Source organism: Bacillus sp. AF23, assembly GCF_020861455.1.
Classification (GTDB): Bacteria; Bacillota; Bacilli; order Bacillales; family Bacillaceae; genus Bacillus; species Bacillus halotolerans.
Window position 1 is genome coordinate 57672 of record NZ_JAJHVY010000010.1, and the last position, 57671, is coordinate 115342.

At 42.9% G+C, this 57671-nt stretch carries 61 protein-coding genes (2 of these 61 cut by a window edge); 51 read left to right on the plus strand and 10 right to left on the minus strand.

The window, feature by feature from the left end; genetic code table 11:
• Window positions 1-1277, plus strand: the 3' portion of a protein-coding gene (locus LNN34_RS02405) for a DNA internalization-related competence protein ComEC/Rec2 (RefSeq protein WP_229042671.1). 1054 nt of this gene lie to the left of the window's left edge; 1277 of the gene's 2331 nt are visible here — the last part of the coding sequence; the start codon falls outside the window, past its left edge; the stop codon is at window positions 1275-1277.
• 38 nt (window positions 1278-1315) lie between these two features.
• On the opposite strand, the gene LNN34_RS02410 is transcribed toward LNN34_RS02405, so the two are convergent.
• Window positions 1316-1450: a YqzM family protein gene (locus LNN34_RS02410; protein WP_010335005.1), complete on the minus strand. Its 135-nt coding sequence runs from the start codon at window positions 1448-1450 to the stop codon at window positions 1316-1318.
• 40 nt (window positions 1451-1490) lie between these two features.
• Here LNN34_RS02410 and LNN34_RS02415 point away from each other — a divergent pair, with 40 nt between their 5' ends.
• The gene (locus LNN34_RS02415) at window positions 1491-1640 is read left to right on the plus strand and encodes a hypothetical protein (protein WP_125825438.1); all 150 of its coding nucleotides are present in this window, start codon (window positions 1491-1493) and stop codon (window positions 1638-1640) included.
• A gap of 39 nt (window positions 1641-1679) precedes the next feature.
• The gene (gene holA / locus LNN34_RS02420) at window positions 1680-2723 is read left to right on the plus strand and encodes a DNA polymerase III subunit delta (protein ID WP_229042647.1); all 1044 of its coding nucleotides are present in this window, start codon (window positions 1680-1682) and stop codon (window positions 2721-2723) included.
• A 14-nt stretch (window positions 2724-2737) separates the two neighbouring features.
• Here holA and rpsT read toward each other — a convergent pair whose 3' ends face one another.
• Window positions 2738-3004 (minus strand): 30S ribosomal protein S20, encoded by a 267-nt coding sequence (gene rpsT, locus LNN34_RS02425; RefSeq protein ID WP_010335003.1) that lies wholly within the window; start codon window positions 3002-3004, stop codon window positions 2738-2740.
• Window positions 3005-3207: 203 nt separating this feature from the next.
• On the opposite strand from rpsT, the gene gpr reads away from it, so the two are divergent.
• The 12 genes from gpr (at window position 3208) to mtaB (ending at window position 17140) form a co-directional block, all read left to right on the plus strand.
• Window positions 3208-4314: a GPR endopeptidase gene (gpr, locus tag LNN34_RS02430; RefSeq protein ID WP_044154490.1), complete on the plus strand. Its 1107-nt coding sequence runs from the start codon at window positions 3208-3210 to the stop codon at window positions 4312-4314.
• A gap of 62 nt (window positions 4315-4376) precedes the next feature.
• On the plus strand, window positions 4377-5582 hold the full coding sequence (gene spoIIP, locus LNN34_RS02435) for a spore autolysin SpoIIP (protein WP_044154491.1): 1206 nt from the start codon (window positions 4377-4379) through the stop codon (window positions 5580-5582).
• A gap of 16 nt (window positions 5583-5598) precedes the next feature.
• Window positions 5599-5937, plus strand: coding sequence for a YqxA family protein (locus LNN34_RS02440; RefSeq protein WP_044154492.1), 339 nt, complete (start codon window positions 5599-5601; stop codon window positions 5935-5937).
• 133 nt (window positions 5938-6070) lie between these two features.
• On the plus strand, window positions 6071-7906 hold the full coding sequence (gene lepA, locus LNN34_RS02445; RefSeq protein WP_044154493.1) for a translation elongation factor 4: 1836 nt from the start codon (window positions 6071-6073) through the stop codon (window positions 7904-7906).
• Window positions 7907-7961: 55 nt separating this feature from the next.
• Complete coding sequence (gene hemW, locus LNN34_RS02450; RefSeq protein ID WP_202657401.1) at window positions 7962-9101, plus strand: radical SAM family heme chaperone HemW; 1140 nt, start codon at window positions 7962-7964, stop codon at window positions 9099-9101.
• A gap of 80 nt (window positions 9102-9181) precedes the next feature.
• A complete protein-coding gene (hrcA, locus tag LNN34_RS02455; RefSeq protein WP_229042648.1) occupies window positions 9182-10213 on the plus strand; it encodes a heat-inducible transcriptional repressor HrcA in 1032 nt (343 codons plus the stop codon).
• A gap of 72 nt (window positions 10214-10285) precedes the next feature.
• Window positions 10286-10849, plus strand: a complete 564-nt coding sequence (grpE, locus tag LNN34_RS02460) for a nucleotide exchange factor GrpE (protein WP_101864549.1) — start codon at window positions 10286-10288, stop codon at window positions 10847-10849.
• A 23-nt stretch (window positions 10850-10872) separates the two neighbouring features.
• On the plus strand, window positions 10873-12708 hold the full coding sequence (gene dnaK, locus LNN34_RS02465) for a molecular chaperone DnaK (RefSeq protein ID WP_024122102.1): 1836 nt from the start codon (window positions 10873-10875) through the stop codon (window positions 12706-12708).
• A gap of 196 nt (window positions 12709-12904) precedes the next feature.
• A complete protein-coding gene (gene dnaJ / locus LNN34_RS02470; protein WP_229042649.1) occupies window positions 12905-14032 on the plus strand; it encodes a molecular chaperone DnaJ in 1128 nt (375 codons plus the stop codon).
• A 24-nt stretch (window positions 14033-14056) separates the two neighbouring features.
• On the plus strand, window positions 14057-14992 hold the full coding sequence (prmA, locus tag LNN34_RS02475) for a 50S ribosomal protein L11 methyltransferase (protein ID WP_044154499.1): 936 nt from the start codon (window positions 14057-14059) through the stop codon (window positions 14990-14992).
• 22 nt (window positions 14993-15014) lie between these two features.
• Window positions 15015-15785: a 16S rRNA (uracil(1498)-N(3))-methyltransferase gene (locus LNN34_RS02480; protein WP_229042650.1), complete on the plus strand. Its 771-nt coding sequence runs from the start codon at window positions 15015-15017 to the stop codon at window positions 15783-15785.
• Window positions 15785-17140 carry a tRNA (N(6)-L-threonylcarbamoyladenosine(37)-C(2))-methylthiotransferase MtaB gene (gene mtaB / locus LNN34_RS02485; RefSeq protein WP_193659493.1) on the plus strand — a complete coding sequence of 452 codons (1356 nt, stop codon included), beginning with the start codon at window positions 15785-15787 and terminating at the stop codon, window positions 17138-17140. The genes LNN34_RS02480 and mtaB overlap by 1 nt, the downstream gene beginning before the upstream one ends.
• 40 nt (window positions 17141-17180) lie before the next feature.
• Here mtaB and LNN34_RS02490 read toward each other — a convergent pair whose 3' ends face one another.
• A complete protein-coding gene (locus tag LNN34_RS02490) occupies window positions 17181-18107 on the minus strand; it encodes a Na/Pi symporter (RefSeq protein WP_202647498.1) in 927 nt (308 codons plus the stop codon).
• Between the two features lie 172 nt (window positions 18108-18279).
• Here LNN34_RS02490 and rpsU point away from each other — a divergent pair, with 172 nt between their 5' ends.
• The 25 genes from rpsU (at window position 18280) to LNN34_RS02615 (ending at window position 41329) form a co-directional block, all read left to right on the plus strand.
• On the plus strand, window positions 18280-18453 hold the full coding sequence (rpsU, locus tag LNN34_RS02495; RefSeq protein WP_003152957.1) for a 30S ribosomal protein S21: 174 nt from the start codon (window positions 18280-18282) through the stop codon (window positions 18451-18453).
• Window positions 18454-18467: 14 nt separating this feature from the next.
• The gene (locus LNN34_RS02500; protein ID WP_010334989.1) at window positions 18468-18914 is read left to right on the plus strand and encodes a GatB/YqeY domain-containing protein; all 447 of its coding nucleotides are present in this window, start codon (window positions 18468-18470) and stop codon (window positions 18912-18914) included.
• A 131-nt stretch (window positions 18915-19045) separates the two neighbouring features.
• Entirely contained in the window at window positions 19046-20359 is a 1314-nt protein-coding gene (locus tag LNN34_RS02505; protein ID WP_229042651.1) for an NfeD family protein, read from the plus strand.
• Window positions 20360-20380: 21 nt separating this feature from the next.
• Window positions 20381-21376, plus strand: coding sequence for a flotillin-like protein FloA (gene floA / locus LNN34_RS02510; RefSeq protein WP_229042652.1), 996 nt, complete (start codon window positions 20381-20383; stop codon window positions 21374-21376).
• A gap of 27 nt (window positions 21377-21403) precedes the next feature.
• Window positions 21404-21829, plus strand: coding sequence for a hypothetical protein (locus tag LNN34_RS02515; protein ID WP_229042653.1), 426 nt, complete (start codon window positions 21404-21406; stop codon window positions 21827-21829).
• A 55-nt stretch (window positions 21830-21884) separates the two neighbouring features.
• Entirely contained in the window at window positions 21885-22166 is a 282-nt protein-coding gene (yqfC, locus tag LNN34_RS02520) for a sporulation protein YqfC (RefSeq protein WP_024122093.1), read from the plus strand.
• Window positions 22167-22184: 18 nt separating this feature from the next.
• The gene (gene yqfD / locus LNN34_RS02525; protein WP_024122092.1) at window positions 22185-23381 is read left to right on the plus strand and encodes a sporulation protein YqfD; all 1197 of its coding nucleotides are present in this window, start codon (window positions 22185-22187) and stop codon (window positions 23379-23381) included.
• A complete protein-coding gene (locus LNN34_RS02530) occupies window positions 23378-24337 on the plus strand; it encodes a PhoH family protein (protein ID WP_044154510.1) in 960 nt (319 codons plus the stop codon). Before yqfD ends, LNN34_RS02530 begins: the two co-directional genes overlap by 4 nt.
• A 71-nt stretch (window positions 24338-24408) precedes the next feature.
• On the plus strand, window positions 24409-26544 hold the full coding sequence (gene pgpH, locus LNN34_RS02535) for a cyclic-di-AMP phosphodiesterase PgpH (RefSeq protein ID WP_081638339.1): 2136 nt from the start codon (window positions 24409-24411) through the stop codon (window positions 26542-26544).
• The gene (ybeY, locus tag LNN34_RS02540; protein WP_010334982.1) at window positions 26545-27018 is read left to right on the plus strand and encodes an rRNA maturation RNase YbeY; all 474 of its coding nucleotides are present in this window, start codon (window positions 26545-26547) and stop codon (window positions 27016-27018) included.
• Window positions 26999-27376 (plus strand): diacylglycerol kinase family protein, encoded by a 378-nt coding sequence (locus LNN34_RS02545; RefSeq protein WP_229042654.1) that lies wholly within the window; start codon window positions 26999-27001, stop codon window positions 27374-27376. Before ybeY ends, LNN34_RS02545 begins: the two co-directional genes overlap by 20 nt.
• A 113-nt stretch (window positions 27377-27489) precedes the next feature.
• Entirely contained in the window at window positions 27490-27900 is a 411-nt protein-coding gene (gene cdd, locus LNN34_RS02550; protein ID WP_024122088.1) for a cytidine deaminase, read from the plus strand.
• Complete coding sequence (gene era, locus LNN34_RS02555; protein WP_215510329.1) at window positions 27881-28786, plus strand: GTPase Era; 906 nt, start codon at window positions 27881-27883, stop codon at window positions 28784-28786. The genes cdd and era overlap by 20 nt, the downstream gene beginning before the upstream one ends.
• 143 nt (window positions 28787-28929) lie before the next feature.
• Window positions 28930-29073: a YqzL family protein gene (locus LNN34_RS02560; RefSeq protein ID WP_024122087.1), complete on the plus strand. Its 144-nt coding sequence runs from the start codon at window positions 28930-28932 to the stop codon at window positions 29071-29073.
• Between the two features lie 36 nt (window positions 29074-29109).
• Window positions 29110-29877 (plus strand): DNA repair protein RecO, encoded by a 768-nt coding sequence (recO, locus tag LNN34_RS02565; protein WP_024122086.1) that lies wholly within the window; start codon window positions 29110-29112, stop codon window positions 29875-29877.
• 297 nt (window positions 29878-30174) lie between these two features.
• A complete protein-coding gene (gene glyQ / locus LNN34_RS02570) occupies window positions 30175-31062 on the plus strand; it encodes a glycine--tRNA ligase subunit alpha (RefSeq protein WP_010334976.1) in 888 nt (295 codons plus the stop codon).
• Window positions 31055-33094: a glycine--tRNA ligase subunit beta gene (glyS, locus tag LNN34_RS02575; protein ID WP_044154517.1), complete on the plus strand. Its 2040-nt coding sequence runs from the start codon at window positions 31055-31057 to the stop codon at window positions 33092-33094. Before glyQ ends, glyS begins: the two co-directional genes overlap by 8 nt.
• 133 nt (window positions 33095-33227) lie before the next feature.
• On the plus strand, window positions 33228-33866 hold the full coding sequence (gene ccpN / locus LNN34_RS02580) for a transcriptional regulator CcpN (RefSeq protein WP_024122084.1): 639 nt from the start codon (window positions 33228-33230) through the stop codon (window positions 33864-33866).
• A 25-nt stretch (window positions 33867-33891) separates the two neighbouring features.
• A complete protein-coding gene (locus LNN34_RS02585; protein WP_229042656.1) occupies window positions 33892-34704 on the plus strand; it encodes a pyruvate, water dikinase regulatory protein in 813 nt (270 codons plus the stop codon).
• Window positions 34705-34957: 253 nt separating this feature from the next.
• Window positions 34958-35452, plus strand: coding sequence for a YaiI/YqxD family protein (locus LNN34_RS02590; RefSeq protein ID WP_024122083.1), 495 nt, complete (start codon window positions 34958-34960; stop codon window positions 35450-35452).
• Window positions 35453-35485: 33 nt separating this feature from the next.
• Window positions 35486-37297, plus strand: coding sequence for a DNA primase (dnaG, locus tag LNN34_RS02595; protein WP_229042658.1), 1812 nt, complete (start codon window positions 35486-35488; stop codon window positions 37295-37297).
• Between the two features lie 198 nt (window positions 37298-37495).
• Window positions 37496-38611 carry an RNA polymerase sigma factor RpoD gene (gene rpoD, locus LNN34_RS02600; protein WP_003226225.1) on the plus strand — a complete coding sequence of 372 codons (1116 nt, stop codon included), beginning with the start codon at window positions 37496-37498 and terminating at the stop codon, window positions 38609-38611.
• Window positions 38612-38939: 328 nt separating this feature from the next.
• Complete coding sequence (gene cccA / locus LNN34_RS02605) at window positions 38940-39302, plus strand: cytochrome c550 (protein WP_059335433.1); 363 nt, start codon at window positions 38940-38942, stop codon at window positions 39300-39302.
• 244 nt (window positions 39303-39546) lie between these two features.
• Window positions 39547-40215 (plus strand): tRNA (adenine(22)-N(1))-methyltransferase TrmK, encoded by a 669-nt coding sequence (trmK, locus tag LNN34_RS02610; protein WP_229042673.1) that lies wholly within the window; start codon window positions 39547-39549, stop codon window positions 40213-40215.
• Window positions 40208-41329 (plus strand): Nif3-like dinuclear metal center hexameric protein, encoded by a 1122-nt coding sequence (locus LNN34_RS02615; protein ID WP_193659486.1) that lies wholly within the window; start codon window positions 40208-40210, stop codon window positions 41327-41329. Before trmK ends, LNN34_RS02615 begins: the two co-directional genes overlap by 8 nt.
• 23 nt (window positions 41330-41352) lie before the next feature.
• On the opposite strand, the gene LNN34_RS02620 is transcribed toward LNN34_RS02615, so the two are convergent.
• The gene (locus LNN34_RS02620; protein WP_044154526.1) at window positions 41353-42297 is read right to left on the minus strand and encodes a 4-hydroxy-3-methylbut-2-enyl diphosphate reductase; all 945 of its coding nucleotides are present in this window, start codon (window positions 42295-42297) and stop codon (window positions 41353-41355) included.
• Between the two features lie 123 nt (window positions 42298-42420).
• Entirely contained in the window at window positions 42421-43128 is a 708-nt protein-coding gene (gene vrrA, locus LNN34_RS02625; protein ID WP_059293585.1) for a VrrA/YqfQ family protein, read from the minus strand.
• Window positions 43129-43296: 168 nt separating this feature from the next.
• On the opposite strand from vrrA, the gene cshB reads away from it, so the two are divergent.
• Both cshB and LNN34_RS02635 read left to right on the plus strand, forming a co-directional pair.
• Window positions 43297-44613: a DEAD-box ATP-dependent RNA helicase CshB gene (gene cshB / locus LNN34_RS02630; protein ID WP_044154530.1), complete on the plus strand. Its 1317-nt coding sequence runs from the start codon at window positions 43297-43299 to the stop codon at window positions 44611-44613.
• A gap of 9 nt (window positions 44614-44622) precedes the next feature.
• Window positions 44623-45516, plus strand: a complete 894-nt coding sequence (locus LNN34_RS02635; protein WP_044154531.1) for a deoxyribonuclease IV — start codon at window positions 44623-44625, stop codon at window positions 45514-45516.
• A 28-nt stretch (window positions 45517-45544) separates the two neighbouring features.
• Here LNN34_RS02635 and LNN34_RS02640 read toward each other — a convergent pair whose 3' ends face one another.
• Window positions 45545-45799, minus strand: coding sequence for a DUF2624 domain-containing protein (locus tag LNN34_RS02640; RefSeq protein WP_044154532.1), 255 nt, complete (start codon window positions 45797-45799; stop codon window positions 45545-45547).
• A gap of 116 nt (window positions 45800-45915) precedes the next feature.
• On the opposite strand from LNN34_RS02640, the gene LNN34_RS02645 reads away from it, so the two are divergent.
• Window positions 45916-46797, plus strand: a complete 882-nt coding sequence (locus LNN34_RS02645) for a YitT family protein (RefSeq protein WP_010334965.1) — start codon at window positions 45916-45918, stop codon at window positions 46795-46797.
• 141 nt (window positions 46798-46938) lie between these two features.
• On the plus strand, window positions 46939-47376 hold the full coding sequence (locus LNN34_RS02650; RefSeq protein WP_010334964.1) for a Fur family transcriptional regulator: 438 nt from the start codon (window positions 46939-46941) through the stop codon (window positions 47374-47376).
• A gap of 42 nt (window positions 47377-47418) precedes the next feature.
• Here LNN34_RS02650 and LNN34_RS02655 read toward each other — a convergent pair whose 3' ends face one another.
• Window positions 47419-48000 (minus strand): nucleotidase, encoded by a 582-nt coding sequence (locus tag LNN34_RS02655; RefSeq protein WP_024122075.1) that lies wholly within the window; start codon window positions 47998-48000, stop codon window positions 47419-47421.
• Window positions 48001-48132: 132 nt separating this feature from the next.
• Here LNN34_RS02655 and LNN34_RS02660 point away from each other — a divergent pair, with 132 nt between their 5' ends.
• The gene (locus LNN34_RS02660) at window positions 48133-48522 is read left to right on the plus strand and encodes a DUF308 domain-containing protein (protein ID WP_229042659.1); all 390 of its coding nucleotides are present in this window, start codon (window positions 48133-48135) and stop codon (window positions 48520-48522) included.
• 25 nt (window positions 48523-48547) lie between these two features.
• Here LNN34_RS02660 and ispG read toward each other — a convergent pair whose 3' ends face one another.
• From ispG to LNN34_RS02675, 3 genes are all read right to left on the minus strand, one after another.
• Entirely contained in the window at window positions 48548-49666 is a 1119-nt protein-coding gene (gene ispG, locus LNN34_RS02665) for a flavodoxin-dependent (E)-4-hydroxy-3-methylbut-2-enyl-diphosphate synthase (protein ID WP_174754447.1), read from the minus strand.
• A gap of 137 nt (window positions 49667-49803) precedes the next feature.
• The gene (locus tag LNN34_RS02670; protein WP_044154536.1) at window positions 49804-50103 is read right to left on the minus strand and encodes a LysM peptidoglycan-binding domain-containing protein; all 300 of its coding nucleotides are present in this window, start codon (window positions 50101-50103) and stop codon (window positions 49804-49806) included.
• A gap of 96 nt (window positions 50104-50199) precedes the next feature.
• Window positions 50200-50961 carry a DUF1189 domain-containing protein gene (locus LNN34_RS02675; protein ID WP_059293587.1) on the minus strand — a complete coding sequence of 254 codons (762 nt, stop codon included), beginning with the start codon at window positions 50959-50961 and terminating at the stop codon, window positions 50200-50202.
• Between the two features lie 129 nt (window positions 50962-51090).
• Here LNN34_RS02675 and LNN34_RS02680 point away from each other — a divergent pair, with 129 nt between their 5' ends.
• From LNN34_RS02680 to pstC, 6 genes are all read left to right on the plus strand, one after another.
• Window positions 51091-51573: a DUF456 domain-containing protein gene (locus LNN34_RS02680; RefSeq protein ID WP_010334953.1), complete on the plus strand. Its 483-nt coding sequence runs from the start codon at window positions 51091-51093 to the stop codon at window positions 51571-51573.
• Window positions 51574-51750: 177 nt separating this feature from the next.
• A complete protein-coding gene (gene sodA / locus LNN34_RS02685; RefSeq protein ID WP_044154540.1) occupies window positions 51751-52359 on the plus strand; it encodes a superoxide dismutase SodA in 609 nt (202 codons plus the stop codon).
• Window positions 52360-52465: 106 nt separating this feature from the next.
• On the plus strand, window positions 52466-53758 hold the full coding sequence (locus tag LNN34_RS02690) for an MFS transporter (protein WP_229042660.1): 1293 nt from the start codon (window positions 52466-52468) through the stop codon (window positions 53756-53758).
• Window positions 53759-53871: 113 nt separating this feature from the next.
• Complete coding sequence (pbpA, locus tag LNN34_RS02695; protein ID WP_229042661.1) at window positions 53872-56025, plus strand: penicillin-binding protein 2A; 2154 nt, start codon at window positions 53872-53874, stop codon at window positions 56023-56025.
• A gap of 154 nt (window positions 56026-56179) precedes the next feature.
• Complete coding sequence (locus LNN34_RS02700; protein WP_044154545.1) at window positions 56180-57082, plus strand: phosphate ABC transporter substrate-binding protein; 903 nt, start codon at window positions 56180-56182, stop codon at window positions 57080-57082.
• 68 nt (window positions 57083-57150) lie between these two features.
• Window positions 57151-57671: the 5' portion of a phosphate ABC transporter permease subunit PstC gene (gene pstC / locus LNN34_RS02705; protein ID WP_024122067.1), read on the plus strand. Its footprint extends 409 nt past the window's final position; 521 of the gene's 930 nt are visible here — the first part of the coding sequence; the start codon lies at window positions 57151-57153; its stop codon lies beyond the right edge, outside the window.

The following is a 57671-nucleotide window of genomic DNA, read 5'->3' on the forward strand; positions in this document are numbered from 1 at the left end:
TGGGACAGCTGACGATTGTATCTGTTATCGCCCAGCTAGGCTCACTGCCCATTCTTCTGTATCATTTTCAGCAGTTTTCTATCATTAGCATTCCAATGAATATGGTGTTGGTGCCTTTTTATACATTCTGTATTTTACCGGCTGCTATTATAGGAGTTATTCTATTATTTTTTTCAGCATCCGTCGGTCAATTTCTGTTCTATTGGTTTGATGTAATGATGACCTGGACCAACAGACTGATCACTAAAATCGCTGATATAGATATATTCACAATCATCATCTCACGTCCTGCACCTGCTCTTCTTCTCTTATTCACGCTCACTGTCATCATATTGCTTATGAGTATTGAGAAACCCTCATTTCTCCGGCTGACAGTGTCCACAAGCCTTTTTTGTGCAACACTTATCCTGCTCTTTGTTTTCCCTTATGTTAGTTCCGACGGAGAAGTAGATATGATTGATATCGGTCAAGGTGACAGTATGTTTGTCAGTGCACCGTATCAGAAAGGCCGCGTTTTAATTGATACGGGAGGCACTTTGTCTTATTCGTCAGAGCCTTGGCGCGAAAAACAGCATCCTTTTTCACTGGGGGAAAAGGTGCTGATCCCTTTTTTAACGGCAAAGGGCATCAAGCAGCTTGATGCGCTGATACTGACGCACGCAGATCAAGATCATATCGGAGAGGCAGAGGTTTTGCTGAAGCATCATAAAGTGAAGCGTCTCATCATTCCGAAAGGATTTGTTTCTGAATCGCATGATGAGAAGGTGCTGCGGACTGCCAGACAGGAGGGGGTGGCAATTGAAGAGGTGAAGCGGGGTGATGTATTGCAAATAAAGGACTTACAGTTTCATGTGCTGTCACCGGAAACGCCTGATCCGGCAAGTAAAAATAATTCTTCTCTCGTTCTATGGATGAAAACAGGCAGGCTCAGCTGGCTCCTGACGGGTGATCTGGAAAAAGAGGGGGAACAGGAGGTTATCAATGTGTTCCCGAATATAAAAGCGGATGTGTTAAAGGTAGGGCATCATGGAAGCAAGGGCTCGACCGGTGAAGAATTCATCAAACAGCTTCAGCCCAAAACGGCGGTCATCTCAGCGGGTGAAAACAATAGGTACCATCATCCGCATCAAGAGGTTCTTCAATTGTTAAAGAGCCGATCCATCCGTGTGCTGCGCACGGATCAAAGCGGCACGATCCAATACACGTACAAAAACGGATCTGGAACCTTTTCTGTTTATCCTCCATATGATACATCAGATATGACAGAGACGAATTAAAAAAGACTGCCGAGAAATCAGCAGCCCGGACAGTCGTGTTATGAACCAACCAGGTGAATAACCGTTGCCATGACAAACAATAAGGCGAAAAATCCGAAGGACACAACAAAACCAACCGCTGAATCTACAGCATCATTTCGTTTGCTTTGAACGTTTTTTTCAAAATCATTCAATTTCATCCCCCCTGACTGACTTAAGTATAATGGAATCGTTTTGAAAAATCTAGAAGCTAAGGTAACGTTTTCTGTTCTGGTGATTATCGCCTTTTTACAAGCTGTCCCGGGGGCTTGCGAACAGGCGTTTAATATAAATGGGGAAGCAGCTGTCAGGCTTCCTCTTTACTATTTTGCAAACACAATTTAGGATAGAAGGGGATGATGAAAGAGAGGAAGTCGTACAACAATGGTATTTGATGTGTGGAAAAGCCTGAAAAAAGGAGAAGTCCATCCGGTTTATTGTTTATACGGAAAAGAGACGTATCTGCTCCAAGAAACCGTCAGCAGGATCAGACAGACTGTGATTGATCAAGAGACAAAAGATTTCAACCTGTCTGTTTTTGATTTGGAAGAAGACCCGCTGGATCAGGCGATTGCCGACGCTGAAACGTTCCCGTTTATGGGGGAGCGGCGCCTTGTCATTGTGAAAAATCCATATTTTTTAACGGGTGAGAAAAAGAAAGAAAAAGTTGAGCACAACGTCACCGCGCTTGAATCGTATATACAATCACCGGCACCATATACGGTCTTTGTTCTGCTTGCGCCTTATGAAAAACTGGATGAGCGGAAAAAACTGACCAAAGCGCTAAAAAAACAGGCGTTCATGATGGAGGCAAAGGAATTAAACGCGAAGGAAACGACAGACTTTACGATCAATCTGGCGAGAACCGAGCAGAAAACGATCGGTACCGAGGCGGCAGAGCATTTGGTTTTGCTTGTAAACGGGCATCTGTCATCTCTTTTTCAGGAGATTCAGAAACTCTGCACGTTTATTGGAGACCGTGAAGAAATTACGCTGGATGATGTGAAAATGCTTGTGGCGAGAAGCCTGGAACAAAATATCTTTGAACTGATTAATAAAATCGTCAATCGGAAACGAACTGAGAGTCTGCAAATTTTTTATGATTTGCTCAAACAAAATGAAGAACCGATCAAAATTATGGCTCTTATATCGAACCAGTTCCGGCTGATCCTGCAGACGAAATATTTTGCGGAACAAGGGTACGGCCAAAAACAGATTGCCTCTAATTTAAAGGTGCATCCATTCCGGGTAAAGCTGGCGATGGATCAAGCGAGACTTTTTTCAGAAGCCGAGCTCCGGTCTATTATTGAACAGCTTGCCGTTATGGACTATGAGATGAAAACCGGGAAAAAGGACAAGCAGCTTTTACTAGAGCTTTTTCTCTTGCAGCTGTTAAGTAGAAATGAAAAAAACGATCCTCAATTATGAGGATCGTTTTTGTTTTATGCAGAAAGTCCGTTCACTTTTTTCGCTAGTCTTGATTTGTATCGAGCTGCGGCATTTTTGTGTACAAGACCTGTTTTCACTGCTTTATCAATACGTTTAGCTGCTTCAGTAAGAGCAGTTTTCGCTTTGTCAGCTTCGTTGTTTGCAACAGAAGCTTCAACTTGTTTGATTGCAGTACGCATAGCAGATTTGATTGTCGCGTTATGAGCGCGGCGTTCGTTATTAGTTTTTGTACGTTTAATCGCTGATTTAATGTTTGGCATGTGTTTCACCTCCTAAGATACAACCTGTAGCACAGTGTCTTAAGGTTAAATCTTCTTCACAATAGAACAAATTGTATTCTATCAAACACACCTTTAGATTGCAATATAAATGTAAAGTATTTTTCATTGAAGGAATGCTTTTAAGCATGATTCATTTTATAAATGGAAACAATATGGATACTGAATATCGAAGGAGGCCCTGTATGAAAAAGAGTGAGCTGGATGTAAATCAGTATTTGGTACGTACGGATTTAGCGGTTGAAACGAAGGAAGCCATGGCTAATCAGCAGGCTGTGCCTGCAAAAGAGATAAAAGGTTTTATCGAAAAAGAACGCGATCACGGCGGAATAAAAATCCGCACTGTTGACATCACGAAGGAAGGCGCTGAGCTTTCAGGAAAAAAAGAAGGACGTTATTTAACGATTGAGGCCCAAGGGATCAGAGAAAATGACTCGGAAATGCAAGAGAAAGTCTCTGCTGTATTTGCGGAAGAATTTTCAGCCTTTCTGGAAAGCCTTAAGATCTCAAAGGATGCAAGCTGTTTAATTGTCGGCCTCGGCAACTGGAATGTGACACCTGATGCGCTCGGTCCGATGGCTGTAGAAAATCTATTGGTGACAAGACATTTATTTAAACTCCAGCCTGAAAATGTGCAGGAGGGCTACAGGCCTGTCAGCGCATTTGCTCCTGGTGTCATGGGAATTACAGGCATCGAAACAAGCGACATTATTAAAGGGGTAATCGAACAGTCAAAACCTGATTTTGTGATTGCCATTGATGCACTTGCGGCACGTGCGGTAGAAAGGGTCAACACAACCATTCAAATATCAGATACAGGAATTCACCCGGGGTCAGGCGTCGGAAATAAACGTAAAGACTTGAGCAAGGACACCCTAGGCGTACCTGTCATTGCAATCGGTGTACCGACGGTCGTTGACGCGGTAACAATTGCCAGCGATACGGTTGACTACATATTAAAGCATTTTGGCAGAGAAATGAGAGATGACAGTCCGTCGAGATCGCTTGTTCCGGCGGGGATGACGTTTGGGAAAAAGAAAGTGCTTACTGAAGAGGATCTTCCCGACCCAAAACAGCGTCAATCGTTTCTCGGCATTGTCGGGACTCTTGAAGAAAACGAAAAGCGGCAGCTCATTCATGAGGTGCTGGCGCCTCTGGGCCATAATTTGATGGTCACGCCGAAGGAAGTCGATTCATTTATTGACGATATGGCAAATGTGCTGGCAAACGGATTAAATACAGCGCTACATGAAAAGGTGTCTCAAGAAAACAAAGGCTCCTATAATCACTAAACGGTTCTACTTCCTCTAGCTTGTTCATAGAGTAATTACTAGACAAGCGCTGGAGGGATTCAATGAGAAATAAACGCAGAAACAGACAAATTGTTGTTGCGGTGAATGGCGGGAAAGCGATAAAGGCGATCTTTCTATTTATCGCAAGCCTAGTAGTGATTTTTGTTTTATCTGGTGTGCTGACGTCTCTCCGGCCGGAACTCAGGCCTTCGTCTGACTCTTTTTACGGGATTGCCGACGAACTGCCGGGTGACGTATTTGCACACTTGCTGCGGATGGAAAACCATTATTTCGCTTCTGACCTTTCTCAAACCGACAGTTCATTTCATCTATCACGTCTTTCTTTAAAGCTGGCGACAAGTATTAATCTCGAAGATCCGCGAAGTTTTCTTGGACGCGAGCTGCCTGGGTTTGCGCAATTTGACACAGAAATTCTTTTAGCGGGACAAGGAACCGATTATACAAACATGCCGTCGGAATCCCCGCCGCCTTCAAAGGTGATGCAGGAAGAAAGAGAAGCGAATTTGGCGGAGATTGAAAAACAGCAGACGCAAACAGACAATACGCAAAAAGACCCGCCAAAACAAACAACCGGCGATAAGAAGGTTGTCTTTATCTATCACACGCATAATACGGAATCTTATCTCCCGCTATTAAAAGGTGAAACCGACCCCGATATGGCGCGTCATTCTAAAGCTAACGTCACCCTCGTGGGGGACATGTTCGGAAAAGCGCTGCAATCTCAAGGTATCGGAGCCACAGTTAACAAAACGGATATACAGGCAAAACTGAGCAAAAAAGGTTTGAATTATGCCAGATCCTACGATGAATCAAGGCCGGTCGTACAGGAAGCCCTTGCGTCAAACAAAAATCTGCAATATATCATTGACATCCATAGAGACTCCAGGCGCAAGAAAAATACGACGGCAACCATTAAAGGGAAAAGCTATGCCCGGGTGGCGTTTGTGGTCGGCAAAAAAAGTAAGAATTTCGAAGAAAACTACAAAATTGCAAGTGAGCTTCACAAGCTGATGGAGAAAAAATACCCGGGACTCAGCACAGGGGTCTTTTCTAAAGGCTCACCAGGCGATAACGGAGTTTACAACCAAGACTTAAACGACAGAGCGCTGTTGCTTGAATTCGGCGGAGTGGATAACAATCTCGAAGAGCTGCAGCGGGCGGCTGACGCAACCGCTGACGTATTCAGCGAAATGTACTGGGATGCTGAAAAGGTTAATGCTGAAAGCGGCGAGACGAAAAAACAATAAGAAATAGGTGGTCGAGTTGATTGCATATCTTGGCAAATGCTTGCTTCTTGTGACGATGATGTTTATAGGCGTCCTGTTCGGCATGCAGCAGGCGAATAACGGCATGCTGAGCATGAAAGGCTATCATGATCCTTCACTGAAAGGCGCGTTTACGCTCACAGACGGAGAAAATAATGAAAAAGAAGCGACCGTTTTAGGGGAAACAGTAACCTCGAAAGATTTAGAAGAGAAACAAAAAGAGCTGGAACAGGTGGAAACCTTTAACGTTTTCTCTAAAGCCGGAAAAACGCTTTCTGACACAGTGACCAACACAGCCCAATCGATGTATGAATGGGTACGGGATATGAGAAAATAAGTGCTTGAAAGAGAAAAGCAGCCCCAGTATGAGAGGGAACTTTTCTCTTTCTTGTTTTACATTGAATCTTTACAATCCTATTGATATAATCTAAGCTAGTGTATTTTGCGTTTAATAGTAGGAGTGATAGATTGTGACAGATAAAGAAAAGCGTTTAGAGAGGCAGTCGAGAATTCGGAATTTCTCCATCATCGCCCATATTGACCACGGAAAATCGACCTTAGCGGATCGTATTTTAGAAAAAACGTCGGCAATCACTCAACGAGAAATGAAAGAACAATTGCTTGATTCTATGGATCTTGAACGCGAACGGGGCATCACCATTAAATTAAACTCTGTTCAGCTTAAATACAAAGCGAAAGACGGAGAGGAATATATTTTCCACCTGATTGACACACCGGGACACGTCGATTTCACATATGAAGTATCCCGAAGCCTTGCTGCCTGCGAAGGAGCGATACTTGTCGTGGATGCGGCGCAAGGAATTGAAGCGCAGACGCTTGCGAACGTTTACTTGGCGCTTGATAATGACCTTGAAATTCTTCCAGTTATTAATAAAATCGATCTGCCAAGCGCAGAGCCGGAACGTGTTCGCCAAGAGGTGGAGGACGTCATCGGCCTTGACGCATCGGAAGCCGTGCTCGCTTCAGCAAAAGCCGGGATCGGGATTGAAGAGATATTAGAGCAGATCGTGGAAAAGGTGCCTGCTCCGACCGGAGATCCAGAAGCGCCGCTTAAAGCGCTGATCTTCGACTCGCTTTATGATGCTTACCGCGGTGTCGTGGCTTATATAAGAGTTGTTGAAGGAACGGTAAAGCCGGGGCAAAAAATCAAAATGATGGCAACCGGCAAAGAGTTTGAAGTGACAGAAGTCGGTGTGTTTACGCCAAAAGCAACTCCGACAGATGAACTGACCGTCGGTGATGTAGGCTTTTTAACTGCTGCGATCAAAAATGTCGGTGACACACGCGTCGGTGACACGATAACAAGCGCGGCCAATCAGGCTGCCGAAGCATTGCCTGGGTATCGCAAGCTGAACCCGATGGTGTATTGCGGTTTGTATCCGATCGATACGGCCAAATACAATGATTTAAGGGAAGCTCTTGAAAAGCTGGAGTTGAATGATTCATCGCTTCAATATGAAGCAGAGACATCCCAAGCGCTCGGATTCGGTTTCCGCTGCGGATTTTTAGGTATGCTTCACATGGAAATCATCCAGGAGCGGATTGAGCGTGAGTTTAAAATCGACCTGATCACAACAGCACCGAGTGTTATCTACGATGTGTATATGACAGACGGCGAAAAGGTTGTTGTCGACAACCCGTCCAACATGCCTGACCCACAAAAGATCGAAAGAATCGAGGAGCCGTATGTTAAAGCGACAATGATGGTGCCGAACGATTATGTCGGTGCGGTGATGGAGCTTTGCCAAGGAAAACGCGGCAATTTTATCGACATGCAATATTTAGACGCAAATCGTGTCAGCATTGTCTATGACATGCCATTAGCGGAAATCGTTTATGAGTTTTTTGATCAGCTGAAATCAAGCACAAAAGGCTACGCGTCCTTTGATTACGAACTGATCGGCTACAAACCGTCTAAACTTGTCAAGATGGACATTATGCTGAACGGAGAAAAAATCGACGCCCTTTCATTTATCGTGCATCGCGATTACGCGTACGAACGCGGAAAAGTAATTGTAGAAAAACTGAAAGAGCTTATTCCGCGCCAGCACTTTGAAGTACCGATTCAAGCGGCGATCGGCCAGAAAATCGTGGCCCGCTCTACCATTAAAGCAATGCGTAAAAACGTATTGGCTAAATGTTACGGCGGAGACATCTCGCGGAAACGGAAGCTTCTTGAAAAACAAAAAGAAGGAAAACGCCGAATGAAGCAGGTCGGCTCAGTTGAAGTGCCGCAAGAAGCATTTATGGCGGTCCTGAAAATGGACGACAGTCCGAAAAAATAATAGAAGCTGCCGCAGTCCTGTACTGCGGCTTCTTTCTGTAAAGAAGGTGAATACATTGAAATCAGCTTATATCCATATTCCATTTTGTGAGCATATTTGCCACTACTGCGATTTCAATAAATATTTTATTCAAAGCCAGCCCGTCGGCGAGTATTTAAACGCACTCGAGAAGGAAATGATAAATACGATAGAAAAAACGGGGCAGCCTGATTTGGATACGATTTTTATCGGAGGAGGCACGCCGACATCCCTCTCAGAGGACCAGCTCAAAAAATTAATGGACATGGTCAGCCGTGTGCTGAAGCCTTCAGACACTTTAAAGGAATTCGCTGTTGAGGCGAACCCGGACGACCTATCGGCAGAAAAACTGAAAATACTCAAGGAAGCGGGCGTTAATCGTTTAAGCTTCGGTGTGCAAACATTCGAAGACGACCTTCTAGAAAAAATCGGACGGGTGCATAAACAAAAAGACGTATTTGCCTCTTTTGAACGTGCAAGGGAAATTGGTTTTGAAAATATCAGTCTCGATTTGATGTTCGGTCTTCCCGGACAAACGCTTAAACATCTGGATCATTCTTTAAAAACTGCTTTATCCCTGAACGCAGAGCATTATTCCGTTTACTCTCTCATTGTAGAACCGAAAACGGTATTTTATAATTTGATGCAAAAAGGGCGGCTTCATCTGCCGGCGCAGGAACAGGAAGCCGAAATGTACGAAACGGTGATGAGCCGGATGGAAGCTGCCGGTATTCATCAATATGAAATCAGCAATTTTGCAAAACAAGGCATGGAATCTAAGCACAATCTGACGTACTGGAGCAACGAGGAATATTTCGGTTTCGGAGCAGGAGCCCACGGGTATATCGGCGGAATTCGAACGGTAAACGTCGGACCTGTTAAACATTACATTGACCTGATAGCTGAAAAAGGTTTTCCTTACCGGGATACACATGAAGTGACGATGGAAGAACAAATTGAAGAAGAGATGTTTTTAGGATTAAGAAAAACATCCGGCGTCAGCAAAAAACGGTTTGAAGAGAAATACGGTCGTTCTCTTGATAAACTTTTTCCCGGCGTTTTAAAAGAGCTTTCTGAAAAGGGACTGATTCTTAACACAGAGTCTGCCGTTTGTTTGACTCATCAGGGAAAATTATTGGGTAATGAAGTTTTCGGCGCTTTTTTGGGTGAGTTATAATTGACATTTTTCTTGTGGTTTGATACTTTTGTTATAGATTTAGCACTCGCTTGTTGAGAGTGCTAACAGAGGTGATGATGATGTTAACAAATCGTCAGCTGCTGATCCTTCAGGTCATAATCAACGATTTTATTAAATCGGCGCAGCCGGTCGGATCTAGAACTCTTTCGAAAAAAGATGAAATCACATTTAGCTCTGCAACAATAAGAAACGAGATGGCTGACTTGGAGGAACTGGGCTTTATTGAGAAAACCCACTCTTCCTCAGGACGTGTTCCGTCGGAAAAAGGGTACCGGTATTATGTTGATCATTTGCTGTCGCCCGTCAAACTGACAAAAACCGACCTAGACCAAATCCACTCGATCTTCAAAGAAAAAATATTCGAGCTGGAAAAGACAGTTCAAAAATCAGCAAAAATTTTGTCCGATCTTACGAATTATACGTCTATCGTACTCGGGCCGAAGTTGAGCGAGAATTATCTTAAACAGATTCAAATCATACCGATTCAGCCCGATAAAGCGGTAGCCATTCTCGTTACCAATACGGGGCATGTGGAAAACAAAACGATTAATTTTCCAACCAAAATGGATCTGTCTGATATTGAAAAGCTGGTAAATATACTGAACGACCGTTTAACCGGTGTTCCGATGGATGAACTGAATGAACGCATTTTTAAAGAAGTTGTCATGTACTTAAGGCAGCACATTAAGAGCTACGACAACATACTTGAAGCGCTGCGGTCAACATTTCATTCGACAAGTCACGTTGAAAAATTGTTTTTCGGCGGGAAAATCAATATGCTGAACCAGCCCGAGTTCCATGATATCGGCAGAGTGCGGTCGCTGCTTTCTCTAATCGAAAAGGAGCAGGACGTCTTGAAGCTCGTCCAATCTTCAGATACAGGCATTTCGATTAAAATCGGAAAAGAAAACGACTATGAAGAGATGGAAAACTGCAGCCTGATTACAGCCTCTTATTCAGTAGATAAGAAGCAAATAGGCTCAATTGCGATCATCGGACCAACCCGCATGAATTATTCACGGGTCGTCAGTCTGCTTCAGCATGTGACTTCAGACTTGTCAAAAGCATTAACAAGTTTGTATGATGAGTAAGGGAAATTTGGCAAATTTTATCGAAGGGCATCACCCGCCCTTCTCCTTACACTTTTGAGGGAGGTGAACACAATGTCAGAAGAAAAACAAACCGCGGAACAAAACGAAACAGAAGAGCAAGAAGTAATCGAAGAACAAGCTGCCGCTGAAGAACAGCAGGAAGAAACAAACGAAAGCGAACTTCTTCAAAATCAAATTAACGAATTGCAAGGTTTGCTTGAGGAAAAGGAAAACAAACTTTTGCGTGTTCAAGCAGACTTTGAAAACTATAAACGACGCAGCCGCTTAGAAATGGAAGCGTCCCAGAAATACCGTTCTCAAAACATCGTTACTGAATTGCTGCCGGCTCTTGACAGCTTTGAAAGAGCGCTTCAGGTTGAAGCCGACAATGAACAGACGAAAAGTTTGCTCCAAGGAATGGAAATGGTCCACCGCCAGCTCGTAGAAGCCTTGAATAAAGAAGGCGTAGAAGCAATTGAAGCTGTAGGACAGGAATTTGATCCGAACCTTCACCAAGCCGTTATGCAGGCTGATGATGAAAACTACGGCTCCAACATTGTCGTTGAGGAAATGCAAAAAGGCTACAAGCTGAAGGATCGCGTCATTCGCCCTTCCATGGTAAAAGTGAATCAATAATTACATAGCAGGAGGTTATTCAAGTGAGTAAAGTTATCGGAATCGACTTAGGTACAACAAACTCATGTGTGGCAGTACTTGAAGGCGGCGAGCCTAAAGTTATTGCTAACGCTGAAGGAAACCGCACAACTCCATCAGTTGTCGCATTCAAAAACGGCGAACGCCAAGTAGGGGAAGTGGCTAAACGCCAATCTATCACAAACCCTAACACAATTATGTCTGTCAAACGCCATATGGGTACAGATTACAAAGTTGAAATTGAAGGAAAAGATTACACTCCTCAAGAAGTGTCTGCTATCATCCTTCAACACCTTAAATCATACGCTGAAAGCTATCTTGGCGAAACAGTATCAAAAGCAGTTATCACAGTTCCTGCATACTTTAACGATGCTGAGCGTCAAGCGACAAAAGACGCTGGTAAAATCGCAGGTCTTGAAGTAGAACGTATCATCAACGAGCCGACTGCAGCAGCGCTTGCATACGGACTTGATAAAACAGATGAAGATCAAACGATCCTGGTATACGACCTTGGCGGCGGTACATTCGACGTTTCCATCCTAGAACTAGGCGACGGTGTATTCGAAGTTCGTTCAACTGCCGGTGACAACCGTCTGGGCGGAGACGATTTTGACCAAGTCATCATCGACCATCTTGTGTCTGAATTCAAAAAAGAAAACGGCATTGATCTGTCAAAAGACAAAATGGCGCTTCAGCGTTTGAAAGACGCAGCTGAGAAAGCGAAAAAAGATCTTTCCGGCGTATCTTCTACGCAAATTTCTTTACCGTTTATCACAGCTGGAGAAGCAGGACCGCTTCACCTTGAACTTACATTAACTCGCGCTAAATTCGAAGAGCTTTCTTCTCATTTAGTAGAGCGCACAATGGGCCCTGTCCGTCAAGCGCTTCAAGATGCAGGACTTTCTGCAAGCGAAATCGACAAAGTCATCCTTGTCGGCGGATCAACTCGTATTCCTGCCGTACAAGAAGCAATCAAAAAAGAAACTGGAAAAGAAGCGCATAAAGGCGTAAACCCGGATGAAGTTGTAGCGCTTGGTGCAGCGATTCAGGGCGGCGTTATCACTGGTGACGTAAAAGACGTTGTTCTTCTTGACGTTACACCGCTTTCTCTCGGTATTGAAACAATGGGCGGCGTGTTCACAAAACTGATCGACCGCAACACAACAATTCCGACAAGCAAATCACAAGTGTTCTCAACTGCTGCTGATAACCAAACAGCTGTTGATATCCATGTTCTTCAAGGTGAGCGCCCAATGTCTGCCGACAACAAAACACTCGGCCGCTTCCAGCTTACTGATATCCCGCCAGCACCGCGCGGCGTGCCTCAAATCGAAGTTTCTTTCGATATTGACAAAAACGGTATCGTAAACGTAAGAGCAAAAGACTTAGGCACAGGAAAAGAACAAAACATCACAATCAAATCTTCTTCAGGTCTTTCTGATGATGAGATCGAACGCATGGTAAAAGAAGCGGAAGAAAATGCTGACGCTGATGCGAAGAAAAAAGAAGAAATCGAAGTCCGCAACGAAGCAGATCAGCTTGTTTTCCAAACTGAGAAAACATTAAAAGATCTTGAAGGCAAAGTGGACGAAGAACAAGTGAAAAAAGCCAACGATGCCAAAGACGCTTTAAAAGCAGCGATTGAGAAAAACGAATTTGAAGAGATCAAAGCGAAAAAAGATGAGCTTCAAGCAATCGTTCAAGAGCTTTCTATGAAGCTTTACGAAGAAGCTGCTAAAGCTCAGCAAGCTCAAGACGGAGCAAACGCTGAAGGCAAAGCTGATGACAACGTTGTTGACGCTGAATACGAAGAAGTAAACGACGACCAAAACAAAAAATAAGTTTCTTTCTGAGTCAGCCCGCTTTTGGGCTGGCCGAAAAGAACATATTTCATAATCTGATTCAATGGTTAGAAAGTCAAAGTCAGGCATCTCTTGGCTTTGACTTTTTTTCTTGCCCGGGATAAAAGGAATTGAAAAATCATAATTCAAAATGATACAATCTAATTTATGTGAGAAATTCGGGAGAGTGAAGTAGATGAGTAAGCGTGATTACTATGAAGTGCTGGGTGTAAGTAAGAGCGCTTCAAAGGATGAAATAAAAAAGGCTTATCGAAAGCTGTCAAAAAAATATCATCCTGACATTAACAAAGAAGCCGGATCAGATGAAAAGTTTAAAGAAGTCAAAGAAGCATACGAAACGCTGTCTGATGACCAAAAACGGTCTCATTACGACCAATTTGGCCATACTGATCCTAACCAAGGCTTCGGCGGCGGCGGTTTTGGCAGCGGTGACTTCGGCGGTTTTGGTTTCGATGATATTTTCTCAAGTATTTTCGGCGGCGGCACTAGACGAAGAGATCCGAATGCACCGCGTCAAGGGGCGGATCTGCAATATACGATGACTTTGTCATTTGAGGATGCCGTTTTCGGAAAAGAAACGACCATCGAGATTCCGCGTGAGGAAACATGCGATACATGTAAAGGCTCAGGGGCGAAACCTGGTACAAATCCGGAAACGTGCTCACACTGCGGAGGCTCCGGTCAGCTAAATGTGGAGCAAAACACGCCGTTTGGTAAAGTTGTCAACAGACGAGTCTGCCACCACTGCGAAGGTACAGGTAAAATCATTAAAAACAAATGTGCGGATTGCGGCGGCAAAGGAAAAATCAAAAAACGCAAAAAAATCAACGTCACAATTCCTGCCGGTGTAGATGACGGGCAGCAGCTGCGTCTCTCAGGACAGGGTGAACCAGGCGTAAACGGCGGCCCTGCCGGGGATTTATTTGTCGTATTCCACGTGCGCGCCCACGAATTCTTTGAGCGCGACGGAGATGATATTTACTGTGAAATGCCGTTAACGTTTGCTCAAGCCGCGCTTGGAGATGAAGTGGAAGTTCCGACGCTTCACGGGAAAGTGAAATTGAAAATCCCTGCCGGTACACAAACAGGAACAAAATTCAGATTAAGAGGCAAAGGCGTTCAAAATGTCAGGGGCTATGGACAGGGTGACCAGCATATCGTCGTCCGCGTTGTCACTCCGACAAACTTGACAGATAAACAAAAAGATATTATCCGCGAATTTGCCGAAGTCAGCGGAAACCTGCCTGATGAACAGGAAATGAGTTTCTTTGATAAGGTAAAACGCGCGTTTAAAGGCGATTAATTATTGGATGAGGAGTTGGTAGTTTTGAAATGGTCCGAATTAAGCATTCACACAACACATGAAGCGGTCGAACCTATCTCAAATATTTTGCATGAAGCTGGTGCGAGTGGGGTTGTGATAGAGGACCCGCTTGATTTAATTAAAGAACGTGAGAATGTGTACGGGGAAATCTACCAGCTCGACCCCAATGATTATCCGAACGAGGGTGTCATTGTCAAAGCGTATCTGCCGGTCAACAGCTTTCTTGGAGAAACGGTAGAGGGCATTAAAGAAACAATTAATAATCTGCTTCTTTATGATATTGATTTGGGCAGAAACCATATCACCATTTCCGAAGTGAACGAAGAGGAATGGGCGACTGCTTGGAAAAAGTATTACCACCCTGTGAAAATTTCTGAAAAGTTTACGATTGTACCAACGTGGGAGGAATATACGCCGGTACATACGGATGAGCTGATTATTGAAATGGACCCGGGAATGGCATTCGGAACAGGCACACACCCGACAACCGTACTTTGTATTCAGGCGCTTGAACGCTTTGTGCGAAAGGGTGATAAGGTGATTGATGTAGGTACAGGTTCCGGAATTTTAAGTATTGCGGCTGCAATGCTTGAGGCTGAATCGGTTCATGCCTATGATCTTGATCCCGTTGCTGTAGAAAGCGCACGTCTCAATTTGAAGTTAAACAAGGTTAGCGATATAGCTCAAGTCAAACAAAATAATTTGTTAGACGGGATTTCAGGAGAACATGATGTGATCGTTGCCAACATTTTGGCTGAAGTCATCCTTCGTTTTACTTCACAGGCATACCATCTGCTGAAAGACGGCGGGCATTTTATTACTTCAGGAATTATCAGCCATAAAAAGCAAGAGGTAAAAGAAGCATTGGAACAGGCTGGCTTTACCATTGTGGAAATTCTCTCAATGGAAGATTGGGTCAGCATTATTGCGAAAAAATAACAGTTAGTAGGTGTCACAGCGTATGCAACGATATTTTATCGAGCTCACGAAGCAGCAAATGGAGGAAGCGCCGGCTATTTCAATTACCGGAGAAGATGTTCATCATATTGTAAATGTCATGAGAATGAACGAGGGAGACGAGATTATCTGCTGCTCTCAGGACGGCTTCGAAGCAAAATGTGAACTTCAATCTGTTTCCAAAGAAAAAGTGTCCTGTCTTATGATAGAATGGACGAATGAAAACAGAGAGCTTCCGATAAAGGTTTATATTGCAAGCGGCCTCCCGAAAGGGGATAAACTTGAATGGATTATCCAAAAAGGGACTGAGCTGGGAGCTCATGCTTTTATTCCTCTGCAAGCCGCACGCTCTGTTGTCAAGCTGGATGACAAGAAAGCTAAGAAGAAGCGGGAAAGATGGACGAAAATTGCGAAGGAAGCGGCGGAGCAATCGTACCGAAACGAAGTGCCGCAAGTGCTGGATATCCATTCCTTTCAGCAGCTTCTTGAAAAGGTGCAGAATGTCGATAAATGTGTCGTTGCATACGAAGAGTCATCGAAGCAAGGAGAAACAAGCTTGTTCAGCGCAGTTGTAAGCAGCCTTCCGAAAGGATCATCCCTTTTGATCGTATTCGGTCCCGAAGGCGGTTTAACAGAAGCGGAGGTTGAGCGGCTCACGGCGAAAAACGCTGTTCCGTGCGGCCTCGGACCGAGAATTTTAAGGACAGAAACCGCTCCGCTATACGCGCTGAGCGCAATTTCTTATCATACAGAGTTATTAAGAGGTGATCAATAATGGCAACTGTTGCGTTCCATACGCTTGGCTGCAAAGTCAATCATTATGAAACAGAAGCAATCTGGCAGCTTTTCAAAGATGCGGGCTATGAAAGAAGAGACTTTGAACAAACAGCTGACGTATATGTTATTAATACATGTACGGTAACAAATACGGGAGATAAAAAAAGCCGCCAAGTGATCAGACGCGCCATTCGTCAAAATCCTGACGGCGTCATCTGCGTCACAGGCTGTTATGCGCAAACCTCGCCAGCTGAGATTATGGCAATCCCGGGTGTTGACATTGTAGTCGGAACTCAGGATCGTGAAAAAATGCTCGGCTACATCGATCAATATCGTGAAGAGCGTCAGCCGATCAATGGCGTCAGCAACATTATGAAAGCTAGAGTATATGAAGAGCTTGATGTACCGGCTTTTACAGACCGGACAAGAGCGTCATTAAAAATACAGGAAGGCTGCAATAACTTCTGCACGTTCTGTATCATTCCGTGGGCGCGCGGACTTCTCCGTTCACGTGACCCGGAGGAAGTTATTAAACAAGCACAGCAGCTTGTTGATGCGGGTTATAAAGAAATCGTACTTACTGGTATTCATACAGGCGGCTACGGTGAAGATATGAAAGATTACAACTTTGCCAAGCTTTTGAGAGAACTTGACGCCCGTGTTCAAGGTGTGAAACGAATTAGAATTTCGTCCATCGAGGCAAGCCAGATCACAGACGAAGTAATTGAAGTTTTAGACCGTTCAGATAAGATTGTGCGCCATTTGCACATTCCGATTCAATCCGGATCAAACACAGTGCTTAAACGGATGAGACGCAAATACACTATGGAATTTTTCGCTGACCGTTTAAATAAGCTGAAAAAAGCACTTCCGGGCTTAGCCGTAACCTCCGATGTCATTGTAGGCTTCCCTGGTGAAACAGAAGAAGAATTTATGGAAACCTATAACTTTATTAAAGAAAATCGATTCTCTGAACTGCATGTTTTCCCTTACAGCAAACGTACGGGAACGCCAGCTGCGCGGATGGAAGACCAAGTGGATGAAAACGTCAAAAACGAACGTGTACACCGCCTGATTGCACTTTCTGACCAGCTTGCGAAGGAATATGCCTCTGATTATGAACATGAAGTCCTTGAAATTATCCCTGAGGAAGCATTTAAAGAATCAGATGAAGAAAACATGTATGTCGGTTACACAGACAACTATATGAAAGTTGTTTTCAAAGGTACGGAAGACATGATCGGCAAAATCGTGAAAGTAAAAATACTAAAAGCAGGCTATCCATACAATGAAGGACAGTTTGTCCGTATTGTTGAGGATGACATAACAGAACAAATGCGTATGTCTTCTTAATCTAAAAAACCGGTGCATCTGAATGTGCCGGTTTTTATGTTCAGTTTTTAGCTGGGATAAGCAGGTTAATAAAGCTGTAGAACAAGTTGGTAAGCGGTAAAAACAAAAGAGCTGATACGACATTAAATAGCAGACTGAAATGGGCGATTCTTTGGGCAGGGTCTGCCGAGAGCTGTTCAACAAAGCCGGTCGCTGCCGCCAAAAACGGGAATACAATTGCTACGCCGATTATGTTAAACAAGACATGGGCGCACGCTGTCTGTTTTGCCGCATATCCGCCGGATACAGCAGCCATGACAGCTGTAATGCATGTCCCGATGTTTGACCCAAGCACAACGCTCATTGCCTGTGTTAGTCCAATAACGCCTTCATTCATAAAGCTCATTAAAATGCCGACGCAGACAGAACTTGAGTGAATGATTGCAGTTAACACCATGCCGATAAGCAAAGCAGACCAGTTTGAGTCGTTTACATGATGAAGAATCCCTGCACCTGTTTTCAGCTGAGTAAGCGGTTCTGCAAGACGGCTGAAGCCGCTGATGCAAAAAAAGATAATTCCGAGTCCGAGGAAGCTTGTTCCCAGCTGTTTGAACGGATACCTGCCCGTCAGAAAAAACAGCAAACCGCCAATCAATAGAATCCAAATCAACACATCCATTTTGATTGCAAGAAATTCGGTTGTAAAGGTCGATCCGACATTTGTTCCAAGGATCATCGGTATTGTCCGTTTGAAAGAAAGGGCCCCCGCACTTACAAATCCGATGACAATTACCATAAAGGCGGAGCTGCTTTGGAGAAATCCTGTAAAAACAATACTGATGAGGAATGCTTTTAATGGATGATCCGTAAAAATCAGCAGCTGCTCTTCAATTTTTGAATACGTCAGCGAAATTAAACCTTTCCGAAGCATGTTCATTCCTGTGAGAAAGAATAATATAAGAGCAGTAAAACTAATCAGAAGCAACATTTTATTCACCAACCCCTTTCTATCATTATATAGACAGGCAGTCCCGCTCATGACGGAAAAGTGAACTCACTTAGTTGACCTGACTGAAGGCTTATATTATAATGTCAAAGTACATGTTTATATGTGTAACTTAAAGGTAGTCGATTGGTGTATTCGGAGGGAGGGAAAGAGAATGTCAAAAACGGTCGTTAGAAAAAACGAATCGCTTGAAGATGCTCTTCGTCGCTTCAAACGCAGTGTATCAAAGACAGGTACTTTGCAAGAAGCAAGAAAGCGCGAATTTTATGAAAAACCTAGCGTAAAGCGCAAGAAAAAGTCTGAAGCTGCTAGAAAACGCAAATTCTAAAAGAGGGTGGATTTATGAGTCTTCTTGAGCGACTTAACCAAGATATGAAGCTATATATGAAAAGCCGTGAGAAAGACAAATTGACTGTCGTTCGAATGGTTAAGGCTTCACTTCAAAACGAAGCAATTAAGCTTAAGAAAGACAGTTTGACCGAGGATGAGGAACTCACTGTCCTTTCTCGTGAACTTAAGCAACGTAAAGACTCCCTCCAGGAATTTTCAAACGCTAATCGTTTAGATTTAGTAGATAAAGTTCAAAAAGAGCTGGACATTTTAGAAGTTTATTTACCACAGCAGCTATCAGAAGAAGAGCTGCGTACAATCGTAAATGAAACCATTGCGGAGGTCGGTGCGAGCTCAAAAGCGGACATGGGCAAAGTGATGGGGGCAATTATGCCTAAAGTAAAAGGTAAAGCTGACGGAAGTTTAATTAATAAGCTTGTGAGCAGTCAACTGTCTTAAATGGCAAAGAAAAGGACATCTTTCTAAGAGAGATGTCTTTTTTTTATACATAAAAAAATGAAACCTTTGATACATTTGTTACGTATGAAGAGAAGGCACTTAATATACGAGGAAGGAGGGATACATCGCCCTTGCTTCAAACAAAAGGATTCCGAGCGGCTCTTTTGAGCATATTTCTACTATCATTATTAGGAGTTCAGCTGCACACAAAAGCAGAAAAACAAACCGTCTACGTCATTCCCGTTGAAAAAAATGTCGAACAGGGTCTCGCCTCGTTTTTGTCGCGTTCGCTACAAGATGCAGAGGCTCAGCATGCAAACCATATTATTCTTGATATTAACACACCGGGAGGACTGGTAAAATCAGCTATTGATATAGCGGACACGATCAACGAAACGGATATCCCGATAACTGCTTATGTAAACAAACGGGCATTGTCTGCTGGTGCATATATCGCGTTACAGGCTGACGCCATTTATATGGCGCCCGGAGGAAAGATGGGAGCCGCGGCGATCATAGACGGTAAAGGCAATGCTGCTGACAAAAAAGCTGAATCATTCTGGCTTGCGGAGCTGGAAGATGCTGCAGCAAAAAACAACCGTGATCCAAAATATGCGCGTGCCATGGCAGACCCTGATGTAGATGCAAGAGAAGCGGGCGCGCCGAAGGGAGATCTGCTTACGCTGAATGCGGAAAAAGCTGTTGACGTAGGCTATTCAGAAGGAACTGTTAACAATCTTTCCGCGCTTGTGAAGAAGCTTGGATACGGAGATGCACATATCAGCTATGCTGAGGAAAGCTTTGCAGAAAAGGCAGCAAGGTGGCTAACCAGTCCGATTGTTGTTCCTATTTTATTGACAATTGCCTTTTTAGGTCTTACTGTTGAGCTTTTTTCTCCTGGTGTCGGTCTGCCTGGAACAGCAGGATTTATCGCATTGATCCTGTTTTTTTACGGACATCTTGCAACGGGTCTTGCCGGATATGAAACGGTTCTCCTCTTTATAGCAGGGGTGATTCTGATCCTGATGGAGATATTCCTCCCCGGAGGAATCATTGGTTTACTTGGCTTGGGAGCAATTGTTGCGAGCTTATTTTTGGCCGCGGGAAGCTTCACAGTCATGGCGGTTTCTCTCTTGATCGCCTCAGCTGTTTCCATTACAGCTTTCATTTTACTGACAAGGATGTTGGGAAAGCGTATGAAATTCTTTAAGAAATTTATATTAAATGATTCGACAAATACAGAGAGCGGTTATGTATCAAACCAAACGCGAACGGACTTAATCGGCAAGGAGGGCGTGACCTTTACGCCGCTGCGTCCCGCGGGAACCGTCATTATCGATGACGAGCGTCTTGATGTGGTATCTGAAGGATTATTTACAGAGAAAGATAAAAAAGTAAAAGTAATCAAAGTGGAAGGCTCGCGCATTGTCGTGAGAGAAATTTAAACAGAAACGAGGAGAAGTAACATGGATCCATCAACATTAATGATACTGGCTATTGTCGTAGTAGGGATCATTGTCTTAGCTGTATTTTTTACATTTGTACCTGTTATGCTCTGGATTTCAGCTTTAGCAGCCGGAGTTAAAATCAGCATTTTCACTCTAATAGGGATGAGGCTACGCCGCGTCATACCGAGCCGGGTGGTTAATCCGCTGATTAAAGCGCATAAAGCGGGACTCGACGTTGGAACAAACCAGCTTGAAAGCCACTATCTTGCCGGAGGGAATGTAGATAGAGTCGTTAACGCACTTATCGCAGCTCAGCGTGCTAATATTGAGCTTACATTTGAACGCTGTGCAGCCATCGACCTTGCCGGCCGTGATGTTTTGGAAGCCGTGCAAATGAGCGTTAATCCGAAGGTCATTGAAACACCGTTTATTGCAGGTGTTGCCATGGACGGAATTGAAGTGAAGGCGAAAGCGAGAATTACAGTAAGAGCCAATATCGACCGCCTCGTCGGGGGTGCGGGTGAGGAAACGATTGTAGCCCGTGTAGGCGAAGGGATCGTATCTACAATCGGTTCATCCGAAAATCACAAAAAAGTGCTGGAGAACCCTGATATGATTTCTCAAAAGGTGCTCGGTAAAGGTCTGGATTCAGGAACCGCCTTTGAAATTCTATCGATTGATATTGCTGATGTTGACATTGGTAAAAACATCGGGGCGATCTTGCAGACGGATCAGGCAGAGGCCGACAAAAATATTGCGCAGGCCAAAGCCGAAGAACGCCGTGCAATGGCTGTTGCTCAAGAACAGGAAATGCGCGCACGTGTAGAAGAAATGCGAGCTAAAGTGGTTGAAGCCGAAGCGGAAGTGCCGCTTGCGATGGCCGAAGCCCTGCGCGAAGGAAATATCGGCGTCATGGACTACATGAATATTAAAAACATTGATGCAGACACAGATATGCGTGATTCATTCGGTAAATTAACGAAAGACCAATCGGATGAAGACCGCAAATCATAATCTCTCTATGCAGAAGGGAGAATAGTGATGGAAGATATACTGACGAATCCGCTTGTTATTGCAGCGATTATCGGAATTATTTCCACGATTTTCGGCAAAGTGAAAAAAGAAGAAGAAAAAAACAATCAAAATCAAAAAAGAAAAAAGCCGCAGACAATGAAACCTGCTGCTGTTCAAAATAAACAATCAGCTGAAGAAACGCCAGCTCCTATTCCAAACCGCTTGGAACAGATGAGACAAGAAGCTGAAGACAGACGGAAGGAAACGGAAAGAAACCTGAAAGGGCTTGAGCGGGATCTTACTGCCGCCAAACATAAAGCTGTGTATACCAAGCAAAAACTGCTTCAGGTCAATAAAGACACTGTTGTGCAAGGCATTGTCTTAGGCGAGGTATTCGGTCCGCCAAGGGCAAAAAAACCTCATCACACAATGCGTGCAGCCCGCAAAAATTAAGTGTTAGAACCCTCTTTCAAATCATACATATGAGATGAAAGGGGGTTCTTTTTGTATGGGGCAAAGAAAGAATCGTTTAAAAGCTTGGCTGACAAGAGCATTGGAAATTCCCCCGGACGTTATGATGGATCTGCCGCGGATCACAATGGTCGGCAGACTTCATATCTACATAGAAAACCACAGAGGTCTTCTGCTGTTCAGTGAGAATGAAGTGAGGCTGATGCTGAAGCAGGGCCAGTGCATCATATCAGGAAAAAACTTTGTGATCAAAGCGATTCTTCCGGAAGAAATACTTTTGGAGGGTACGATTGATGTCGTTCGATATGTTGAGTCATAAAGCCGAGGGGGAAATGTTGTGAAAAATAAATGGCTGTCTTTTTTTGGTGGTAAGGTCCAGCTTGAAGTGACGGGACGAGGCATTGAACGGCTCCTTAATGAATGCACAAGAAGAGGGATTCCGATCTTTCATCTGAAAAAAAAGAAAGAAGCCGTCTTGTTATATATACAGCTTCAGGATGTACATGCCTTTCGGCGTGTCAGAAGAGAATTTGACTGTAAAGCCCGTTTTATCAATCGAAAAGGGTTCCCGTTCTTATTGCTGAAATCCAAACTGAATTTAGGTTTTACCATTGGTTTTGCGCTTTTTTTTATCCTATTGTTTTTGCTCTCCAATATGGTATGGAAAATTGAAGTGACTGGTGCAAAGCCTGAAACGGAGCACCAAATGATGCAGCATTTGAAGGAAATCGGCGTCAAGAAAGGGCGATTGCAATTTTTAATGCAGTCTCCCGAAAAAATACAAAAATCGTTAACAAACGGAATAGACAATATCACTTGGGTCGGAGTCGATTTGAAAGGCACGACCATCCACATGAAAGTTGTAGAGAAAAATGAGCCTGAAAAAGAAAAGTATGTCAGTCCGCGCCACATTGTCGCCAAAAAGAAAGCAACCATTACAAGAATGTTTGTCCAGAAAGGACAGCCCATGGCCGCAATCCATGATCATGTTGAAAAGGGGCAAATGCTTGTCTCCGGCTTAATCGGAAGCGAAGATGAGCAGCAGGAAGTCGCCTCTAAAGCTGAAATTTACGGCGAGACCTGGTACAGATCTGAAGTAACGGTGCCCCTTGAAACATTATTTAACGTCTATACGGGCAAAGTAAGGACAAAGCACAAGCTTTCTTTTGGCTCATGGGCTTTCCCAATCTGGGGGATAACGCTTAAAAAAGAAGAATTAAAACATCCAAAAACAGAACAAGAGAAGCATTCGCTTCATTTTCTCGGTTTGGAGCTCCCTGTTTCTTATATCAAAGAGCAAACGAGAGAAAGTGAAGAGGCTTTGCGAAAATATACGAAAGAAGAAGCAGTTCAAGAAGGAATCAAAATGGGTAAACGGGATGTAGAGAGTAAAATAGGCGAGGACGGCGAGGTGAAAAGTGAAAAAGTTTTGCACCAGACAGTCGAGAATGGTAAAGTAAAGTTGATTATTCTCTACCAAGTTATAGAAGATATCGTTCAAACCACACCTATTGTCAGGGAGACTGAAGAATGACAGAACATTTACTTGCGATGAATCAAAAACTGAAAAGCCCGGACGAGGCGCTTTCACTGTTCGGGAATCAAGATTCTTTTTTGACACTGATGGAGAAAGATCTGGATGTAAATATCATTACGCGAGGCGAAACGATTTATATTTCAGGCGATGAAGAATCGTTTCAGATTGCCGACAGGCTGCTGGGATCACTTCTCGCATTAATTCGCAAGGGGATAGAGATCTCTGAACGTGATGTGATTTCCGCCATCAAGATGGCAAAAAAGAATGAACTTGAATATTTTGAAAGCATGTACGAAGAAGAAATTACAAAAAACGCAAAAGGCAAACCGATCCGTGTGAAAACCATGGGACAGCGGGAATACGTGGCCGCCATGAAACGAGATGATCTTGTATTTGGCATCGGCCCGGCGGGAACCGGAAAAACGTACCTTGCTGTCGTAAAAGCAGTCCACGCATTGAAAAACGGACATATTAAAAAAATCATTTTAACAAGACCTGCGGTAGAAGCCGGTGAAAGCCTCGGTTTTTTACCAGGTGACCTCAAAGAGAAAGTAGATCCTTATTTGCGCCCGCTGTATGACGCTCTTCATGATGTGCTTGGAACAGATCATACAGAACGGCTGCTGGAAAGAGGAGTCATTGAAATCGCTCCGCTCGCTTATATGAGAGGCCGGACGCTTGATGATGCCTATGTTATACTTGATGAAGCACAGAACACTACGCCTGCCCAAATGAAAATGTTTTTGACGAGACTGGGTTTTGGCTCTAAAATGATCATTACAGGTGACGTTAGCCAAATTGATCTGCCGAAAGGCGTCAAATCGGGACTTGCAGTAGCGAGAGAGATGCTGAAAGAAATCGACGGCATTTCTGTGATTGAACTGGACCAGACAGACGTGGTCAGACATCCGCTGGTTGCGAAAATTATTGAAGCATACGATAAGCAAAATTAATCCTGAATGACCCGATCGCGCGTTATCGGGTCATTTTTGCTTATGAGCTTGATTTTCTAGAGGAGGTTCTTGTGTTGAAAAAGAAGGGGAAGACCAAAAGCGGCTCAAAAAAGTGGCGCGGCTTTAAAAATGCCCGCTCCATGCATGTACTGCTGTATCTTCTGCTGGCTGCGATTATGTTCGCATTGCTTTTTGTACATGTGAAGCCGGAAACGCTTGATTTAGACCTGTTTTCAGTCAGCGACAAGACCATTTATGCTCCGGCAACTGTGGAAGATCAAAAAGCGACAGAGGAAAAAAAGCAAGCTGCTGAAGATGCGGTCGAAGATCAGTATACCTTAAAGAAAGATTATACAGACAATCGAATTGATCTTGTATCATCGATATTCGACAGTATCAGTGAAGTGAAAAAATCAGCAGAAGAAGACAGCAGTTCACCATCAGAAAAAACAATGATTAAGTCGGTGAAAAATAAGCTGACGTCAGATGTGAATGATTCTATATCAGAGGATGCCATCAAGACTTTGCTGAAGGCGGACCATGAAGATTTTTCATTTGTCAGAGATACTGTCATAACAGCAGTAAACTCAGTGATGAGCAGTGAAATCCCGTCGGATAAATTATCTGAAGCAAAAGATAAAGTGCAAAAAGAACTGAAGAGTAATTCTATCCCGTCTAAATATTTGGGAGCCGCCACGGAAATCGGGCGTTACGCCATTATTCCGAATTACGTCTTCGATCCAAAAGCAACAGAGGCAAAACGCCAGGAAGCGTCAGACAATGTTCAGCAGGTTCAGATCAAACAGGGGCAGGTGCTCGTGGAAGAAAATGACCTCATTGATCGGGAAGTGTACAGAAAACTTGAGCTGACCGGATTGTTAAATAACTCCAATTTGTTCAAGCCGATTAGCGGCCTATTGATCATGATCGGGCTTTTCATCGCTACACTCGTTTACTATTTCGAAAAACAGAATCAAAATCTGAAATTCAAAAACAAGTCGATCCTATTATTCTCCATTATTACAACGCTTTTGCTTGTTATTATGGAGGTTGTCAGTTTATTTCAAAAGATGGAATATAACAATATTGGCTATCTTGTCCCCATTGCGGCCGGTGCAATCCTAATCAAGCTGCTGATGAATGAACGAATCGCTATTTTAGGAAGTATCATTCTTGCGATTTGCGGAAGTATGATGTTTAATCAAGGTGTGACAGGAACATTTAATTATGTCATTGGTATTTATTATTTGATCAGCGGTATTTCCGGTGTTTTGTTTTTAGGAAAACACAATGGCAGATCAAAAATTTTGCAGACCGGGCTTTTTGTGGCGTTTATCAATATGATTGTGGTTCTATCTCTATTATTGATCCAAAACACCGCGCTGTCAGGCTTGGAAATCGGGACGCTAATGCTGATGGGGGTTGTGTCGGGTTTTGCTTCCTCCGTATTAATTATCGGACTTATGCCGTTTTTTGAGACAGGTTTCGGCATTTTGTCCACAATGAGGCTTATCGAGCTGTCTAACCCTAACCATCCGCTGCTTCGAAAAATACTGACAGAAACACCAGGTACATATCACCACAGCGTCATGGTCGCCAATTTGTCAGAGGCCGCCTGCGAGGCGGTAGGGGCAAATGGTTTGCTTGCAAGAGTCGGTGCGTATTATCACGACCTCGGAAAAACAAAGCGGCCGCAGTATTTTATTGAAAACCAAATGAATATTGACAATCCGCATGATAAGCTTTCTCCGCAGCTCAGTAAAAATATCATTATTTCGCATACCACTGACGGGGCGAATATGCTGAGAAGCTATAAATTTCCAAAGGAACTTGTGGATATTGCTGAGCAGCACCACGGGACCTCTCTTTTGAAATTCTTTTATTATAAAGCGAAGGAAAAAGGCGATCAGATTACAGAGGAAGAATTCCGTTATCCGGGGCCGAAGCCGCAGTCAAAAGAAGCCGCGATTATATCAGTGGCAGACAGTGTCGAAGCGGCTGTCAGATCGATGCATAATCCAAATCCTGAACGAATTGAAAAGCTTGTCCGGGGCATTATATCCGATAAGCTTCAGGACGGACAGTTTAGTGAATGCGATTTGACATTTAAAGAGCTTGATACAATCGCAAAAACGCTTTGTGCAACATTAAAAGGAATTTTCCACTCCCGGATTGAATATCCGGAGGCTACTAAGAAGGTGAAATAGATGAGTTTATTGATTGATATCGTAGATGAAACCGGAAGTGTCTCTGAAGAGATGCTTAAAGAAGTAGAAAATCTGCTTCAATTTGCCGCTGAGCGCGAAGGAGTTCAGGATCAGGCTGAGGTTTCTGTCACGATCGTTACCAATGAAGACATTCAGCAGATCAATAAAGAGTATCGGGGAAAGGATACGCCGACAGACGTCATCTCTTTTGCTCTTGAAGAAGAGGGAGAAGACGAAGTTGAAATTGTCGGTGCTGAAATGCCGCCGGTTTTAGGTGATATTATCATCAGTGCAGATCGTACAAGAGAGCAGGCTGAAGAATATAACCATTCTTTCAAGAGAGAGCTTGGCTTTCTAGCGGTACATGGATTCCTGCATCTTTTGGGATATGACCATATGACGAAAGAGGAAGAAGAGGAGATGTTTACTAAGCAAAAGGATTTGCTGGACGCCTATGGACTCAAGAGATCATAGAAATGAGCTGATGCGATTCCTAATGAGCTTCGTGCACGCAGGGCGGGGCATATGGAGAACGGCGCGGACGGAGCGGAATTTTCAATTTCATGCCGCGGCTGCCTGCGCCGTTATCATTTGCGGTTTTCTCGTTAATCTCAGCCTGACAGAGTGGGCTATTATTTTTCTTTTGATTGGCGGAATGCTTTCACTGGAGCTTTTAAATACAGCTATTGAACACACGGTTGATTTAGTAACAGATAAACATCACCCGCTTGCTAAGGCGGCTAAGGACGCTGCTGCCGGGGCTGTTTGCGTTTTTGCCATGATTTCGTGTATTATTGGTTTACTTATTTTTTTGCCAAAGCTGTATGGCTGAAAATTCTTACATTTATTTTACATTTTTAGAAATGGGCGTGAAAAAAGGAGCGCCATTATGTAAAATATAAAGTGATAGCGGTACCATTATAGGTAAGAGAGGAACATGTACACATGAACAGACAGAAATTGATAACAGAAGCTTTAAAAGCGCGTGACATGGCATATGCACCGTATTCCAAGTTTAAAGTAGGAGCCGCTCTTCTTACCAAAGATGGAAAAGTGTACAGAGGCTGCAATATAGAGAATGCGGCATACAGCATGTGCAACTGCGCTGAGCGTACCGCTTTGTTTAAAGCTGTTTCTGAAGGCGATACTGAGTTTCAGATGCTGGCAGTAGCTGCTGACACCCCGGGACCAGTATCACCGTGCGGAGCCTGCCGGCAGGTGATTTCTGAGCTCTGCACAAAGGACGTTATTATCGTGCTGACCAATTTACAAGGACAAATACAAGAAATGACTGCAGAAGAATTATTGCCAGGCGCATTTTCATCGGAGGATTTACATGACGAACGAAAGCTTTAAATCAGGATTTGTATCCATTATCGGAAGACCAAACGTAGGAAAGTCTACTTTTTTGAACAGAGTGATCGGCCAAAAAATCGCGATCATGAGTGATAAACCCCAAACAACAAGAAATAAGGTGCAAGGGGTATTAACGACAGGCGCATCACAAACGATTTTTATTGACACACCAGGAATTCATAAGCCTAAGCATAAGCTTGGGGACTTTATGATGAAAGTGGCGCAAAATACATTAAAAGAAGTCGATTTGATCTTATTTATGATCAATGCTGAGGAAGGCTATGGTAAGGGCGACGAGTTCATTATTGAGAAACTGCAGAATACCTCGACACCTGTTTTCTTAATCGTAAACAAAATTGACAAGATCCATCCTGATCAATTGCTTCTGCTAATTGACGAATACCGCAAGCGATATCCTTTTAAGGAAATTGTTCCGATCTCTGCATTAGAGGGAAATAACATTGAAACATTGCTGGCGCAGATTGAAGCATATTTGCCTGAAGGTCCGCAGTTTTATCCGAGTGATCAGGTGACCGATCATCCGGAGCGCTTTATCATTTCTGAGCTGATCAGGGAAAAGGTGCTGCATCTGACAAGGGAAGAGATCCCGCACAGCATTGCGGTAAGCATCGAATCGATTAAAGGGCAAGACAACGGATCCGTGCACGTTGCGGCAACAATTGTGGTCGAACGGGATTCTCAAAAAGGCATTGTCATCGGGAAAAAAGGCAGCCTGCTGAAAGAAGTCGGAAAAAGAGCGAGAGCGGATATCGAGGCCCTCTTAGGTTCCCGCGTCTATCTAGAATTGTGGGTAAAAGTGCAGAAAGACTGGCGTAACAAAATGTCCCAGCTTCGCGACTTCGGCTTTAAAGAGGATGAATATTAATCACTTGCTGTGTCATTATCTCACATGAACAGGGATACATTAGCAAATTTTGTTTAACATGAAATGGAGGACATCTGGTCAAGATAAAGGTAAGAATTTGGAGTTTAGGTAAGCTAGTTTAACTACAGAAAGGTGGGTTTCTTGTGTTGAATTTTACCTGGAACGTATTTTCTCAAACAGGAAATGTTGATACGTATCTTCTTTTTAAAGAACTGGAAAAAGAGAACATGGAAAGACCCGAAGAACTAGAAGATGAGCTAGCCCGATTTGATTTTCCAATTTTATAGACCTCTTGACCGCTCCTGTTTTAGGAAGGTGCGGAAATGCTGACAAAATGTGAAGGAATCGTTCTTCGTACCAATGATTACGGAGAGACGAATAAAATTGTTACTTTACTGACAAGAGAACACGGAAAAATAGGTGTTATGGCCAGAGGAGCCAAAAAACCGAACAGCCGTTTATCAGCAGTCAGCCAGCCCTTTTTGTATGGTTCATTCCTAATGCAGAAAACAACAGGCCTCGGAACCCTTCAGCAGGGTGAAATGATCCTCAGCATGAGAGGCATCAGAGAGGATTTGTTTTTAACTGCATATGCAGCTTTTATTGCTGAGCTCGTTGACAAAGGCACAGAAGAAAAAAAACCAAATCCCTATTTGTTTGAATTTATTTTAGAATCCTTTAAACAGCTTGACGAAGGAACAGACCCGGATGTTATTACCTTCATTGTTCAAATGAAGATGCTTGCTGTGATGGGACTGTATCCTGAGCTTAATCACTGTGTGCATTGTAAAAGCCAGGATGGGACATTCCATTTTTCTGTTCGCGATAACGGTTTTATTTGCCATCGCTGCTTCGACAAAGACCCTTACAAGGTGCCGATTAAGCCGCAAACGGCAAGGCTTTTGAGACTGTTTTATTACTTCGACCTTTCAAGGATTGGCAATGTGTCTTTAAAGCAGGAAACGAAAAATGAATTAAAGCAAGTTATTGACTTGTACTACGAAGAATATTCAGGGGTTTATCTGAAATCGAAGCGTTTTTTAGATCAAATGGAGAGCATGAAACATCTTATGGGTGAAAACAAAAGTTGACATATGGCCCATCTTTTTATATGATCATTTATTATAAAATATGTTGCAGTGAGAGAAAGAAGTACTTGCGTTTACCTCATAAAAGCGACCTTAGGACGGTGTAAGCTAAGGATGAGCGCGCAACGAAAGGCATTCTTGAGCAATTTTAAAAAAGAGGCTGGGATTTTGTTCTCAGCAACTAGGGTGGAACCGCGGGAGAACTCTCGTCCCTATGTTTGCGGCTGGCAAGCATAGAGACGGGAGTTTTTTGGTTGCTGCCGCAGCAATTTTTATGAAGGAAAAGTGGAGGTGCTTGAAATGAATATTCAAGACATGATTCTAACCCTGCAGAAGCATTGGTCTAATGAAGGCTGTGTGCTCATGCAGGCATACGATGTAGAAAAAGGGGCCGGCACGATGAGCCCGTATACATTTTTGCGCAGTATCGGTCCTGAGCCGTGGAAAGTGGCTTACGTTGAGCCGTCAAGACGCCCAGCTGACGGCCGATACGGAGAAAACCCGAACAGACTCTATCAGCATCATCAATTTCAGGTCATCATTAAACCATCACCTGATAACATTCAAGAGCTGTATTTAGACTCTTTGCGCGCTCTCGGAATTGATCCGCTTGAGCATGACATCCGTTTTGTTGAGGACAACTGGGAGAATCCGTCTTTAGGCTGTGCGGGTCTTGGCTGGGAAGTATGGCTTGACGGAATGGAAATTACACAATTCACGTATTTCCAGCAGGTTGGGGGACTTGAGTGTAAGCCTGTTTCCGTGGAAATTACATACGGAATTGAGCGTCTGGCCTCTTATATACAGGATAAAGAAAATGTATTTGATCTTGAGTGGACATCAGGCTTTACTGTGAAAGATTTATTCATGATGGCTGAGTACGAGCATTCCGTTTATACATTTGAAACATCTGATGTTGATATGCTGTTCCAATTGTTCAGCACGTATGAAAAAGAAGCGATCAAGCAAATGGACAATGGTCTTGTGCATCCCGCATATGACTACGTGCTTAAATGCTCGCACACATTCAACCTTCTTGACGCCAAAGGGGCAATCTCTGTTACAGAGCGAACAGGCTATATCGGAAGAGTGCGGAATTTAGCAAGAAAAGTCGCAAAAACCTATTATGAGGAACGAGAAAAACTAGGGTTCCCAATGCTTAAAGGGGAGGGTTCTTCTCATGAGTAAACAGGATTTACTTTTAGAGATCGGATTAGAGGAAATGCCGGCGCGCTTTTTGAATGAAAGCATGGTTCAGCTGGGCGAAAAGCTGACAGGCTGGCTTGCAGAAAAAAATATTGCACACGGTGAAGTGAAGCTTTTTAATACACCGAGACGCCTTGCTGTTTTAGTAAAGGGTGTAGCAGAAAAGCAGGATGATATAAAAGAAGAAGCAAAAGGGCCTGCGAAAAAAATCGCCCTTGATGCTGACGGCAACTGGACAAAAGCGGCGATTGGGTTTTCAAAAGGCCAAGGTGCCAGTGTGGAAGACTTGTACATGAAAGAAATAAAAGGCACGGAATATGTTTTTGTGCAAAAATTCCAAGCAGGACAAGAAACCAAAACGCTTCTGCCTGAACTGAACAGCTTAATCACAAGCCTCCATTTCCCGAAAAATATGAGATGGGGAAATGAAGATCTGCGTTATATCCGTCCGATTAAATGGATTGTCGCTTTATTTGGCCAGGATGTCATTCCGTTTGCAATTACAAATGTTGAGTCAGGCCGGACGACACAGGGGCACCGGTTCCTGGGGCATGAAGTGTCTATTGAATCACCTTCAAGTTATGAAGAACAGCTGAAAGAGCAGCATGTGATTGCTGATCCAAATGTTCGCAAACAGATGATTCAATCGCAGCTGGAAGCAATGGCCGAAGAAAACAATTGGAGTATTCCGGTTGACGAGGATCTCCTTGATGAAGTCAATCATTTAGTAGAATATCCGACGGCTCTTTACGGCTCATTTGAATCTGAGTTTCTGTCCATTCCTGAGGAAGTGCTTGTAACGACAATGAAAGAGCATCAGCGCTATTTCCCTGTTAAAGACAAAAACGGAGATTTGCTGCCTTACTTTATCACAGTCCGTAACGGAAACAGCCACGCGATCGAAAATGTCGCGCGAGGCAATGAAAAAGTGCTGCGTGCCCGTTTGTCAGATGCTTCTTTCTTCTACAAGGAAGACCAGAAACTGAACATTGATGAAAATGTGAAGAAGCTTGAAAACATTGTGTTCCATGAAGAGCTTGGCTCTCTCGCTGATAAGGTAAGAAGAGTAACAGCGATCGCAGAGAAGCTTGCTGTCCGTCTTCAAGCTGATGAAGATACATTAAAACATGTGAAACGTGCTGCTGAAATTTCTAAATTCGACCTTGTGACACATATGATATATGAGTTCCCTGAGCTTCAAGGAATTATGGGTGAAAAGTATGCGAGAATGCTTGGCGAACATGATGCTGTAGCCGCAGCTGTCAACGAACACTATATGCCTAGATCTGCAGGCGGAGAAACGCCTTCCACTTTCACTGGGGCGGTAGTTGCCATGGCGGATAAGCTGGATACAATCGCATCCTTCTTCTCTATTGGCGTCATTCCGACTGGTTCACAGGATCCTTATGGCTTGCGCCGCCAAGCGAGCGGTATTGTCGCTATTCTGCTTGACCGGAATTGGGGCATTTCGTTTGAAGAGCTGCTGACTTTCGTACAAACCGAAAAAGAAACCGAACTGTTAGATTTCTTCACTCAGCGTCTAAAATACGTCTTAAATGCGGAGCAGATCAGACATGATGTAATAGATGCCGTGCTGGAAAGCTCTGAGCTTGAGCCATATTCGGCGCTCCACAAAGCGCAAGTGCTGGAACAAAAATTGGGTGCGCCAGGCTTTAAGGAAACAGCAGAAGCTTTAGGCCGAGTGATCTCTATCAGCAAAAAAGGAGTTCGCGCGGAAATTCAGCCTGATTTGTTTGAAAATGAATACGAAGCGAAGCTGTACGAAGCTTATCAAACTGCTAAACAAAATCTGCAGGAAAGCTTCAGCAAAAAGGATTATGAGGCGGCACTTTCTTCCCTTGCGGCCTTGAAGGAACCGATTGATGCTTATTTCGACCATACGATGGTTATTGCTGATAACGAGACATTAAAGGCAAACCGATTAGCGCAAATGGTAAGCTTGGCGGATCAGATCAAGTCCTTTGCTAATATGAATGCCCTTATTGTAAAATAAAGAAAGAAAAGGCGGTTGCTGTGTGATCGGTAATCGTCTTTTCCCCATTTGAACGTTTTTTTGTTTGATTACAAAGCATTTACGTTATAATATGGTTTATTATTTCTTTACATAGATACGAAGTGAAAAGGTGGTGAGTACGATCGAACTAAATAAACGGCAAGAACATATTTTGCAGATTGTAAAAGAAAACGGACCGATTACAGGGGAGCATATTGCCGAACAGCTGAATTTAACGAGAGCAACACTGCGTCCGGATTTAGCCATACTCACCATGTCAGGTTTCCTTGAGGCGCGCCCGAGAGTCGGTTATTTCTATACTGGAAAAACCGGCACGCAGCTTTTGGCAGATAAACTGAAAAAGCTTCAGGTGAAAGACTTTCAATCTATCCCCGTCGTTATTCACGAGAACGTTTCTGTATATGATGCGATTTGCACCATGTTTTTAGAAGATGTAGGTACTCTGTTTGTAGTGGACCGTGATGCTGTTTTAGTCGGAGTGCTTTCACGAAAGGATTTACTACGAGCCAGCATCGGCCAGCAGGAGCTTACTTCTGTCCCTGTGCACATTATTATGACTAGAATGCCGAATATTACAGTGTGCAGACGCGAGGATTATGTGATGGACATTGCAAAGCACTTAATTGAAAAACAAATCGATGCGCTGCCTGTCATCAAAGATACCGATAAGGGATATGAAGTGATCGGCAGAGTGACGAAAACGAATATGACCAAAATACTTGTCAGTTTATCAGAAAATGAAATCCTATAAGAGCGCAGACTAACGGGGGGATAATATGAATAACCGCATCATCTATGTTGTATCGGATTCCGTCGGTGAAACGGCCGAATTGGTAGTCAAAGCTGCATTAAGCCAATTTAACGGCTCAGCGGATGATACACATGTAAGAAGAATTCCTTATGTTGAAGACATTGGCACTATCAATGAAGTGATTTCACTTGCAAAAGCAGATGGAGGCATTATCTGTTTTACACTTGTGGTGCCGGAAATAAGAGAATATTTGATTGCCGAAGCGGATAAAGCAAATGTTTTATATTATGATATTATCGGCCCGTTAATTGATAAAATGGAAACAGCCTACGGTTTAACGGCCAAATATGAACCGGGACGGGTCCGCCAGCTTGATGAAGATTATTTCAAAAAGGTCGAAGCGATTGAATTTGCTGTTAAATACGATGATGGGCGTGACCCACGAGGTATTTTAAAAGCTGATATCGTTTTGATCGGTGTATCGAGAACCTCTAAAACACCGTTATCTCAATATCTTGCCCACAAGCGGCTGAAGGTTGCCAATGTTCCGATTGTTCCGGAGGTTGACCCGCCGGAAGAGCTCTTTCATGTTGACCCAAAAAAATGCATCGGCCTGAAGATCAGTCCGGATAAACTGAATCATATCAGAAAAGAACGGTTAAAATCGCTTGGCCTCAATGACAAGGCCATCTATGCAAATATCAACAGAATTAAAGAGGAACTGGAATATTTCGAAAAGATCGTGGATCGAATCGGCTGCCAGGTTGTAGATGTTTCAAATAAAGCAGTAGAAGAAACAGCAAATATTATCCATCATCTCAAAACGAAAAACATGTAACTCAGGACGCTCTATCCTGGGTTTTTGACTTTGCCAAAAGGGAATAATGAAAAACAATAGCATCTTTGTGAAGTTTGTATTATAATAAAAAATTGTGATAAAATGATTAATTTTAGGTTTAAGGTTAGTGTGATACGAATAAACTATTATGGGTAAGATGTCAAGAATTTCTCCCGGAAATTTTTCGACAAATTCATATACACCCGCATTTTTGCAGGGTGTGCGATTTTGCTTGCTTTTATGCAGGAGTTTAATGGAGGGATGGAGAATTACTCTTCTTAATGAAAAAGAAAAGACGATTTTTGTCGATGCTGATGCTTGTCCCGTAAAAGACGAAATTTTACAAACAGCATCCGATTATGAAGTTCAAGTTCTTTTTGTCGCTTCATTTGAACATTACCAGCTTTCCAGAAGTCAGGAAGAAAAATGGAAGTATGTTGATCCTCATAAAGAAGCTGCTGATTTATATATCGCAAATCATGTAAAACCGGGAGATGTCGTGGTGACGCAGGATATTGGTTTAGCATCCCTGCTTGTGAACAGGAATGTCACCGTCATGTCGGAGAGAGGGCGTCTTTACAAGGAAGATACGATTGATTTTGCCCTTGAAGGCCGTCATGTTTCCGGCAAACAAAGGAGAAAAGGCATATATGCCAAAGGGCCTAAAAAATTGAATCATGAAGATCGAGAACGATTTGTTACACTGCTGCAAAAAATCCTGTCGAACGATGAAGGGATTTTGCACTAAAACATCGAATAATGTACGACGGAGTGTTATAAGATGGGAAATCGGATACCAGATGAAATTGTAGACAAGGTGCAAAAGTCGGCAGATATCGTTGAAGTCATAGGTGATTATGTTCAATTAAAGAAGCAAGGCCGAAACTACTTTGGACTCTGTCCTTTTCACGGAGAAAGCACACCTTCGTTTTCCGTATCGCCAGACAAACAGATTTTTCATTGCTTCGGCTGCGGAGCGGGCGGCAATGTTTTCTCCTTTTTGAGGCAGATGGAGGGCTATTCGTTTGCTGAGTCGGTTTCCCACCTTGCGGACAAATACCACATTGATTTTCCAGATGACATAACGGTTCACACCGCAGTCCGGCCAGAATCCTCCGGAGAACAAAAAATGGCGGAGGCTCATGAGCTTCTGAAGAAATTTTACCACCATTTGTTAATAAATACAAAAGAAGGTCAAGAAGCGCTGGATTATTTGCTTGCAAGAGGGTTTACAAAAGAGCTGATTGATGAATTTCAAATCGGCTATGCTCTTGATTCTTGGGATTTCATAACAAAATTTCTCGTCAAGCGGGGCTTCAGTGAAACACAAATGGAAAAAGCGGGTCTGCTAATCAGACGCGAAGACGGAAGCGGATATTTTGACCGTTTCAGAAACCGGATCATGTTTCCGATCCATGACCATCATGGAGCTGTTGTGGCTTTCTCAGGCCGAGCGCTTGGCAGCCAGCAGCCAAAATATATGAACAGTCCGGAAACGCCGCTTTTTCATAAAAGCAAGCTGCTTTATCATTTTCACAAGGCCCGGCTTCATATCAGAAAGCAGGAAAGAGCTGTCTTATTCGAGGGATTCGCTGATGTCATATCAGCGGTAAACTCAGGCGTAAAAGAGAGTATAGCGACGATGGGCACGTCTCTGACAGATGATCATGTAAAGATTCTGAGAAGAAACGTGGAGGAAATCATTCTTTGCTATGACTCTGATAAAGCCGGATATGAAGCCACCTTGAAAGCTGCGGAGCTTCTTCAGAAAAAAGATTGTAAAGTCAGAGTCGCTATGATCCCTGACGGATTGGACCCTGACGATTACATTAAACAGTACGGCGGAGAAAAATTCAAAAACGACATTGTCGATGCAAGCGTTACGGTAATGGCGTTTAAAATGCAATATTTCCGCAAAGGAAAGAACCTGGCCGATGAAGGCGATCGATTAGCCTACATTAAAGAAGTGCTTAAAGAAATCAGTGCGCTGTCAGGATCACTTGAACAGGAAGTCTATGTGAAACAGCTTGCTTCCGAATTTTCGATTTCCCAGGAGTCATTAACTGAGCAGCTGACTGTATTCGGCAGGCAAAACAAACCTGCTGACAGCAGCGGTGAAACGAAAACAAGAAGAGCGCATCTGACAACTAAGGCAAGGCAAAAACGGCTGCGCCCGGCGTATGAAAATGCAGAAAGGCTTTTACTGGCGCATATGCTTCGTGACAGGGGCGTCATAAAAAAAGTCATTGACCGGGTCGGGTTTGAATTTAATATTGATGAACACCGCGCTTTGGCCGCCTATTTGTACGCTTTTTATGAAGAGGGGGCCGAGCTGACGCCTCAGCACCTTATGGCCAGGGTGACGGATGATCATATAAGCCAGTTACTGTCTGATATTTTAATGCTTCAGATTAATCAAGAACTCAGCGAGGCCGAGTTATCAGATTATGTGAAAAAAGTGTTGAATCACAGAAAATGGTCAATGATAAAAGAAAAAGAGGCGGAAAGAGCCGAAGCCGAAAGGCAAAAAGATTTTTTGAGAGCGGCATCTCTGGCTCAAGAAATCGTTACTTTGAACCGATCTTTAAAATAACCGGGACAACTGATGAGGACTTTCATTGGCAATGATTCCTTGCGGAGGAGCAAATAGATCGCTTGACCTCATCATGAATTGTCATTTCATTATTCGCACATTGTTAAAGGCAGTTCACATAGAAAACGCCTGAATGGACCGAATAAGAATCATACCGCTTTTAGAATTCGTTGCAAGCTTTGGAAGGAGGGATCCATAATGGCTGATAAACAAACCCACGAAACTGAATTAACATTCGACCAAGTGAAAGAACAATTAACCGAGTCTGGTAAAAAACGTGGCGTTTTGACATATGAAGAAATTGCTGAGCGTATGTCCAGCTTTGAGATTGAATCAGACCAAATGGATGAGTATTATGAATTTTTAGGTGAACAAGGTGTTGAATTAATTAGTGAGAATGAAGAAACAGAAGATCCTAATATTCAGCAGCTTGCCAAAGCCGAAGAAGAATTTGACCTTAATGACCTAAGTGTACCGCCTGGTGTCAAAATCAATGACCCAGTCCGTATGTATTTAAAGGAAATCGGCCGGGTTAACCTTCTTTCTGCAAAGGAAGAAATCGCCTATGCGCAAAAAATTGAAGAAGGTGATGAAGAATCCAAACGCAGATTGGCTGAAGCGAACCTGCGGCTTGTTGTCAGCATCGCCAAACGGTACGTCGGACGCGGAATGCTGTTCCTTGACCTGATCCAAGAAGGTAACATGGGTCTGATGAAAGCCGTTGAGAAATTTGATTACCGTAAGGGTTATAAATTCAGTACGTATGCTACGTGGTGGATCAGACAGGCGATTACACGCGCCATTGCCGATCAGGCGAGAACGATCCGGATCCCCGTTCATATGGTTGAAACCATTAATAAATTAATCCGCGTACAGCGTCAGCTATTGCAAGACTTAGGCAGAGAGCCAACACCTGAAGAAATTGCGGAAGACATGGATTTAACACCTGAAAAAGTACGTGAAATCTTAAAAATAGCACAAGAGCCAGTGTCCCTTGAAACACCGATCGGTGAAGAAGATGATTCCCATCTTGGTGATTTCATCGAAGATCAAGAGGCTACTTCACCTTCAGATCACGCGGCATACGAGCTATTGAAAGAGCAGCTTGAAGACGTGCTTGATACGTTAACAGATCGTGAAGAAAATGTATTGCGGCTTCGATTCGGTCTTGATGACGGACGTACAAGAACATTGGAAGAGGTCGGCAAGGTATTTGGAGTTACGAGAGAGCGTATTCGACAAATCGAAGCGAAAGCGCTGCGGAAACTAAGACATCCTAGCAGAAGTAAACGTTTGAAAGATTTTCTAGAATAAGATGGAACGGGTCTTGCAGATCCGTTCTTCTTTTTTTAAGAAGATATATGGATAATATGTCTTTATTTTACTGAAAAATGATGTCATTTGCAAATGAACATTGTGATGAAAAATTTCAATATACCAATCCATATTTTCTATTGTAAGCGTATACAATACATTATACAATAGAATAAAAGGATTGTTAGAGAAATAGGCATGATTTGATTCAATTTTGTATAAAGTGTGAATAAAAAACTTTTGTATGCCAATCCATTTACTTTTTGTAAAAATAAGTTAGAATTAGAAGTGTTTACATAGGGGGAAGGATCATAAAGGGGGAAGGGAAATGAAATGGAATCCGCTTATTCCATTTTTACTGATCGCTGTTTTAGGAATTGGTCTGACTTTCTTTTTATCAGTAAAGGGGCTTGATGACTCTCGCGAGATTGCGAGTGGGGGAGAAAGCAAGTCTGCTGAAAAAGATGATGCAAACGCTTCACCGGAAGATATTTACAAGGCGAATTGTATCTCGTGTCACGGGGAAAATTATGAAGGAGTTTCGGGTCCGAGTTTAAAAGGTGTAGGGAATAAAAAGGATGTCGCTGAAATCAAAACAAAGATTGAAAAAGGCGGTAATGGAATGCCTTCCGGTCTTGTTCCGGCTGATAAGCTTGATGACATGGCAGAATGGGTGTCTAAAATTAAATAATGGATGTATCTTTCTCCTTATACGTTCTCAGGCCGCCGAGATGTTCTCGACAGCCTTTTATTTTTGTCCGTCATCCCATACTTCATGTTGTTCCTGCAAAGAAATAAACTGAAAATCATTCGCTCAGCTTGGATTCCGGGCTGATTTTTTATATGATAGAAAAGGAAAAAATGATTGAGAAAAGTTGTGATGACTAGTGAACGAATTAAAATTATCAAAACGATTACAAACAGTAGCGGAGTACATACCGGATGGAGCAGTAGTAGCGGATATTGGCTCTGACCATGCTTACCTTCCCTGTTATGCGGTGCTGAATCATAAAGCCAGCAAAGCTATTGCTGGAGAAATAACAGACGGTCCATTCTTGTCTGCCAAACGGCAGGTCGAAAAATCGGGCTTAAGCGCACACATAACGGTAAGGCAAGGAGACGGCCTGGAAGTGCTTCAGAAAGGTGAGGCTGACGCCATAACAATTGCCGGAATGGGCGGGTCACTGATCGCTCATATCTTAGAAGCAGGCAAAGAAAAACTGACAGGCAAAGAACGGCTTATTTTACAGCCGAATATTCATGCCGTTCACATTAGAGAGTGGCTGTATAAAGAAGGATACGCACTTATTAATGAAGTGATTCTTGAGGAAGACGGAAAGTGCTATGAGGTGCTTGTGGCCGAAGCCGGAGACAGAGATGCAGCTTATGCAGGAATTTCTTTGCCGGCCGGAATGCTCGTAGGCCCATTTTTGGCAAAAGAAAAGAATGCTGTATTTTTGAAAAAATGGACACAAGAGCTTCACCATACTCAAAACATATATGAGCAGATCAGCCGTGCTGCAACATCTGAAGATAACAAACAGAAATTGAAGGAACTAACCGATCGAATGAAGCTATTAAAGGAGGTTATCGATCATGGCTAAAACGGTAAACGGACAGCAAGTCATCCAGCTGTTTGAACAATTTTCTCCGAAAGCCTATGCAGTTGAGGGCGATAAAATCGGTCTGCAAATCGGCAGTTTAAATAAACCGGTTAAAAATGTGATGGTTACGCTGGATGTATTGGAAAGCGTTGTCGATGAAGCGATTGAAAAAGATGTTGATTTAATCATTGCGCACCATCCTCCTATTTTCCGGCCGCTAAAGCATATTTCAACTGATCAGCCCGGCGGAAGGCTGATTGAAAAGTGTTTGAAGCATGATATCGCTGTCTATGCGGCTCATACTAACTTAGATGTTGCTGACGGCGGCGTAAATGATCTGCTTGCTGAGGCCTTGGAGCTGAGTGAAACTGAAGTATTGGCTCCTACTTATACCGATCCTCTTAAAAAGCTGGTCGTATACGTGCCGAAAGAATATGAGGAGCAGGTCAGAGGAGCGCTGGGAAATGCGGGGGCAGGCCATATCGGTGACTACAGCCATTGTGCGTTTTCATCTGAGGGCATTGGCAGCTTTAAGCCACTGGACGGCGCACAGCCTTTTATCGGAGAGGTAGGAGAGCTTGAGCTCGTTCATGAAGTCAGACTGGAGACTGTGTTTCCTAAAAGCATAGAAAAAGCCGTTATAAACGCAATGATAAAAAGCCATCCATATGAAGAAGTGGCTTATGATGTTTATCCTGTCGAACAGTCACCAGCTGAAAAAGGGCTAGGCCGTGTCGGAACACTTAAAAATGAAATGACGCTTCAGGAATTCGCTTTGTTTGTGAAAGACAAGCTTCAAGTGAACGGCGTCAGAATGGTGGGACAGGCTGACAGCATGGTGAAGAAAGTAGCTGTTCTCGGAGGAGATGGGAACAAGTATATCCACCAGGCAAAACGAAAAGGCGCAGATGTTTACGTTACAGGTGATCTATATTTCCATGTTGCCCATGATGCGATGATGCTTGGTCTGAATGTCATTGATCCAGGCCATTACGCTGAAAAAATCATGAAAGAAGGCGTCACAAAAAAACTGACGTCAATGTGTAAGGATAAAAAAGCAGACGTCAATATCTTTATTTCTGAAACGGATACAAATCCATTTACTTTTCTATAAAAAAAACTGAGGCTGTGAGGGCCTCAGTTTTTTGCTTTCACTTTCGGAAGGATTTTTTTAAGCGGGACATTGTGTTCGATTGTCCAAGTTGATGGGTTTTCATGATCAAACTGTTCTAAAAAGCGAATCACTTCTTTGGTGATCGGTGTCGGTGTTGAAGCTCCGGCAGTAACGGCAACGGTATTTACGCCTTTAAGCCATTCCAATTTTAATTCGCTTAGATCGCCGATTCGGTACGCTTTTGTTCCGGCTATTTCCTCTGACACTTGAGCGAGCCGGTTTGAATTGTTGCTTTTCGGGTCGCCGACAACGATCGTTAAGTCGGCCTTTTTCGCCTGTTCCGATACAGCTTCCTGCCGCACCTGAGTAGCCAGGCAAATCTCTTGGTGATATTCAACGTGAGGATATTTTTCCTTCACAAACTCCATAATATCGTGAACATCCCATTGAGACATTGTCGTTTGGTTTGTTACGATCAATTTTTCAGCTTGGATATCGAGATTTTTGACATCTTCCGGCGTTTCAACCAAGTGAACGATATCAGGCGCAACGCCAACCGCTCCTTCCGGCTCCGGATGGCCTTTTTTGCCGATATAGATTACGTGGTATCCTTTTTCTTTCATTTCTAAGATTAAATTGTGTGTTTTCGTTACATCCGGACATGTAGCATCTATTGCGACTAAACCTTTTTCTTCGGCGATTCGTCTAACCTCGGGAGAAACGCCGTGCGCTGTGAAAATGACAGTTCCTTTGTCAACCTGCTTCAGGATGTCCAGTCGATTAGCGCCGTCCAATGTATAAATGCCATCTTCCTCAAACGCATCAGTGACGTGTTTATTATGAACAATCATCCCGAGTATATAAATGGGTCTTGGCAAGCTTTTATCCAGTGCCGCGTTTTTAGCGATTACCATAGCGTCAACAACACCATAGCAATAGCCGCGCGGCGAAATTTTAATTACGTCCATTTTCGGTTGTCCTCCAATACAGAAGTGAGTAAAGGCAATATAAAAAGCCGTAATCAAACGGCTCTAATCTTGCATTCTTCTGATCTCCATTATAGCCAAACTCACTCCAGATATCAAAGAATGTTAAATATATAATCTCGGCTTTGAACTGCCTGATGTTTTTTTCGAGGAAGGAGAGGGCGTTTCATTTTTCTTTGAGACAGATGTTTTTGATTCTTGTTCCTTCAAGTCCGGTGCTTCTGTTTTTTTTGCAGGTGATGAACTGCTTGCTTTTGATTTTTTCTTTTCGGCAGAGTCGCTGGACGCAGTTTTCTTTTCTGTTTCTGCACTTTCATCCGATTCTGTCTTCGTTTCTTCTTCAGTGCCCTCTGTATCATCGTTTTTGCTTAATTGACTGTAAAGCTTTATCATTGCCGGCAGATTGCGGACTAAGGGTCCGTACTGCTGGATCATAGGGGTGACTTGCTGCGCCATGCCGAGCACTTTTTGCACATTGTTGAGCATACTGGATAACGATGCCGGATTAGCGAGATTTTGAATGCCTTGCAGACCTGCTCCTCCGCCTGCGGCTGCTCCGGGGGCCCCTGTGCCTCCTGCGCCGGGCAAAAATTTGGACAGCATCCCTTTTAAGCCTGTGCCCGCCCCATTTCTTGCTCCGGCGTTTGGCTGAGGAAGAAATTGCTGCCCTGATTGCTGGAAACTTTGCTGCGGCGGACCAAATGAAGGCCTTCGCATTTCAGGCGCTGCTCTTCCCATCATGCGCTGGTTTTGCATAGGGCGGGGCGGACCCGGCTGCGGATAGTTTCTCATTGGCTGCTGCTGTGAAAACATACTTGTACCTCCTTTCAGTTCTCTCTGCTATTACAATATGCATGGGTTTCGGTATTTGCTTTCCTTATCTGAATAAAACAAACGCCTTCCAAACGTGGTGTTTTTAAGGTAAATCGGGTATAATGTGATGATGGACACATAATGTGCCGCTTTAAGGAGCTGGGAAAAATGAAAGAAACTAAATTTGATGTGTATGAATTGAAACCGTTTATTATAGATGCAGTACATCGCCTTGGTTTTTATGAACCGACTGATATTCAAAAAAGGCTGATTCCTGCTGTATTAAAAAAAGAAAGCGTCATCGGACAGTCTCAGACGGGAACCGGAAAGACTCACGCTTACTTACTTCCTTTGTTAAATAAAATTGATCCTGCTAAGGATGTCGTTCAAGTGGTCATCACGGCTCCGACGCGCGAGCTTGCCAACCAGATTTATCAGGAAGCGCTGAAAATCACGCAAGGTGCAGAAGGCGATTCGATCCGTTCGAAATGTTTTATCGGAGGCACAGATAAGCAGAAAGCCATTGATAAACTGAAAACGCAGCCGCATCTAGTCGTCGGAACGCCGGGACGGATTGCGGATTTAATCAAAGAACAGGCACTAAGTGTTCATAAAGCTGAGTCTCTTGTTATTGATGAAGCAGATTTAATGCTGGATATGGGGTTCCTTGCAGATGTTGATTACATTGGTTCACGCATGCCAGAGAATCTGCAGATGCTTGTGTTCTCGGCAACGATCCCGGAAAAGCTGAAACCGTTTTTGAAAAAATACATGGAAAACCCGAAATATGCCCACGTGGAGCCGAAACAGGTCACTGCTGCAAAAATCGAGCATATCCTTATTCCTTCAAAGCACCGTGATAAGGAAAAGCTCCTTTTCGATATCATGTCTAATCTGAACCCATACTTAGGCATTGTGTTTGCCAATACGAAAAACACTGCCGACCATATTGCCAAATATTTGATGGGCAAAGGTATGAAAATCGGACTTTTGCACGGCGGCTTAACGCCTCGTGAGCGGAAAAAAGTCATGAAGCAGATTAATGATTTGGAATTCACTTATGTAATTGCAACTGACCTCGCCGCAAGAGGTATTGATATTAAAGGTGTCAGCCATGTCATCAACTATGAACTGCCTGATGATCTTGATTTCTATGTTCACCGTGTGGGCAGAACAGCGCGCGCGGGTTCTTCAGGACAGGCCATGACAATTTATGAGCTTTCTGATGAGGATGCATTGGTGAAGCTTGAGAAAATGGGTATTGAGTTTGATTACCTGGAGATTGAAAAAGGCGAATGGAAAAAAGGCGATGACCGCCAGCGCCGCCAAAAGCGTAAAAAGACGCCGAACGAAGCAGATGAAATCGCCCATCGTCTCGTGAAAAAGCCAAAGAAGGTTAAGCCGGGATATAAAAAGAAAATGAGCTACGAGATGGAGAAAATTAAGAAAAAACAGCGAAGAAATCAATCTAAAAAAAGAAAGTAGGGGAACCGGTTGTTGAGAATAGGTTCACACGTCTCTATGAGCGGAAAACATATGCTTCTGGCTGCAAGTCAGGAAGCAGTCTCTTACGGGGCGAACACGTTTATGATTTATACAGGTGCGCCGCAAAATACGCGCCGAAAAAAAATTGAAGACTTAAATATAGAAGCCGGCCGCGCTCACATGCAGGAAAACGGGATCGACGAGATTATCGTACACGCGCCTTATATTATTAATATTGGCAATACGGTCAATCCGGCTACGTTTGAGCTTGGTGTTGATTTTCTCCGCTCTGAAATTGAGCGGACAGCTGCTATCGGCGCGAAGCAAATCGTCCTTCACCCGGGTGCTCATGTTGGCGCAGGAGCCGAAGAAGGCATTAAAAAAATCATTGAAGGCTTAAATGAAGTCATTGATCCGAATCAAAATGTGCAGATTGCATTAGAAACAATGGCAGGCAAAGGATCTGAATGCGGCAGAAGCTTTGAAGAGCTTGCGCAAATTATTGATGGCGTGACACACAATGAGCAGTTGTCTGTATGTTTTGACACATGCCATACACATGATGCCGGCTATAATATTGTCGAAGATTTTGACGGAGTGCTGAATGAATTCGATAAAATTGTCGGTATTGACAGAATCAAAGTGCTCCATATCAATGACAGCAAAAATATCAAAGGCGCGAGAAAAGACCGTCATGAAAATATTGGCTTCGGGGAAATCGGGTTTGACGCATTGCAATATGTCGTTCATCATGAGCAATTAAAAGACATCCCGAAAATTCTTGAAACGCCGTATGTCGGTGAAGATAAAAAGAACAAAAAACCGCCGTACCGTTTTGAAATTCAAATGCTGAAAGAAAAGCAATTTGACAACACATTACTCGAAAAGATTTTACAGCAATAAAAAAGGGGGGATTGGATCCCCCCTTTTTTTAGTTTGTGAACTGTTTGAAAAGTTCATGAACGGTTTGGGCTGTTTCTTTTGAAGTAATGGATTCTACTTGTTTCAGCAGCCGCGTACGTTCCTGCTCATTAAAAATATTCACATTTTTCCCGTATAACAGGTTTGCTACTTCAACTGCCTGCGGTTTTGACAGACTGATTCCGTATTGCTTAGAGTACTTCAATAAATCTTCAGCAGTGGCTTGATTGAGCCTCTGCAAGATAATTCTTTGAAATAATATCATCGAACATTCCACCTCTCAGACATAATGTATGGGCAAATCAGTAAAATGTGTCAGCATTTCATGGTAAAATAGAGTCATAGTCTATTTAAAATAGTTATTGCAGGAAAGGAGATTTTATGACCCCAACAAAACAACACAAAAGAGAATCATTTACCCACTTTATATTCAGGGTCATCATGATTCTGATTGGAGCTGCGTCTGCGGCGGTAAGTATTGAATTATTTTTAGTCCCCAATGATTTTATTGATGGAGGCATTATCGGTGTATCACTTATTTTAGACCACCTCTTTATGTCAAACCCCTTTCTGAATTTCGCTGTATTCGTTGTCATTTTAAACATTCCTTTTATGATCTTCGGATATAAATATATCGGTAAGACCTTCCTCGTTTCTACTGTTATCGGGATTGTCGGCCTTGCCTTAATCGAATCCTCGCTTCACCACGTAGAAGCCATTACGACACAGCCTATATTGGCTACAGTATTCGGAGGTCTCTTGCTCGGCTTTGGTGTCGGGCTGGTGATTCGAAACGGTGGTTCAATGGACGGCACAGAAATTCTCGGTATCCTTCTAACGAAAAAACTGCCGTTTTCAGTTGGTGAGTTTGTGATGCTCATCAATGTATTTATCTTTATTTGGGCCGGTTTTGTGTTCGGTCCTGAGCAAGCTATGTATTCTTTCATGACTTACTACATTGCCATGAAAACCATTGATGCGGTCATCCAAGGGCTGGATGAAACAAAAGCTGTGATTATTGTCTCGGACCAGTATGATGAGATTTCCGACGCAATATTACACCGTCTCGGACGCGGAACAACGAAGCTGAAGGGAAAAGGCGGCTATACAGACGAGGAAAAAGATGTGATTTATGCAGTTGTCACAAGGCTGGAAGTGACCAAGCTCAAATCCATTGTGTTTGAAGTCGACGATAATGCATTTATTACAATTATGAATACTCATGAAACAAGAGGCGGTAAATTCAAAACCGCAATCCACTAGGCTTTCATTTACTTTTATTCATTTTATGGGTATAATTTTATCAGTAGTAAAGAAAATGGCTTGCTGGTCAGACAGCTGCCATTTTCTTTTTGATATATAAGATACGTTCGTTCATAAGCAAAGCGAAAAGGGGGGCCCTTCATGAACGTACAAGAAGCGCTGAACTTACTGAAAGAAAACGGATATAAATATACAAGCAAACGGGAAGATATGCTTCAGCTTTTTGCTGATTCGGACAGGTATCTGACCGCTAAAAATGTACTGTCTGCACTAAATGATGATTATCCCGGTTTAAGCTTTGATACGATTTACAGAAACCTTTCTTTATATGAAGAGCTAGGTATTTTGGAAACGACTGAGCTCTCCGGTGAAAAGCTGTTCCGATTTAAATGCTCATTTACTCATCATCACCATCACTTTATTTGCCTGGCTTGCGGCAAAACAAAGGAAATCGAGTCTTGTCCAATGGATAAGCTCTATGATGACTTAGATGGCTATCAGATCAGCGGGCATAAATTTGAGATTTACGGCACATGTCCAAGCTGTGAACAGGAAAAACAAGATCAACCTTCTGCGTAAAAGTTAAGGATAGAGAAAAAGGAGCCTGATCAGGCTCCTTTTTTAATTTTTCACACGTATGAAATAATGTTTATTTTCATTTATCCATTGAACCGCTTCGAGCCAGTTGTTAACTCTAATGATATTTGAATCGATCGGAAGCTGGTTATAAGGCGAATTGAATAAAATCACCGGTATACCGGCTTCTTTTGCAATCATCATTGCGTTTCCGTGATGATCCTCAAAAAACAAGTCAATGTCGTGTTTTTTGACCGCTTCGACTTTATGATGCCCGCCCACGAGCTCTATGTGGTCATAATGGATGTTTTGTCTGTCAAACCATTCGAACGTAACATCGCTTAAATGAGTCCTTCTCGCCGTAATATAAATCAGCCGGTGCTCCTCTTTGAGGAGGTCAAGGGACTGTTTTGCATGCTGCGCAAGAAGTGCTTCTTTATATATGATTGCTTCATTTTGATTCATCCAATCCCAAAATTCTTCCTGTGTAATATGTAACAGTTTTGTTAAATCATAATCTGTCATATCGTTTAATGAAATGGAAAGATTAAACGAGCGGTTTAAATAAGGGACGAATGTATCCTGAGCCGTGATTGTGCCGTCAATATCTATTCCTAAGCGTAACATGCCCACACTCCTTCAGTTTCATCCTTTCAAGTGTAACATAAACAATTAACATTACCAGAAAAGTTTAGCAAACATGAATCAGCAAAAATGGATCAAACTATAAAAGCTCCTTTAATAAAACAGAAGGGGGAATTGAAGGTGGCAAACGATTACGAAAAACGTGATAACAACAGTTACTATGTAGATCATGGTTCTGAAGGAACAAATATTACCCGCGACAATGATGGTTTTTTTGAGGAAACGGCTGCTGAAATTGCAGAGCCTTTCCGTGCTTCTGACCGAAGCGGTGACCAAGAGACTGACCGCAGCGGCGGAAATGTCAATGAAGGACGGGGGATAGGGTATATCGCTTTAGCCTTGTCCATTATTTCATTGTTTGTTCTTCCTGTTTTGTTGGGAGCTGCCGGTATTATTGTCGGCTATATCGCAAGAAGAAGAGGAGCCCAAAGCCTGGGTGCATGGGCTATGGGGATTGGTGTTGTCTCATTAGTGCTTGGAATATTTATTATTCCATTTTTCTAATACAAAAAAGCTTGACGGGTTCCCGTCAAGCTTTTTGTGTTTCTTCAGCTAATTTCGCTTTTTCAGCCTCAAGCTTTGCGTAGTGCTCTTCAGCAAGTATGTCGATTTCTTTTTTCAGTTCTTCAACCATTGTTTCTTCTGGAACCTTACGGACAATTTTACCTTTTCGGAACAGAAGACCTTCGCCGCGTGCTCCAGCGATGCCGATATCAGCTTCTCTCGCTTCACCCGGGCCGTTTACCGCACATCCGAGAACGGCGACTTTAATCGGCGCTTTCACTTTAGAAATGTATTCTTCCACTTCGTTGGCGATACTGATCAAATCAATCTCGATACGGCCGCAAGTCGGGCATGAGATGAGGGTTGCAGCATTAGAGGCCAAACCAAAGGATTTCAACAGCTCTCTCGCTACTTTAACCTCTTCAACCGGGTCTGCGCTTAATGAGATACGCAGGGTGTTACCGATGCCCTTGCTTAAAATCGCGCCAAGTCCTGCTGCGCTTTTTACTGTACCGGCAAACAGCGTTCCTGACTCGGTGATTCCGAGGTGAAGCGGGTAATCAAATGCTTTTGACGCTTTTTCGTAAGCCTCGATGGCAAGGTTTACGTCAGAAGCCTTCATGCTGACGATAATATCGTGAAAATCTAGATCTTCAAGAATCTTAATGTGATGAAGAGCACTTTCTACCATGCCGTCTGCTGTCGGATATCCGTATTTTTCTAAAATCCGTTTTTCCAATGAACCTGCGTTTACACCAATTCGGATTGGAATCCCTTTTTCTTTCGCCGCTTTAACGACCGCTTCGACTTTTTCACGGCGGCCGATGTTGCCTGGGTTGATTCGTATTTTATCTGCGCCGCCTTCAATGGCTTTTAACGCAAGCTTATAATCAAAATGAATGTCAACAACGAGCGGAATGGAGATGCGTTTTTTAATATCCGCAATGGCGTTTGCCGCTCGTTCATCCGGACAAGCCACCCGCACGATTTGGCATCCGGCTTCAGCCAGCCGGTTAATTTCCGCAACCGTTGCTTCTACATCATGTGTTTTGGTTGTTGTCATGCTTTGGATAACGACTTCATTGTTACCGCCTATTGTTAAAGGTCCCACTTTAACGGGACGCGTTTTTGTACGATGGGTGATTTCACTCACTTGTCAATCGCTCCTTCATTGTAGTTGCCGCTTCTAGATAGAATAAACCTAGTATGGTGTATGTCAATGTATTTTACAAATTATATTGTAACAGTGTATTCGCCGAACTGACAAGAAATTAACGTTAATTATGGGTAGACCGGGAATTTGTATGCTGTTCCTGCTTGAATTGTATTGGCTTTTACATTTGGATTAAGCGTTTCAAAATCCTTTACAATATCGTCAGGGGAACTTGCAGACCCAACAATTGACATGACCGTGTCACCCGGTTTTACCGTCACCGTTTTATACGCTGTTTCCTGTACAGCTGTTTTTGCCGATGCTTTATAGACAGGGAGGTTCTGAATGGGGATCGTTCCAATTTTAAGATCATAAAAAATAATAAAAAGGATAAAGAGAATGCTGAATACAAAAGTGAGACGTTTCATTGATTTTGCCTCCCGCATACAAAATTTTATAACATTGTATGCTTGTCCGTGTTGATTCATGACAAAAGAAAAGAGACTGCGAAGGCAGTCTCCGAATTAAGCAACAGCTTTTTTGGACGGGAGCTCTTTTAATACGAGAAACAGGATGACAAAGTTAACAAACCAGTTGACTAAAAATTCACTTGGCACCGTTGTTTCTAACGCACGCATAATCGTAAAAAATATTGTTGAAAGGGTAATGGAGTAAGCAGAAAGCTTCCATAGCTGCTGGTAGGACAGCTGCTTTTGCTGACCGTTCTTTATGATTAGCCCGATAAGCGCCAAGAATGATACCTCAATAAATTTTCCCGCCGCTGTCACGAGAAATATGAGTACTGAGAGAACAGTCACGATCATTGTTTTATTTTGGTTTAACCCTGCAGTGACATCTTTTTTTGTTAAATCTGACGGCATCATTGAGTAAGCCATCTCTTGGGCCTGTCCGTCAATGGCCAAAACAAACTTATCCTGTAGTATACCTATTGCGTTTTGCTTTGCTTCGATTTGTTCCGTGCCATATGCATCCGTCGGATCAAACACGATGACAAAGCCGTTTGCCTTTGATTCTGTGGCTTTTTTTTCATCCGTCTGAAGTTTGCCGTTTGAAATTGTGAAATCAGGGAAATCTTTGTTTAAAACGGATTTAAAGCCGTTCATAGATTGGACGGTCCCTGAGCTTACATAATAAGCAGTGGGAATCGCAAAAAGGACAGAAAGCAAAAATACATAAAGAATCGCTTTTCCGATTCCTTGAAATCTTGTTTTTGCAATATCCCGTGGAGAGTATGTACTTTTGATGAAAAGCTGAAATACATTCACTGTCTTCACTTCCTAGCTATACAATATATGTTGCTTATTGTATCGTTGCCTGCGTATGAATACAAGGAAGACCTGTATTGGCAGAAGTGTAAGATCAGAGTTGTAAGCATAATGAGGAGGATGGATTCTATGGATATTTTGTATTGGCTGTTGATCGCGGCTCTATTTATCATCGCTTTTATCGGGCTTGTGTATCCTGTTATTCCAAGTGTTGTATTTATCGTTGCCGGTTTTGTATTATACGGATTTTTGTTTTCTTTCAGTCCGTATTCTTATATGTTCTGGCTGGTTGAAGCTGTATTCGCCGCAGTATTATTCGCCGCAGATTATGTTTCCAATCTGCTTGGTGTAAAGAGGTTCGGCGGAAGCAAAGCTGCTATTTGGGGGAGTACAATCGGGTTGTTGATCGGTCCCTTTGTGATTCCGGTTGCGGGGATTATTTTAGGGCCGTTTATCGGAGCTGTTTGCGCAGAGCTTATCGTACATCAAAAAGATGTAAAATCAGCGTTTAAAATTGGGCTAGGCTCATTGATCGGCTTTTTAACGGGGGTCATTGCAAAGGGAATTATTCAGCTTTTAATGATCGGATATTTTTTATGGACTGTCCTGTAAGAATTGCTCTCAGGAGGTTTAAGGGGGCGAAGTAACGGTTAAAGTGAAATATGTCTGCTGAAATAGCCAAATTGTGAGCTTTTTCATTGATTACACGGCGTTCTTTTGTTACATTGAATGAAGAAAGGCTCGCTGTGAAGCGGCATTTCAGTACATATATATTAAGGAGGAATTATCATGGCTTACGAACTTCCAGAATTACCTTATGCGTACGATGCTTTAGAACCGCATATCGACAAGGAAACTATGAATATTCACCATACGAAGCACCATAACACATACGTTACAAATTTAAACAAAGCGGTTGAAGGAAACACTGCTCTTGCAAACAAATCAGTTGAAGAGCTTGTTGCAGATCTAGATTCTGTTCCTGAAAACATCCGCACAGCAGTCCGCAACAATGGCGGCGGACACGCGAACCACAAATTATTCTGGACACTTTTATCTCCAAACGGCGGTGGCGAGCCAACTGGCGAGCTTGCTGAAGAGATCAACAGTGTATTTGGAAGCTTTGACAAATTCAAAGAACAATTCGCTGCAGCAGCAGCTGGACGTTTCGGTTCAGGCTGGGCATGGCTTGTTGTAAACAACGGCAAACTTGAAATCACAAGCACGCCAAACCAAGATTCTCCGCTTTCTGAAGGCAAAACGCCTATCCTAGGTCTTGATGTTTGGGAGCATGCTTACTACCTTAACTATCAAAACCGCCGTCCTGATTACATTTCAGCTTTCTGGAATGTGGTAAACTGGGACGAAGTTGCTCGTCTTTACAGCGCAGCAAAATAATAACGCAAACAAGGCCCTCATAAAAGGGCCTTGTTTTTTTATGTCTTCTCTTTACATATCTCGGTTTCAGTGAGACAGACTAAGGGGTAGTAAAGGGGAGTCAGTAATGAGCAAACTAAAAAAGGTAATTGGAGATGTAGATGTAAATAAAGGATTACTTCTTCTGCTGACCGTTGGCGGTCTTTACTCGTTAGGAATTGCGCTTTCCAATACATTTGTGAATGTGTATCTCTGGAAGCAGTCAGGGAAATTTATTGATTTGGCGATATACAACTTATCAATTGTGACGATGCAGCCGATAACATTTTATTTAGCTGGCCGATTAGCCAAAAAAATAGACCGGGTTTTCATTCTTAGATTTGGAGTGATTTTTTTAGCGGCATTTTATTTAAGTGTGCTGCTGGCTGGAGAAACTGCTGCATCACGTCTTGTTCTCATCGGAGCGGTGCTCGGAGTAGGCTATGGATTTTACTGGCTCGCGTTTAATGTGCTCACCTTTGAAATAACAGAGCCTGATACGCGGGATTTTTTCAACGGCTTTATGGGCATCCTGTCCTCATCCGCAGGAATGATTGGTCCGATTGTTGCAGGATTTGTCATCTCAAGGCTTGAAAATAATACGGGTTACACTGTCATTTTCAGTCTCTCCCTCAGTTTATTTGCACTGGCTGTCGTGATGAGCTTCTTCCTAAAACGGAGAGAATCAAAGGGCCAATTTATGCTGAGTAAGGTATTTGGAGAACGCCACACTAATATGAACTGGCGGCGAATTACAAATGCGCATTTTTTTCAGGGCTTGAGAGAAGGGATTTTCGTCTTTTTAATCAGTGTTTTTGTGTTTATTGAGACAAACAGCGAACTGGCCCTCGGAACCTTTGGTCTCGTCAACTCCGCTGTTTCCTTTTTTGCCTATTATTTTGCATCAAGGCTGATTAAGAAAAAGGCCCGTAAAAAATCAATTTTGCTGGGCGGCCTTATTTTGTATGGTGCGCTGTTTTTGATACTCTTTCATATGAGCTTTACGACATTATTGACGTACGGCGTGTTTATTGCGATCGGCTATCCTCTTTTGCTCGTGCCTTATGTATCGCTTACATATGATGTCATAGGACGGGCCAGACATGCCAGAAAAGCGAGAATTGAATATATCGTGCTGAGAGAAATGTTTTTAAACGCCGGCAGAATTGTTTCGATTTTATGCTTTCTCCTTATCGTGGCCCTTTTTAAAGAAGATATGGGTATACCGTTGTCGCTTGCCATCTTGGGCATCGGGCATCCGCTCATTTATTACTTTGTCAAGGATATTCGTTTTAAAGAGAAAGAAGAGGAAAATGAAACTATGGAAGAAGACGGCCACAAACGGGTGACTGAACCGAACCTTTTAAAAGGCGAAAGATAATTTTTTGGCAATAAGGGGTTATCTGTAGAAAAAAGTCGAAAAAACCTTTAAAATGAAAAATGGCACTCTTACTTGAGTGTCTTTTCTTTCTGTAAATAGAAAAAGGTGATGTTATGAGGAGAAATAAACAAAAAAAGCAAAATCATAAAGAGAAAAAGAAGTCGCTTCCGATCCGGCTGAATATTTTATTTTTGGCCGCTTTTGTTATATTCACCTGGATTATTGTGGAGCTTGGCATTAAGCAGATCGTTCAAGGCGATGATTACAAAAATCAAGCCAATCAGCAGGAACAAAGTGAAGTCAGCTCGGCGGTGCCGCGCGGGAAAATTTATGATCGGAATTTTAATGCCATTGTAACAAATAAGGCTTTAAATGCGATTACATACACCAGATCTAAATCTACAACGCAAGAACAGCGTCTGAAAATCGCAAAAAAGCTGGCAGATATGATTAAAGTCGACACAAAAAAAGTAACAGAACGGGATAAAAAAGATTATTGGATTTTGACTAGACCAAAAGAAGCGAAAAAGCTGATTACTTCTAAGGAAAGACAGCAGGTAGAAAATAAAAAATTATCAGATGATGATTTATATCAGCTCCAGCTAAAACGGATTACCGATAAGCAGCTGAATGAATTGACTGATAAAGACATGCAGATTCTCGCCATTAAAAGACAGATGGACTCCGGATATGCGTTAACACCGCAATACATCAAAAATGAAGATGTATCAGCGAAAGAAATGGCAGTTGTAAGTGAACATTTAGATGAACTGCCGGGTGTTGATGTCACCTCAGACTGGGAACGTGAATATCCATATAAAAATCTTCTCCGCTCAGTGCTCGGAAGTGTTTCCAGCTCTGATGAAGGATTACCGTCAAATCTGCTCGACCATTATTTATCGCTCGGCTACAGCAGAAACGACAGGGTTGGAAAAAGTTATCTGGAATATCAATACGAAAGCCTTTTGCAGGGACAAAAAGCTAAGGTGGAAAATATCACAGATTCAAACGGCAATGTAACCGGAACGAAGACCGTTTCTGAAGGGAAAGCCGGTAAAGATCTCGTGCTTACAATTGACATTGACTTGCAAAAATCAGTTGAAAAAATCATTGAGAAAAACCTCAAGTCTGCTAAAGCAAGACCAAGTACTGAATTGTTAGACCGGGCATTTGTCGTCATGATGGACCCGAGAAACGGTGAAGTGCTGACGATGGCGGGTAAGCAAATTAAAACAGAAAACGGGAAATATAAAATTGATGATTACGCACTAGGAAATATGACATCATCTTACGCCATGGGTTCGGCTGTCAAAGGTGCAACCGTACTGACAGGCTTGCAAACTGGTGCCATTAACCTAAATACAGTGTTTCAGGATGAACCATTGTATATTGGTATTCAGGATAAAAATGGTAAAAAATCATGGACGAACTTAGGTCCGGTTAATATTCAAAGAGCCTTAGAGCAGTCTTCAAACGTATTCATGTTTAAAACTGCAATCGCACTTGGAAAAGGTGAATATAAACCGCATCAAGCTTTACCGATTGATACTACGGCATTTGATACGTTCCGGAATTATTTCAGTCAATTTGGACTTGGTGTAAAAACAGGGATTGACCTTCCAAATGAAATGACAGGCTATAAGGGTACAAGCAGATTGACGGGATTCTTGCTAGACTATGCTATCGGCCAATATGATACGTATACACCGCTGGAACTAGCACAATATGTATCAACAATCGCAAATGGTGGCTACCGCTTGAAACCTCAGCTTGTAAAAGAAGTCAGACAGTCAGATGCGAAAAAAGGAATCGGGGCTGTCGTTGAATCTGTTCAGCCTGAAGTATTGAATAAAGTGGATATGAAGAGTAGCTATATTGAAGAGGTCCAAGCCGGGTTTAGACGAGTCGCGACTAAAGGAACTGCGGCAAGTCAATTTGCTTCCGCATCTTATAAACCTGCTGCTAAAACAGGAACAGCACAATCGTTCTATGACGGACCAAATAAATCAAAAACAGGTGAAAGTACTTATAATACAACACTTGTTGCTTATGCGCCTGCTGATAACCCTGAGGTTGCCATCTCTGTTGTAGTTCCTTGGGCTTATGTAGATTACAGCGCTAAATATACCATTACGAACGAAATCGGCAGAGAAGTATTGGATAAATATTTTGAGCTGAAATCGAAGCAGGACAAAGAAGATACTCAGCAAAAAAATAAAGACAAAATTGAAGAAAAAGCAGAAAACACAACGTCTTCTGATAACTAAACAGAAACGCCCACATCATGTGGGCGTTTTTTTTATACAAAAAAATGCACGGATTTACAAAACCTTAACATTCGATTTAAACCTATTTTACATAGAACCTTTACTCTATACGTGTAGGACAAATTACACATTATACGCAGGGGGAATTCAGGAAATGAAAAAAAACAAATTGGTGCTTATGCTTCTGATGGCTGCTTTTATGATAATTGCAGCTGCATGCGGAAACGCAGGAGAAAGTGAAAAAACAAATAGCGGCTCTGCAAAAGGAGAAGAAAAGGCATCAGGTTCTTTAACCATTTCTGGTTCATCGGCCATGCAGCCATTAGTACTTGCAGCTGCAGAAAAATTTATGGAAGAAAACCCTGATGCTGATATACAGGTACAAGCAGGGGGGTCTGGAACAGGGCTTTCTCAAGTCTCTGAAGGAGCTGTTCAAATCGGAAATTCAGATGTTTTCGCTGAAGAAAAAGAAGGTATCGACGCAAAAGCGCTTGTAGACCATCAAGTTGCAGTAGTCGGTATGGCAGCGGCTGTAAACCCTGACACAGGTGTAAAAGATATCTCAAAAGATGAATTGAAAAAAATCTTCACTGGCAAAATCAAAAACTGGAAAGAGCTTGGCGGAAAGGATCAAAAAATTACGCTTGTAAACCGTCCTGATTCTTCAGGTACACGTGCTACATTTGTAAAATACGCGCTTGACGGAGAAGAACCGGCAGAAGGCATTACTGAGGATTCTTCCAACACTGTGAAAAAAATCATTGCTGATACTCCGGGAGCGATTGGATATCTTGCATTCTCATATTTAACAGATGACAAAGTAACAGCTTTATCTATTGACGGTGTGAAGCCGGAAGCGAAAAACGTTACAACTGGAGAATATCCAATCTGGGCTTATCAGCATTCTTATACAAAAGGCGAAGCGAAAGATCTAGCGAAAGAATTTCTTGATTATCTAAAGAGTGAAGACATTCAAAAAAGCATTGTAACTGACCAAGGGTACATTCCGGTGACTGATATGAAAGTGACTCGCGATGCCAAAGGGAAGCAAAGCTGATCTAAATAAAAAGAGGAGTGCGGAGACTTCCGTTTCTCCTCTTAACACATTCATAGGAGTGTAAAACAATGATAAACAATAGAGAAAATATGTCTGTGAGCGAACGTTTAATCAGCTCAAGGCAAAACCGGCAATTGGATGAAGTTCGGGGAAGAATGATCGTGACAGCCTGCGCCCTTATAATGATAGCGGCATCTGTGGCGATCACCATTTTCCTCGGCATTAAGGGGCTGCAATCTTTTCTTGTAAATGGTGTAAGCCCAATTGAATTCTTAACGAGTCTGAATTGGAACCCTACAGATTCTGATCCGAAATACGGAGTGCTGCCTTTTATCTTTGGCTCATTTGCAGTAACGATTCTCTCCGCTCTCATTGCTGCGCCGCTCGGCATAGCAGGTGCGATCTTTATGACAGAAATTGCGCCGAATTGGGGGAAGAAAGTGCTGCAGCCGGTGATCGAATTATTGGTCGGCATCCCATCTGTTGTTTATGGATTCATAGGTCTTACAGTATTGGTGCCTTTTATTGCTCAGTTCAAAACGAGCGGAACAGGGCACAGTTTATTGGCGGGAACGATTGTGCTTTCTAT

Excerpts from the sequence above, each read along its gene's own strand:
- vrrA (WP_059293585.1), bottom strand. The coding sequence starts at position 43,128 with ATGTTTTCACAGCAGCAGCCAATGAGAAACTATCCGCAGCCGGGTCCG.
- spoIIP (WP_044154491.1), top strand. The coding sequence starts at position 4,377 with ATGAGAAATAAACGCAGAAACAGACAAATTGTTGTTGCGGTGAATGGC.
- holA (WP_229042647.1), top strand. The coding sequence starts at position 1,680 with ATGGTATTTGATGTGTGGAAAAGCCTGAAAAAAGGAGAAGTCCATCCG.
- LNN34_RS02700 (WP_044154545.1), top strand. The coding sequence starts at position 56,180 with ATGAAAAAAAACAAATTGGTGCTTATGCTTCTGATGGCTGCTTTTATG.
- LNN34_RS02480 (WP_229042650.1), top strand. The coding sequence starts at position 15,015 with ATGCAACGATATTTTATCGAGCTCACGAAGCAGCAAATGGAGGAAGCG.
- recO (WP_024122086.1), top strand. The coding sequence starts at position 29,110 with ATGCTGACAAAATGTGAAGGAATCGTTCTTCGTACCAATGATTACGGA.
- LNN34_RS02545 (WP_229042654.1), top strand. The coding sequence starts at position 26,999 with ATGGACTCAAGAGATCATAGAAATGAGCTGATGCGATTCCTAATGAGC.
- cccA (WP_059335433.1), top strand. The coding sequence starts at position 38,940 with ATGAAATGGAATCCGCTTATTCCATTTTTACTGATCGCTGTTTTAGGA.
- LNN34_RS02500 (WP_010334989.1), top strand. The coding sequence starts at position 18,468 with ATGAGTCTTCTTGAGCGACTTAACCAAGATATGAAGCTATATATGAAA.
- LNN34_RS02590 (WP_024122083.1), top strand. The coding sequence starts at position 34,958 with ATGGAGGGATGGAGAATTACTCTTCTTAATGAAAAAGAAAAGACGATT.
- rpoD (WP_003226225.1), top strand. The coding sequence starts at position 37,496 with ATGGCTGATAAACAAACCCACGAAACTGAATTAACATTCGACCAAGTG.
- rpsU (WP_003152957.1), top strand. The coding sequence starts at position 18,280 with ATGTCAAAAACGGTCGTTAGAAAAAACGAATCGCTTGAAGATGCTCTT.
- LNN34_RS02585 (WP_229042656.1), top strand. The coding sequence starts at position 33,892 with ATGAATAACCGCATCATCTATGTTGTATCGGATTCCGTCGGTGAAACG.
- rpsT (WP_010335003.1), bottom strand. The coding sequence starts at position 3,004 with ATGCCAAACATTAAATCAGCGATTAAACGTACAAAAACTAATAACGAA.
- LNN34_RS02690 (WP_229042660.1), top strand. The coding sequence starts at position 52,466 with ATGAGCAAACTAAAAAAGGTAATTGGAGATGTAGATGTAAATAAAGGA.
- hrcA (WP_229042648.1), top strand. The coding sequence starts at position 9,182 with ATGTTAACAAATCGTCAGCTGCTGATCCTTCAGGTCATAATCAACGAT.
- glyQ (WP_010334976.1), top strand. The coding sequence starts at position 30,175 with ATGAATATTCAAGACATGATTCTAACCCTGCAGAAGCATTGGTCTAAT.
- floA (WP_229042652.1), top strand. The coding sequence starts at position 20,381 with ATGGATCCATCAACATTAATGATACTGGCTATTGTCGTAGTAGGGATC.
- yqfC (WP_024122093.1), top strand. The coding sequence starts at position 21,885 with ATGGGGCAAAGAAAGAATCGTTTAAAAGCTTGGCTGACAAGAGCATTG.
- dnaG (WP_229042658.1), top strand. The coding sequence starts at position 35,486 with ATGGGAAATCGGATACCAGATGAAATTGTAGACAAGGTGCAAAAGTCG.
- LNN34_RS02640 (WP_044154532.1), bottom strand. The coding sequence starts at position 45,799 with ATGATATTATTTCAAAGAATTATCTTGCAGAGGCTCAATCAAGCCACT.
- LNN34_RS02490 (WP_202647498.1), bottom strand. The coding sequence starts at position 18,107 with ATGTTGCTTCTGATTAGTTTTACTGCTCTTATATTATTCTTTCTCACA.
- mtaB (WP_193659493.1), top strand. The coding sequence starts at position 15,785 with ATGGCAACTGTTGCGTTCCATACGCTTGGCTGCAAAGTCAATCATTAT.
- glyS (WP_044154517.1), top strand. The coding sequence starts at position 31,055 with ATGAGTAAACAGGATTTACTTTTAGAGATCGGATTAGAGGAAATGCCG.
- sodA (WP_044154540.1), top strand. The coding sequence starts at position 51,751 with ATGGCTTACGAACTTCCAGAATTACCTTATGCGTACGATGCTTTAGAA.
- era (WP_215510329.1), top strand. The coding sequence starts at position 27,881 with ATGACGAACGAAAGCTTTAAATCAGGATTTGTATCCATTATCGGAAGA.
- LNN34_RS02530 (WP_044154510.1), top strand. The coding sequence starts at position 23,378 with ATGACAGAACATTTACTTGCGATGAATCAAAAACTGAAAAGCCCGGAC.
- pbpA (WP_229042661.1), top strand. The coding sequence starts at position 53,872 with ATGAGGAGAAATAAACAAAAAAAGCAAAATCATAAAGAGAAAAAGAAG.
- LNN34_RS02655 (WP_024122075.1), bottom strand. The coding sequence starts at position 48,000 with ATGTTACGCTTAGGAATAGATATTGACGGCACAATCACGGCTCAGGAT.
- LNN34_RS02645 (WP_010334965.1), top strand. The coding sequence starts at position 45,916 with ATGACCCCAACAAAACAACACAAAAGAGAATCATTTACCCACTTTATA.
- LNN34_RS02680 (WP_010334953.1), top strand. The coding sequence starts at position 51,091 with ATGGATATTTTGTATTGGCTGTTGATCGCGGCTCTATTTATCATCGCT.
- LNN34_RS02670 (WP_044154536.1), bottom strand. The coding sequence starts at position 50,103 with ATGAAACGTCTCACTTTTGTATTCAGCATTCTCTTTATCCTTTTTATT.
- gpr (WP_044154490.1), top strand. The coding sequence starts at position 3,208 with ATGAAAAAGAGTGAGCTGGATGTAAATCAGTATTTGGTACGTACGGAT.
- cdd (WP_024122088.1), top strand. The coding sequence starts at position 27,490 with ATGAACAGACAGAAATTGATAACAGAAGCTTTAAAAGCGCGTGACATG.
- LNN34_RS02620 (WP_044154526.1), bottom strand. The coding sequence starts at position 42,297 with ATGGACGTAATTAAAATTTCGCCGCGCGGCTATTGCTATGGTGTTGTT.
- LNN34_RS02650 (WP_010334964.1), top strand. The coding sequence starts at position 46,939 with ATGAACGTACAAGAAGCGCTGAACTTACTGAAAGAAAACGGATATAAA.
- cshB (WP_044154530.1), top strand. The coding sequence starts at position 43,297 with ATGAAAGAAACTAAATTTGATGTGTATGAATTGAAACCGTTTATTATA.
- grpE (WP_101864549.1), top strand. The coding sequence starts at position 10,286 with ATGTCAGAAGAAAAACAAACCGCGGAACAAAACGAAACAGAAGAGCAA.
- ybeY (WP_010334982.1), top strand. The coding sequence starts at position 26,545 with ATGAGTTTATTGATTGATATCGTAGATGAAACCGGAAGTGTCTCTGAA.
- dnaJ (WP_229042649.1), top strand. The coding sequence starts at position 12,905 with ATGAGTAAGCGTGATTACTATGAAGTGCTGGGTGTAAGTAAGAGCGCT.
- LNN34_RS02615 (WP_193659486.1), top strand. The coding sequence starts at position 40,208 with ATGGCTAAAACGGTAAACGGACAGCAAGTCATCCAGCTGTTTGAACAA.
- LNN34_RS02515 (WP_229042653.1), top strand. The coding sequence starts at position 21,404 with ATGGAAGATATACTGACGAATCCGCTTGTTATTGCAGCGATTATCGGA.